Origin of the sequence: Aeromicrobium sp. Leaf272, from assembly GCF_001422865.1 — a bacterium.
GTDB lineage: Bacteria > Actinomycetota > Actinomycetes > Propionibacteriales > Nocardioidaceae > Aeromicrobium.
The window spans coordinates 34,685-84,881 of the sequence record NZ_LMMY01000014.1; the positions used below are offsets into that span (position 1 = coordinate 34,685).

The 50,197-nt window shown below is 72.2% G+C and carries 44 protein-coding genes, 1 tRNA gene and 1 pseudogene; 25 read left to right on the forward strand and 21 right to left on the reverse strand.

The annotated features are described in order from the left end of the window. Positions 1-160 precede the first annotated feature (160 nt). Genes ASF38_RS13050 through nudC form a run of 4 tightly spaced genes read left to right on the forward strand, consistent with a single transcriptional unit; the run spans position 161 to position 7,821 of the window. Entirely contained in the window at positions 161-472 is a 312-nt protein-coding gene (locus tag ASF38_RS13050; protein WP_056553730.1) for an MGMT family protein, read from the forward strand. Positions 473-503: 31 nt separating this feature from the next. Beyond that, a complete protein-coding gene (locus tag ASF38_RS13055) occupies positions 504-3,791 on the forward strand; it encodes an ATP-dependent DNA helicase (RefSeq protein WP_056576581.1) in 3,288 nt (1,095 codons plus the stop codon). Positions 3,792-3,793: 2 nt separating this feature from the next. Further along, positions 3,794-6,913 (forward strand): ATP-dependent DNA helicase, encoded by a 3,120-nt coding sequence (locus tag ASF38_RS13060; protein ID WP_056577131.1) that lies wholly within the window; start codon positions 3,794-3,796, stop codon positions 6,911-6,913. 32 nt (positions 6,914-6,945) lie between these two features. Further along, the gene (gene nudC / locus ASF38_RS13065; RefSeq protein ID WP_056576583.1) at positions 6,946-7,821 is read left to right on the forward strand and encodes an NAD(+) diphosphatase; all 876 of its coding nucleotides are present in this window, start codon (positions 6,946-6,948) and stop codon (positions 7,819-7,821) included. A gap of 179 nt (positions 7,822-8,000) precedes the next feature. On the opposite strand, the gene ASF38_RS13070 is transcribed toward nudC, so the two are convergent. Next, positions 8,001-8,246, reverse strand: a complete 246-nt coding sequence (locus ASF38_RS13070) for a mycoredoxin (RefSeq protein ID WP_055966639.1) — start codon at positions 8,244-8,246, stop codon at positions 8,001-8,003. Between the two features lie 173 nt (positions 8,247-8,419). On the opposite strand from ASF38_RS13070, the gene ASF38_RS13075 reads away from it, so the two are divergent. Beyond that, a complete protein-coding gene (locus ASF38_RS13075; RefSeq protein WP_056553736.1) occupies positions 8,420-10,462 on the forward strand; it encodes an ATP-dependent DNA helicase UvrD2 in 2,043 nt (680 codons plus the stop codon). Here the strand turns inward: ASF38_RS13075 and ASF38_RS13080 are convergent. Next, the gene (locus ASF38_RS13080) at positions 10,459-11,337 is read right to left on the reverse strand and encodes a LysR family transcriptional regulator ArgP (protein WP_056553739.1); all 879 of its coding nucleotides are present in this window, start codon (positions 11,335-11,337) and stop codon (positions 10,459-10,461) included. The genes ASF38_RS13075 and ASF38_RS13080 overlap by 4 nt on opposite strands. Positions 11,338-11,407: 70 nt before the next feature. Here ASF38_RS13080 and ASF38_RS13085 point away from each other — a divergent pair, with 70 nt between their 5' ends. Continuing rightward, the gene (locus ASF38_RS13085; protein WP_056577134.1) at positions 11,408-12,055 is read left to right on the forward strand and encodes a LysE/ArgO family amino acid transporter; all 648 of its coding nucleotides are present in this window, start codon (positions 11,408-11,410) and stop codon (positions 12,053-12,055) included. A gap of 55 nt (positions 12,056-12,110) precedes the next feature. On the opposite strand, the gene ASF38_RS13090 is transcribed toward ASF38_RS13085, so the two are convergent. From ASF38_RS13090 to ASF38_RS18210, 3 genes are all read right to left on the reverse strand, one after another. Beyond that, on the reverse strand, positions 12,111-13,499 hold the full coding sequence (locus tag ASF38_RS13090; protein WP_082480753.1) for an AarF/ABC1/UbiB kinase family protein: 1,389 nt from the start codon (positions 13,497-13,499) through the stop codon (positions 12,111-12,113). Between the two features lie 24 nt (positions 13,500-13,523). Continuing rightward, the gene (locus ASF38_RS13095) at positions 13,524-14,324 is read right to left on the reverse strand and encodes a hypothetical protein (protein ID WP_055966649.1); all 801 of its coding nucleotides are present in this window, start codon (positions 14,322-14,324) and stop codon (positions 13,524-13,526) included. A gap of 81 nt (positions 14,325-14,405) precedes the next feature. Continuing rightward, entirely contained in the window at positions 14,406-14,564 is a 159-nt protein-coding gene (locus ASF38_RS18210; protein ID WP_164468777.1) for a DUF5679 domain-containing protein, read from the reverse strand. Between the two features lie 484 nt (positions 14,565-15,048). Between ASF38_RS18210 and ASF38_RS13100 the strand changes: the two genes are divergently transcribed. Further along, positions 15,049-15,540, forward strand: a complete 492-nt coding sequence (locus ASF38_RS13100) for a YgjP-like metallopeptidase domain-containing protein (protein WP_235492923.1) — start codon at positions 15,049-15,051, stop codon at positions 15,538-15,540. On the opposite strand, the gene ASF38_RS13105 is transcribed toward ASF38_RS13100, so the two are convergent. Both ASF38_RS13105 and ASF38_RS13110 read right to left on the reverse strand, forming a co-directional pair. After that, positions 15,494-16,048 carry an NUDIX hydrolase gene (locus ASF38_RS13105; protein ID WP_055966662.1) on the reverse strand — a complete coding sequence of 185 codons (555 nt, stop codon included), beginning with the start codon at positions 16,046-16,048 and terminating at the stop codon, positions 15,494-15,496. The two genes, ASF38_RS13100 and ASF38_RS13105, sit on opposite strands and share 47 nt — an antisense overlap. Continuing rightward, positions 16,045-17,514 (reverse strand): zinc-dependent metalloprotease, encoded by a 1,470-nt coding sequence (locus ASF38_RS13110; protein WP_056553745.1) that lies wholly within the window; start codon positions 17,512-17,514, stop codon positions 16,045-16,047. Before ASF38_RS13110 ends, ASF38_RS13105 begins: the two co-directional genes overlap by 4 nt. Positions 17,515-17,622: 108 nt before the next feature. Between ASF38_RS13110 and ASF38_RS13115 the strand changes: the two genes are divergently transcribed. From ASF38_RS13115 to ASF38_RS13140, 6 genes are all read left to right on the forward strand, one after another. Further along, on the forward strand, positions 17,623-18,045 hold the full coding sequence (locus ASF38_RS13115; protein WP_055966669.1) for a molybdenum cofactor biosynthesis protein MoaE: 423 nt from the start codon (positions 17,623-17,625) through the stop codon (positions 18,043-18,045). A gap of 55 nt (positions 18,046-18,100) precedes the next feature. After that, positions 18,101-19,222: a PDZ domain-containing protein gene (locus ASF38_RS13120; RefSeq protein ID WP_055966672.1), complete on the forward strand. Its 1,122-nt coding sequence runs from the start codon at positions 18,101-18,103 to the stop codon at positions 19,220-19,222. Further along, the gene (locus tag ASF38_RS13125; protein ID WP_200914528.1) at positions 19,213-19,776 is read left to right on the forward strand and encodes a PPA1309 family protein; all 564 of its coding nucleotides are present in this window, start codon (positions 19,213-19,215) and stop codon (positions 19,774-19,776) included. The genes ASF38_RS13120 and ASF38_RS13125 overlap by 10 nt, the downstream gene beginning before the upstream one ends. Before the next feature lie 63 nt (positions 19,777-19,839). Beyond that, a complete protein-coding gene (locus ASF38_RS13130) occupies positions 19,840-22,767 on the forward strand; it encodes a UPF0182 family protein (RefSeq protein ID WP_055966677.1) in 2,928 nt (975 codons plus the stop codon). Positions 22,768-22,905: 138 nt separating this feature from the next. After that, complete coding sequence (locus tag ASF38_RS13135) at positions 22,906-23,661, forward strand: cyclase family protein (RefSeq protein WP_055966680.1); 756 nt, start codon at positions 22,906-22,908, stop codon at positions 23,659-23,661. Then, on the forward strand, positions 23,658-24,062 hold the full coding sequence (locus ASF38_RS13140) for a hypothetical protein (protein WP_055966682.1): 405 nt from the start codon (positions 23,658-23,660) through the stop codon (positions 24,060-24,062). The genes ASF38_RS13135 and ASF38_RS13140 overlap by 4 nt, the downstream gene beginning before the upstream one ends. Positions 24,063-24,065: 3 nt before the next feature. Here the strand turns inward: ASF38_RS13140 and ASF38_RS13145 are convergent, their stop codons facing one another. Both ASF38_RS13145 and ASF38_RS13150 read right to left on the reverse strand, forming a co-directional pair. Beyond that, positions 24,066-27,461, reverse strand: a complete 3,396-nt coding sequence (locus ASF38_RS13145) for a S8 family serine peptidase (RefSeq protein WP_082480755.1) — start codon at positions 27,459-27,461, stop codon at positions 24,066-24,068. A gap of 233 nt (positions 27,462-27,694) precedes the next feature. Further along, entirely contained in the window at positions 27,695-28,516 is an 822-nt protein-coding gene (locus ASF38_RS13150) for an alpha/beta fold hydrolase (RefSeq protein ID WP_055966684.1), read from the reverse strand. Positions 28,517-28,764: 248 nt separating this feature from the next. Here ASF38_RS13150 and ASF38_RS13155 point away from each other — a divergent pair, with 248 nt between their 5' ends. The 3 genes from ASF38_RS13155 to ASF38_RS13165 are packed head-to-tail and all read left to right on the forward strand — an operon-like array spanning position 28,765 to position 31,461. Continuing rightward, on the forward strand, positions 28,765-29,850 hold the full coding sequence (locus tag ASF38_RS13155) for a ferredoxin reductase (protein WP_156364740.1): 1,086 nt from the start codon (positions 28,765-28,767) through the stop codon (positions 29,848-29,850). Between the two features lie 10 nt (positions 29,851-29,860). Then, positions 29,861-31,048: a fatty acid desaturase gene (locus ASF38_RS13160; RefSeq protein ID WP_056576586.1), complete on the forward strand. Its 1,188-nt coding sequence runs from the start codon at positions 29,861-29,863 to the stop codon at positions 31,046-31,048. Positions 31,049-31,065: 17 nt separating this feature from the next. Then, positions 31,066-31,461: a hypothetical protein gene (locus ASF38_RS13165; RefSeq protein ID WP_156366925.1), complete on the forward strand. Its 396-nt coding sequence runs from the start codon at positions 31,066-31,068 to the stop codon at positions 31,459-31,461. Between the two features lie 16 nt (positions 31,462-31,477). Here the strand turns inward: ASF38_RS13165 and ASF38_RS13170 are convergent, their stop codons facing one another. Then, the gene (locus ASF38_RS13170; protein WP_056576592.1) at positions 31,478-32,974 is read right to left on the reverse strand and encodes a serine/threonine-protein kinase; all 1,497 of its coding nucleotides are present in this window, start codon (positions 32,972-32,974) and stop codon (positions 31,478-31,480) included. A 110-nt stretch (positions 32,975-33,084) separates the two neighbouring features. Here ASF38_RS13170 and ASF38_RS13175 point away from each other — a divergent pair. Next, positions 33,085-33,161: transfer RNA gene (locus tag ASF38_RS13175), tRNA-Met, on the forward strand. 170 nt (positions 33,162-33,331) lie between these two features. Here the strand turns inward: ASF38_RS13175 and ASF38_RS13180 are convergent. Both ASF38_RS13180 and ASF38_RS13185 read right to left on the reverse strand, forming a co-directional pair. Then, positions 33,332-34,378 (reverse strand): helix-turn-helix domain-containing protein, encoded by a 1,047-nt coding sequence (locus tag ASF38_RS13180; protein WP_055966695.1) that lies wholly within the window; start codon positions 34,376-34,378, stop codon positions 33,332-33,334. A gap of 28 nt (positions 34,379-34,406) precedes the next feature. After that, positions 34,407-35,303 (reverse strand): alpha/beta hydrolase, encoded by an 897-nt coding sequence (locus tag ASF38_RS13185; RefSeq protein WP_055968469.1) that lies wholly within the window; start codon positions 35,301-35,303, stop codon positions 34,407-34,409. On the opposite strand from ASF38_RS13185, the gene ASF38_RS13190 reads away from it, so the two are divergent. Continuing rightward, entirely contained in the window at positions 35,263-36,768 is a 1,506-nt protein-coding gene (locus ASF38_RS13190; protein ID WP_200914529.1) for a serine hydrolase, read from the forward strand. The two genes, ASF38_RS13185 and ASF38_RS13190, sit on opposite strands and share 41 nt — an antisense overlap. Positions 36,769-37,125: 357 nt before the next feature. On the opposite strand, the gene ASF38_RS13195 is transcribed toward ASF38_RS13190, so the two are convergent. The 4 genes from ASF38_RS13195 to ASF38_RS13210 are packed head-to-tail and all read right to left on the reverse strand — an operon-like array spanning position 37,126 to position 40,040. Then, on the reverse strand, positions 37,126-38,001 hold the full coding sequence (locus tag ASF38_RS13195) for a helix-turn-helix transcriptional regulator (protein WP_056576595.1): 876 nt from the start codon (positions 37,999-38,001) through the stop codon (positions 37,126-37,128). Positions 38,002-38,045: 44 nt separating this feature from the next. Continuing rightward, positions 38,046-38,570: a cyclophilin-like fold protein gene (locus ASF38_RS13200; protein WP_056576597.1), complete on the reverse strand. Its 525-nt coding sequence runs from the start codon at positions 38,568-38,570 to the stop codon at positions 38,046-38,048. Beyond that, the gene (locus ASF38_RS13205) at positions 38,567-38,980 is read right to left on the reverse strand and encodes a cupin domain-containing protein (protein WP_056576600.1); all 414 of its coding nucleotides are present in this window, start codon (positions 38,978-38,980) and stop codon (positions 38,567-38,569) included. The genes ASF38_RS13200 and ASF38_RS13205 overlap by 4 nt, the downstream gene beginning before the upstream one ends. A gap of 22 nt (positions 38,981-39,002) precedes the next feature. Continuing rightward, positions 39,003-40,040 carry an alcohol dehydrogenase catalytic domain-containing protein gene (locus ASF38_RS13210; RefSeq protein WP_055966704.1) on the reverse strand — a complete coding sequence of 346 codons (1,038 nt, stop codon included), beginning with the start codon at positions 40,038-40,040 and terminating at the stop codon, positions 39,003-39,005. Positions 40,041-40,183: 143 nt separating this feature from the next. On the opposite strand from ASF38_RS13210, the gene ASF38_RS13215 reads away from it, so the two are divergent. After that, positions 40,184-40,759 (forward strand): DapH/DapD/GlmU-related protein, encoded by a 576-nt coding sequence (locus tag ASF38_RS13215; RefSeq protein ID WP_056576603.1) that lies wholly within the window; start codon positions 40,184-40,186, stop codon positions 40,757-40,759. 122 nt (positions 40,760-40,881) lie between these two features. Here ASF38_RS13215 and ASF38_RS13220 read toward each other — a convergent pair whose 3' ends face one another. Further along, positions 40,882-41,874: a hypothetical protein gene (locus ASF38_RS13220; RefSeq protein WP_056576605.1), complete on the reverse strand. Its 993-nt coding sequence runs from the start codon at positions 41,872-41,874 to the stop codon at positions 40,882-40,884. Between the two features lie 137 nt (positions 41,875-42,011). Here ASF38_RS13220 and ASF38_RS13225 point away from each other — a divergent pair, with 137 nt between their 5' ends. Beyond that, positions 42,012-43,157, forward strand: a complete 1,146-nt coding sequence (locus ASF38_RS13225; RefSeq protein ID WP_056576608.1) for a sensor histidine kinase — start codon at positions 42,012-42,014, stop codon at positions 43,155-43,157. Continuing rightward, a complete protein-coding gene (locus ASF38_RS13230; RefSeq protein WP_056576610.1) occupies positions 43,154-43,810 on the forward strand; it encodes a response regulator transcription factor in 657 nt (218 codons plus the stop codon). Before ASF38_RS13225 ends, ASF38_RS13230 begins: the two co-directional genes overlap by 4 nt. Positions 43,811-43,897: 87 nt before the next feature. On the opposite strand, the gene ASF38_RS13235 is transcribed toward ASF38_RS13230, so the two are convergent. Together ASF38_RS13235 and ASF38_RS13240 are read right to left on the reverse strand one after the other, a co-directional pair. Next, the gene (locus ASF38_RS13235) at positions 43,898-44,701 is read right to left on the reverse strand and encodes an ABC transporter permease subunit (protein WP_056576613.1); all 804 of its coding nucleotides are present in this window, start codon (positions 44,699-44,701) and stop codon (positions 43,898-43,900) included. Continuing rightward, the gene (locus ASF38_RS13240) at positions 44,698-45,597 is read right to left on the reverse strand and encodes an ABC transporter ATP-binding protein (protein WP_056576616.1); all 900 of its coding nucleotides are present in this window, start codon (positions 45,595-45,597) and stop codon (positions 44,698-44,700) included. Before ASF38_RS13240 ends, ASF38_RS13235 begins: the two co-directional genes overlap by 4 nt. Before the next feature lie 167 nt (positions 45,598-45,764). On the opposite strand from ASF38_RS13240, the gene ASF38_RS13245 reads away from it, so the two are divergent. Beyond that, the gene (locus ASF38_RS13245; RefSeq protein WP_055966720.1) at positions 45,765-46,610 is read left to right on the forward strand and encodes an alpha/beta fold hydrolase; all 846 of its coding nucleotides are present in this window, start codon (positions 45,765-45,767) and stop codon (positions 46,608-46,610) included. Positions 46,611-46,630: 20 nt separating this feature from the next. Here the strand turns inward: ASF38_RS13245 and ASF38_RS13250 are convergent, their stop codons facing one another. Then, positions 46,631-46,885 (reverse strand): hypothetical protein, encoded by a 255-nt coding sequence (locus tag ASF38_RS13250; protein WP_056576619.1) that lies wholly within the window; start codon positions 46,883-46,885, stop codon positions 46,631-46,633. Positions 46,886-46,992: 107 nt separating this feature from the next. On the opposite strand from ASF38_RS13250, the gene ASF38_RS13255 reads away from it, so the two are divergent. Next, complete coding sequence (locus tag ASF38_RS13255; RefSeq protein WP_056576622.1) at positions 46,993-47,934, forward strand: alpha/beta hydrolase fold domain-containing protein; 942 nt, start codon at positions 46,993-46,995, stop codon at positions 47,932-47,934. Between the two features lie 94 nt (positions 47,935-48,028). Here the strand turns inward: ASF38_RS13255 and ASF38_RS13260 are convergent, their stop codons facing one another. Then, a complete protein-coding gene (locus ASF38_RS13260; protein ID WP_082480758.1) occupies positions 48,029-48,928 on the reverse strand; it encodes a bestrophin family protein in 900 nt (299 codons plus the stop codon). 181 nt (positions 48,929-49,109) lie between these two features. Here ASF38_RS13260 and ASF38_RS13265 point away from each other — a divergent pair, with 181 nt between their 5' ends. Both ASF38_RS13265 and ASF38_RS19405 read left to right on the forward strand, forming a co-directional pair. Next, complete coding sequence (locus tag ASF38_RS13265) at positions 49,110-49,724, forward strand: NTP transferase domain-containing protein (protein WP_235497712.1); 615 nt, start codon at positions 49,110-49,112, stop codon at positions 49,722-49,724. A gap of 107 nt (positions 49,725-49,831) precedes the next feature. After that, positions 49,832-50,197, forward strand: a pseudogene (locus tag ASF38_RS19405) (hypothetical protein); the annotation flags it as partial.

Here is a 50,197-nt window from a genome sequence, read left to right on the forward strand (position 1 = left end):
GACGACGAGCCACAGCGACGCGGCCGCAAGGCACGACCGAGCCGGAGCGACGCAGCAGCAGCCGAAGACCCACCTCGAGCGACGCAGCAGCAGGTCGAGCCCCAGCCGCACCGACGAAGCCGCAGGCCGATCGTGACCCGACGTCGGCGATGATCGACCCATGGACGAGGCCTACGTCGAGCGCGTGCTGAGCCTGGTGGAGCTGATCCCGCCGGGTCGCGTGCTGCCGTACGGGCGCGTCGCGGAGCTGCTCGCGGGCGGCTACGGGCCGCGCTACGTCGGGCGGATCATGTCGGCGCACGGCCATGCCGTCTGCTGGTGGCGGGTCCCGCGCGCCGACGGCACCATGGTGCCGCCGCTCATGATCGAGGCGCAGGCGCACTGGGCCGACGAGGGGACGCCCGTGCGCAACGGCCGGGTGCACATGGCCGAGGCGCTGTGGACCGACGTCGATCCGGAGGGCACGGTCTGAGCGTGTCGGTGGTCTCTGCTCAGATGGTGGTGTGACCACGACCGAGTACCGCCTGCAGCGCGCCGGGGGCCCGGCGTCGGCAGGTCCCGCCGTGGTGCTCGACCCCAGCCAGCAGGCCGTGCTCGACCACGTCGCCACGACCGGCGGGCCGCTCCAGGTGCTCGCCGGCCCCGGCAGCGGCAAGACCACGACGCTGGTCGAGCTCGTGGCCCAGCGCGTGGAGTCCGGTGCGGTCCGCGCCGACGAGGTGCTCGTCCTCACCTTCAGCCGCGCCGCCGCGCAGGAGATCCGGGCCCGCATCGGGCGCCGGCTGGCCCGCACCACCTCCGCCACCTCGGCCATGACCTTCCACGCGTTCTGCTACGCCCTCGTGCGGGCCGAGCAGGACCTCGAGGAGTTCCGTCGGCCGGTCACCCTGCTCAGCGCACCCGAGCACGACGCCCGGCTGGCCGAGCTGCTCGACGGCACCGACCCCGAGAGCTGGCCGGTCCCGCTGCGCCAGGCGCTGCGCACGCGCGGCATGAGCACCGAGCTCCAGCGCCTGTTCGCCGCGGCGCGGGCGCAGGGACTCGACGCGGTCGACCTGCACGACATCGGCAGTGCGGCGGGCCGACCCGACTGGGTGGCCGCGTCGCTGTTCTTCGACGAGGTCACGGGTGTGGCCGCTCTCGAGGGCACCATCGACCACACCGACCTCGTGCACCACGCGGTCCGTCTGCTGGGCGACCCGGAGTGCCGCGACCGCTGGCGGCGTCGGCTCCGGCTCGTGGTGGTCGACGAGTTCCAGGACACCGACCCCCTGCAGGTCGAGCTGCTCCGGCGCCTCGCCGGCGACGGCCGCGACCTCGTGGTGGTCGGTGACCCCTACCAGTCCATCTACGGCTTCCGTGGGGCCGACGTGCGCGGCACGCTCGACTTCGGGGAGCGGTTCGCCACCGTCCGCGGGCCGGCCCCGGCGCTCACCCTGGCCCGCACCAACCGCTACGGCGCGGCGATCGCCGATGCCGTCAGGTCGGTCGTCGAGAACCGTGGGGTGTTCGGAGCGCTCGACGCCGACCGCTTCGAGGCCCTGCGGTCGCCGGCCACCGACCCGTCGCGCACGGGCGAGGTGCAGGTGCGCACCTTCACGTCGGCCACGGCCGAGGCCGAGCACGTGGCACTGCTGCTGCGCGAGGCCCACCTGGCGGCCGAGCCGCCGGTGCCGTGGGAGCGCATGGCCGTCCTGGTGCGGTCGGCCCCGCACCTCGACCGGCTGCACCGGGCGCTCAGCGCCGCAGGCGTCCCCGTCGACGTGGCGGGCGACGAGCTCCCGCTGGCCGTGGAGCCGGCGGTGCGTGCCCTGCTGGCCGGCCTGCACGCCGCCCAGGCCCTCATCGACCACGACGCCCTCGACCCCGAGGCCGCCACGGCGCTGCTCACCGGACCTCTCGGCGGTCTCGACGCCGCCGCGCTGCGTCGGCTCGGTCGGGTGCTGCGCACCGACGACACCGCCCGCAACGGCTCGCCCCGTGCGTCGCGAGTGCTGCTCGCCGAGGCGCTGGCCGACCCCCACCTGCTCGACACCCTGGTGGTCGAGGGCCCGGCGGCGTCGGCCGTCGAAGCCGCCCGTCGCGTGGCCCGACTGCTGTCCTCTGCCGTCGCCCTCGTGCGCGGCGGCGCCTCGGCCGAGGAGGTGCTGTGGGAGCTGTGGGACGGCACGTCGTGGCCGGCCCGCCTGCGCGCCGAGGCCGAGGGCGGCGGCGACGGTGCGGCGCGTGCGCACCACGACCTCGACGCGCTGTGCGCCCTGTTCGCCGAGGCGGCCCGGGCCGAGGAGCGCCAGGCGCACCGCGGCGTCCGCGAGGTCGTGCGCGCCCTCGAGGCCCAGCAGATCCCCGCCGGGACGCTCACCGGGGCGACCGACCTCGTGTCGGGGGTCCAGCTCATGACCGCGCACCGTTCCAAGGGCCTGGAGTGGGACCTCGTGGTCGTCGCCGGGGTGCAGGACGGCGAGTGGCCCGACACCCGGTTGCGCAGCAGCCTGCTGCAGCCCGACCGCCTGACCCGCGATGGCCTCGGACCGTACCCGTCGGTGCGCGAGGCGGTGGCCGAGGAGCGCCGCCTGTTCTACGTGGCGTGCAGTCGCGCGCGCGAGCACCTCGTGGTCACGGCGGTCGCCAGCGGCTCCGACGAGGGCGACCAGCCCTCGCGCTTCGTCGGCGAGCTGCACGCGCACCTGTCGGCAGCCGACGACCCGAGCGCCCGCCCGGCCCCGCGGACCCTTCCGCCGGCCGAGCACCGGCCGCGCCGAGCACTGTCGCTGCGGTCGGCCGTGGCCGAGCTGCGCCGCATCGGCGAGCACACCCGTGACCCCGACGAGCGTCGACGCGTGGCCGAGCAGCTGGCTCGGCTGTCCACCCACCCGGCCGGTCGTTCGGCGCACCCGTCCGCCTGGTGGGGCCTGGCCGAGCGCACCGAGTCCGACGCTCCGTGGCGTCCCGACGACCAACCCCTGCGGCTCTCGGGCAGCCAGGTCTCGGCCCTCATGCAGTGCCCGCTGCGGTGGTTCCTCGACCACGAGGCCCACGGCGCGCAGGCCACCACGAGTGCGCAGGGCTTCGGCTCCATCGTGCACGCCATCGCCGCCGACGTCGTGCGTTCGGGCCGCGAGCCCGATGCCGACGAGCTCGCCACGCACCTCGACGACGTCTGGGCCCAGCTCGACCTCCCGCCGTGGATCAGCGAGCGCGAACGCGGCGAGGCGGTGCAGGCGCTCGGCCGCTTCGTCCAGTGGCACCGCGACAACCCGCGCGACGTGCTGGCGGCGGAGCACCCGTTCGAGGTCGAGATCGAGGTCGAGGGGCGCGCCGTGGCGCTCAAGGGCTCGATGGACCGCGTCGAGAGGTCCGCCGACGGGGTCCACGTCGTCGACCTCAAGACCGGCAAGGGCTCGCCGTCGCGCGACGAGCTCGCCGAGCACCCCCAGCTGGGCCTGTACCAGCTGGTCGTCCAGCACGGCGCCACCCGGGACCTGGCCGGCGACGCGCCACCCGCCGGGGCCGAGCTGGTCCAGCTGCGCCAGGAGAGCCGGGGCGTCACCAAGGTCCAGCAGCAGGTTCCCCCACCCGCTGACGCGCCGTCCGACGCGCCGTTCTTCGCGGTCGAGCAGCTGCGTCGCAGCGTCCACACGCTCGTCCACGAGGAGGTCGCCGCCACCGAGGCCACCGGCGGCTGCGGGTACTGCCAGTTCACCCGGGTCTGTCCCGCCCACGACGCCGGCGCGTCGATCCTGGTCCGTGAGCACCGGCGCGCTGTCGCCGAGGAGGGGGAGTCGTCGTGACCATGCTCGTCCGCGACATCGACCACCTGCGCGAGCTCACCGGCATCCCGTTCTCGCAGCCCCAGGCCGACGCCATCACCGCCGGGCTCGACCGCCCGGGCGCGATCATCGCCGGCGCCGGGTCGGGCAAGACCACCGTCATGGCGGCGCGCGTGCTCTGGCTCGTGGGTCACGTCGGCATCGCGCCCGAGCGGATCCTCGGGCTCACCTTCACCAACAAGGCGGCCGCAGAGCTGGGGCAGCGCATCCGGGCCGACCTGGAGCACCTGCCGCACGACCCGCAGCAGCCCTGGGCCGACGCCACCGCGTCGACCTACCACGCCTTCGCCGGCTCCCTCATCGCCGAGCACGGCCTCCGCCTGGGCGTCGAGCCCGACCTGCGGGTCGTCACCGACGCCTCGCGCTTCCAGCGGGCGGCACGCGTGGTCAGCACCTACGACCGACCGCTCCAGAGGGTGAGCACGCACCTGCCCACGCTCGTCCAGGACGTCATGTCCCTCGACGCCCAGCTCTCGGAGCACCTCGTGGATCCGGCCGAGCTGCGCGACCACGACGCGGCCGTCATCGCCGAGTACGACGCCGTCGGCAAGCCGGCCCTGCTCCGCGACGCGGCCGTGGCGGCGCAGAAGCGCACCGAGCTGAGCCTCCTGGTCGAGGCGTACCGGTCCGCCAAGGCCGACGACGGGGTCATGGACTTCTCCGACCAGATGGCCTGGGGCGCGCAGCTGGCCGCGCTGCCCGAGGTGGGCCAGGCGCTGCGCGAGCGCTACGACGTCGTGCTGCTCGACGAGTACCAGGACACCTCGGTCGCGCAGCGCGACCTGCTCACGGCGCTCTTCGCGGGCCTGCCCGTCACCGCCGTGGGCGATCCCGCGCAGGGCATCTACGGCTGGCGGGGTGCTGCGGCCGGCAACCTCGAGGAGTTCCTCGACGACTTCCCGGCGGCCGACGGGTCGCGAGGACGGCAGTTCTCCCTCGTCGAGACCCGACGCTGCCCGCCGGAGGTGATCGACGCGGCGAACCACCTCGCCGCCCCCTTCTACGCCACGTCGTCGGTCGTCCAGCCGCTCACGTCGGCCGCGACGACGACCGGTCGGGTCGACGTCGCGCTGCACGGCACCGTCGACGACGAGATCGCCGCCATGGTCACCGAGATCGTCGCCGAGCACGAGGGTGGCCGGGCCTGGAGCGACATCGCGGTCCTGGTCCGCGTCGGCCGCGAGAACGGCGAGATCGTCAAGGCGCTGCGCGACGCGCACGTCCCGTTCGAGATCGTGGGCCTCTCCGGCCTGCTGGCCCAGCCCGAGGTGCTCGACGTGCTGTCGCTCCTGGAGGTCGTCGACGACGTCACCGCCAACCCGGCCCTGCTGCGCCTGCTCACCGGGCCGCGCTGGAACATCGGCCCGCGCGACCTCGCGCTGCTCGGCCGTCGTGCCGCCTCGCTGAGCGGGCGCACCCTGGGTCGCGACGACGACAGCACCCTCGCGCAGGAGCTCGCCCGGGCGGTCGAGGGCACCGACCCCACCGAGGTGGTCGCGCTGGCCGAGGCCCTCGACGACCCGGGCGACCTGCCGTACGACCCGCGTGCGCGCCACCGGTTCGCCGACCTCGCGCGCGTGGTCCACCGGGTCAGGTCCCACGTCGGGGAGCCGCTGCTCGACCTGGCACGCCGAGCCGTGCGTGCCCTCGACCTCGACATCGAGCTCGAGGCGGGAGAGGTCGAGGGTGCCTCCGACAACCTGGCCACCTTCCTCGACGCGGTGGCCGACTACGCCGCGAGCGACCGCTACGCCTCGCTGACCGGACTCGTGGCCTACCTCCAGGCCGAGAACGAGTTCAACGAGGGCATGGACGTCACGACCCCCTCGGAGTCCGACTCCGTCAAGCTGCTCACGATCCACCGGGCGAAGGGCCTGGAGTGGGGTGCGGTGTTCGTGCCGCTCGTGAGCGACGGGGTGTTCCCCTCGGGACGGGGTCGGTCCAGCTGGCTGACCAACGGCTCGGTCCTGCCGTACCCGCTGCGCGGCGACGCAGGCTCGCTCGCTCCGCTGGCGGAGTGGACCCCGGCCGCGGGCAAGGAGTTCGATGCGCGACGCAAGGCCGACTCCCTCGGGGAGGAGCTCCGGCTGGGCTACGTGGCGTACACGCGCGCCAAGCAGCGGGTCGTCGTGAGCGGTCACTGGTGGGGGCGCACGCAGAAGAAGCCGCGCGGACCGTCGGACTTCCTGGTGCGCACCCGCGACCACCTGGCCGGCCTCGGGGTCGAGCCGCTGGTCTGGGCCGATCCGCCCCCCGACGACGAGACCAACCCCCACCTCGTGCTGTCCGACGGCATCGCCTGGCCGGTGGAGCCGCCACCGGTCGACGGCCGTCGCGCGCTGGCCCGCGAGGTGGAGGTGGTGCTGGCCTCGTCCGCCGAGCCGACGGCCGAGCTCCCCGTCCCGGGCGATCGGGTGGCCGAGCTGTCCCAGGAGATCGACCTGCTCCTGGCCGAGGCCGACGCGGCCGCGTCGGCGGAGCGGCCGGTGCCACTGCCGCCCACGCTCTCGGCCACAGCCGTGCTGGCCCTGGCCGACGACGAGTCGGCGTTCGCGCGCTCGCTCGCACGGCCCATGCCTCGACGGCCTTCGGCCGCCGCACGCTTCGGCACCCGGTTCCACGCGTGGATCGAGGCCCACTACGGCCAGCAGCCGCTGCTCGACCCCGCCGACCTGCCCGGACAGGGCGACGTCGAGATCAGCGACGACGCCGAGCTCGACGAGGTCATCGCGTTGTTCGAGGCCGGACCGTTCGGCCAGCGCACGCCGCACACGGTCGAGGCGCCCTTCTCGTTGCTGCTCGGCGGTCAGCAGGTGGTGGGGCGGATCGACGCGGTGTTCTCGACGTCGACCCCCGAGGGCCCCGGCTTCGAGGTCGTGGACTGGAAGACCAACCGGCGGGCCGACGCCGACCCGCTCCAGCTCAGCCTCTACCGGTTGGCGTGGGCCGAGCTGCACGACGTCGACCCGGCGCGCGTGTCCGGGGCGTTCTACTACGTGCGACTCGGTGAGGTCGTGCGGTTCGCGCCCGAGGAGCTGCTCGACCGCGCTGCGCTCGAGACGCTCCTCGCGCCTGGCGCGTGAGCCGCCGAGCCGACCCCACCTAGGCTGTCGGGGTGAGTGATCCCGCACCGTTCGCCTTCGACCGCGCCCGCCACGACCGTGCCGGCCACCTGCGTGCCCACGACGCGTGGGACGGCCCCGACGTCGAGGTCCTGGTGCTCGGCGGCGAGCACGTGGCCACCGTCGACGGGCCCGCACTGCGGTGGCTCCCGCGCGACGAGGCGCCCGACGGCACGTGGATCTTCCTGGGTGAGCAGGACGGCGTCCGCCGCGCAGCCGTCGTGGTCGACCGGGTCCCCGCCGACCTGGTGCCGGTCAGCGTCCGGGTGCTGGCGCCGCTGCTGGGCGCCGACGAGCTGTCGGTGGCCGTGCACGCGGTGGGCATGGCCCGGTGGCTGGCCGCCACCCCCTTCTGCCCCCGTTGTGGCGGGGCCACGCAGGTCCAGGCCGCGGGCCACCTGCGGCACTGCACCCAGTGCGGGACGAACCACTTCCCGCGCACGGATCCCGCCGTGATCATGCTGGTGACCGACGACCGGGACCGGGCCCTCCTCGGCCACCAGGCGACGTGGCCCGAGGGGCGATGGTCCACGCTGGCGGGCTTCGTGGAACCGGGGGAGAGCCTCGAGGACGCCGTGCGGCGCGAGGTCCACGAGGAGGCCGGCGTGGTCGTCGGCGAGGTCGCCTACGGCGGGAGCCAGCCTTGGCCGTTCCCCGCGAGCCTGATGCTCGGGTTCTTCGGCAAGGCCGTCACCACGGACATCGAGGTCGACGGTGTGGAGCTCGGCGCGGCGCAGTGGGTCACGCGCGAGGAGCTGCGCGCCCAGGGTGAGGCCGGCACGCTGCTGCTGCCTCCGAGCGGCGTCTCGATCTCGAGCTGGCTCATCGAGACGTGGTACCAGGGGCCGTTGCCGGCTGCCTGGTTCTGACTGGCCGACACCTCACGCGGCCGGCAACGGCACGCGACGGTCGCGACTCCGCTCGCAGGGCTCGCGGGTGTCGCCACCATCGCTCCCCGCGCTGACGCGCGGCCCTGCTCGTCGCGCTGCCGCGCGCCGTGGGGTCGGTTCGTGGCCCGCTCGGGCTTCGGGGAGCAGTCAGGGGTGTTTCAGACGCCGAGCTGGGCCTTGACCTGGGCGACGGAGGGGTTGGTCAGGGCGGTGCCGTCGGCGAAGACCAGCGTGGGCACGGTCTGGTTGCCGTTGTTGGCCTTCTCGACCACCGCTGCGGCCTCGGGCTGGGCCTCGATGTCGACCTCGGCGAAGTTGGTGATGCCCTCGCGCTGCAGCTGCGACTTGAGGCGGTGGCAGTAGCCGCACCACGGGGTCGAGTAGAGGGTGAAGTCGCCGGTCATCGTTGTCTCCTGTGACGTCTAGGGTGGTCCTGTCGAGTCAACGATCTCGCGCCCCGCGACATTCCACCTCCCCACTGTGGCGAGCGCGGTCGCCGGCTCCCGCGAGCGACCCGCTCGACGTCACCAGCTCGACCACACCGAACCGACCATCGACCGACCCGCAGGAGCGTGCGTTGCCCACCCCCGAGGACCTCCTGGAGAACCTCGACCCCGAGCAGCGGGCCGCCGCCACCGCGCTGCGGGGGCCGGTCTGCATCGTGGCCGGTGCCGGCACGGGCAAGACCCGGGCCATCACCCACCGCATCGCCTACGGCGTGGCCACGGGCCTGTACGTGCCCACCGAGGTGCTGGCCCTGACCTTCACGACCCGCGCCGCCGGCGAGATGCGGGGTCGCCTCGCGCAGCTGCAGGCGCCGGGGGTGCAGGCGCGCACCTTCCACTCGGCCGCGCTGCGCCAGGCGCGCTACTTCTGGCCGCAGGTCTACGGCACCGAGCTACCCGAGATCGTCGCCTCCAAGTTCGGTCTGGTCGCCGAGGCCGCCAACCGCGAAGGCATCCGGCGCCCCGACAACGCCGTCATCCGCGACCTCGCCGCCGAGGTGGAGTGGGCCAAGGTCAGCAACGTCCGTGGCACCGACTACCCCGACGTCGCACGACGCCGGGGTCGCGAGGTCGCCGACCTCGACCCCACCCGCGTCGCGGCCGTCATGAGCGCCTACGAGGACGTCAAGCGCGAGCGGGGGCGCATCGACTTCGAGGACATCCTGCTCATCACCGCGGCGATCCTCGCCGACGACGAGCGCATCGCCGCCCAGGTCCGACGGCAGTACCGCTGGTTCGTGGTCGACGAGTACCAGGACGTCAACCCGCTGCAGTCCACGCTGCTCGACCTGTGGCTCGGTGGCCGCGACGACGTGTGCGTCGTGGGTGACCCGCGGCAGACGATCTACACGTTCGCCGGCGCCTCGCCGCGCATCCTCGGGGACTTCGCGCAGCGCTACCCCGACGCCGAGCGGATCCAGCTGGTGCGCAACTACCGCTCCACGCCGCAGGTGGTGGCCGTCGCGAACGCGGTGTTCCAGGGGGCCGCGGGCGAGGCGCACGGCCGACCGCTGCAGTCGCAGGCCGCGCCAGCGGAGCCCGTCCGCTACCTCGGCCACAACGACGAGCCGAGCGAGGCCGCGTCGGTGGCCGACGAGATCGTGCGTCTTCACCGCTCGGGCGTGCCGTACCGCGAGATGGCGGTGCTGTTCCGCATCAACGCGCAGTCCGAGGCGTTCGAGGAGGCCTTCGGCGAGCGCGACATCCCCGTCACCCTGCGCGGGGTCGAGGGGTACTTCCAGCGTGCCGAGGTCCGTCAGGCGGTCACGCTGCTGCGCGGTGCGGCGCGAGCCGGCGACGACGGCACCGACGCCACCACCGATGCCGGGTCACCGGACCACGGACGTCTCGGCCACGAGGTGCGCGCGGTGCTGGCGAGCATGGGCCACACCGAGACGGCTCCGTCCGGCAGCGGCGCCACCCGCGACCGGTGGGAGTCGCTGCATGCGCTCGTCACCATGGCCGACGACCTCGCCGAGGCCCGCGGTGACGCCACGTTGGCCGATCTCCTGGCCGACCTCGAACGACGTGCCCAGGCGTCGCACGCACCCACGGCCGAGGGCGTCACGCTGGCCACCCTCCACGCCGCGAAGGGCCTGGAGTGGGATGCCGTGTTCTGCGTCGGCATGCACGAGGGCATGCTCCCGATCGTCCACGCCGACACGCCCGAGGGGGTGGCCGAGGAGCGCCGACTGTTCTACGTCGGCGTCACCCGCGCACGCCGCCACCTGACGATCTCCTGGTCGCGGGCCCGCAAGCCCGGCGGACGTCAGGGCCGCAAGCCCACCCGCTTCCTCGATCCTCTGCTGCCGCCGGACCACCCGTCCCGCGGCGGCACGGTGGGCCCACGCCCCAAGAAGCGCACCAACACCGAGCTCGAGGCGCTCGACCCGGCCGACCGCGCCCTGTTCGACCGGCTCAAGCAGTGGCGGAGCGAGCAGGCGGCCGAGGCCAAGGTGCCGGCCTACGTCGTGTTCACCGACGCCACGCTGCTCGCGCTGGTGGAGCTGCGCCCGCGCGACGAGCGCGGACTCGTGGGCATCCCCGGCATCGGCCAGACCAAGCGCGAGCGCTACGGCGAGGGCGTGCTGGCGGTGCTCAGCGCGTCGGACTAGCCGCGCGCGAGGGTCGAGCGAGCGGTCCCCACCACGGCGTCGGTGAGCCCGTCGAGCAGTGCCGAGGGTGTGCGCCACCGTTGCCACCACAGGACGGTGCGCATCGTCGGACCGCCCAGGTCCACCAGGAGAGGGTGCTCCCGCGCGTGCTGTCGCGGTACCAGGCCCCAGCCGAGGCCGAGCGCGACCGCGCGGGTGAAGTCGTGCGACGAGGGGACCAGGTGGCGCGGCGTGGCATCGGCATCGACGTCACGCGTGGTGAGCCAGTCCCGCTGGAGCGTGTCGGTGCGGTCGTAGTCGACGCGCGGGGCCTGCCGGAGGGCCGCGGTGTCGACGCCGTCCGGCGCCCAGCGTCGGACCCACGACGGCGCGGCCATGGCGCGGTACTCGATCGCACCGAGCGGTTCGACGCGGCACCCGGGAACGGGGTCGCTCTGCGCGGTGATCGCCGCGACGACCGTGCCGTCCTCGAGCATCCCGGCGGTCCGGCTCTGGTCCTCGCGGTGCAGCTCGACCTCCACGTCGTGCGAGGCGGTGAACGCGGCCAGGGCGTCGAGGAACCAGGTGGCCAGCGAGTCGGCGTTGACGGCCACCGCCAGGTGCGGTCGACGTGGGCCGGTCAGACCGAGCTCGGTCGCGACGTCCTGGTCCAGCAGGGCGACACGACGGGCGTACCGCAGGACGGCCTCGCCGGCATCGGTCGCCCTGACGGGAGTGCTACGGACGAGCAGCCTCTGCCCGAGCGCCTGCTCGAGCGCCTTGACCCGCTGGCTCACCGCCGACGGGGTCACGTGCAGCTGACGCGCCGCGGCGTCGAAGGTCCCGGCGTCGACGACCGCCGCCACGGTCCGGGCGGCCACGGGGTCGGTCCACATGAAGCAAGTCTAATGACACTGCAGGATTCTTCGCTGTACCTGAGGATCGATCCTCCCTAGCGTGGACGTCATGACCAGCCTTCTCGCGGGACTCGGCACCGGGCTCGCGCTCATCGTGGCCATCGGCGCACAGAACGCGTTCGTGCTGCGCCAGGGCCTGCGCCGCGAGCACGTGGGCCTCGTGGTGGCCGTGTGCGCGCTCTCCGACCTCGTGCTCATCGGCGTCGGCGTGACCGGCCTCGGTCGCGTGGTCGACGCCGTGCCGTGGTTCGTCGACGCAGCGCGGTGGGGTGGCGCGGCCTTCCTGGCGGGGTACGCGGTCCTCGCGGCACGGCGGGCCCTGTCCTCGAGCGGCGAGGCGCTCGAGGTCGGCGCGGGAGCGGCGTCCTCGGACGCCGACCGGGCCCCCGGGGTGCTGAAGGTCCGCTCCTCCGCCACCCGCGTGGCGGCGACCGCCCTCGCGCTGACGTGGCTGAACCCGCACGTCTACCTCGACACGGTGGTGCTCCTCGGCTCGGTGGCCGCCTCCCACGGGGGGAGCCGCCTCTGGTTCGCGGTCGGCGCGATGACGGCGAGCGTGCTCTGGTTCGGTGGCCTCGGGTACGGGGCGCGGCACCTCGGCCGATGGCTGCGGGACGCGAGGGCCTGGCGGATCCTCGACGGGGTGATCGCCTGCCTGATGCTCGTGCTGGCCGTCACGCTGGTCGTCGGAGGCTGAGGGGTCGAACGGATCCCTCAGGGCGGTGGGGCCGAGCCGGGTCGACCGGGCCCGGTCACTCGGGCGGTGCCCACGAGGAGGGGACGAACCCCGGGACGGACTCCTCCAGGATCGAGCGGAACGGGGCGGTGGCACCGAGCTGGCAGAGCACGCCGACGCCGCCGATCCACACCCGGTGGATCAGCAGGTACTCCGGCGGCAGGTTGATCTTCAGCGACGTCGACATGCCCTCGCCGCCGAGACCCACCCGGGTGGCCTGGTCGCGCAGCCAGGCCCGCGAGAAGGTGAACTCCTCGGCCACGGCGGGCTCGACGAACGGCGCGACGTAGGCGGCCATCACCTCGGGGTCGATCTTCGTGCCGGGCCGCAGGAATCCCTCGCCGCGCAGACCGTCGGTCACCGCCTCGGCATCACCGGAGACGGCGGCCGTGAGCAGCGGTCCCAGGGCGCGGGGGAGCCCGTCGGGGAGGTGGGCGACCGCACCGAAGTCGACGATCCCCAGGCGCCCGTCGGGCAGGATCCGGAAGTTGCCGGGGTGCGGATCGGCGTGCAGCATGCCCACGCGATCGGGGCTCGCGAGCAGGAACCGCACGTACCGCGAACCGTAGAGGTCGCGGTCGGCCTGGCTGCCGGAGCGGATCAGCTCGGCGAGCGAGCTCGTGCTCTCCATCCACTCGCTCACGAGCACGCGCTCGGTGCCGTCGACGACGGCCGGGACCATGAGGTCGGGGTCGTCGCGGTACTCCTCGTGGAAGCGCTGCTGCGCCGTGGCCTCGAGCCGGTAGTCGAGCTCCTCGACCACCCGCTCCTCCAGCTCGGCGAGGAGGGCCTTGACGTCGATGCCCGGTGCGAGGACACCGAGGAGCCGCGAGATCCTCGAGAGCTGGCGCAGGTCCGACCGCAGTGCCTTCGCCGCACCCGGGTACTGGATCTTGACGGCGACCTCGCGGCCGTCGTGCCAGCGCCCGCGGTGCACCTGGCCGATGGACGCGGCCGCGGCCGGCTGGTCACCGATCTCCACGAGCCGCTCCCGCCAGTCCTCGCCCAGCTCGGCGACGAGCTGGCGGTGCACGACGGCCACGGGCATCGGCGGCGCGGCGTCCTGGAGCTTGGTGAGGGTCTCGCGGTAGGGCGCGGCGATCTCCTCGGGGAGGGCGGCCTCGAAGATGCTCATGGCCTGGCCGACCTTCATCGCCCCGCCCTTGAGCTGACCGAGCACGGTGAACACCTGCTCAGCGGTGCGGCGCTGCACCTCGGTGACCACGGCGTCGGCGGGAGCACCGCCGATGCGACGTCCGACGCCGAGGGCCGTCCGCCCCGCGAAGCCCACGGGGAGGGCCGCGAGCCTGGCCCCACGCGTGAAGGCACCGACAGGCAGTGACGAGCGCGAGCGTCGGCTCGAACCACCGTCGGTGGGCTCGACCTCGTCCTCGTCATGGGTCACGACCTCAGGATAGGTCGATCGTCCTCACTCGGCCCGGTGCAGGAGGCTCGTGCAGCCCTCGTGGACGAGGACGGCTTCGTGCTCGAGCCGCCTGCCACCGAGGTGCAGCACCGCTCCCACCGTCTCGGGCCGGCGGCGCTCGGCCCACGCGAGGGTCTGCTCGGCCGCGAGTGCGGCGGCCCGGAGCACCAGGCTCGTGGCCGGACGAGGTGGTGGAGCCGGGACGAGGGGCCGGCCGAGCTGGGGGAGCGTGGCACGCCACGCCGGGTCCCACGCGGCACGCGCCGCGTCGTGGCAGCCGAGGCACGGTGTGCGACCGGCGAGCGTGAGCGGACCCAGGCGCCCCCAGTCGTCACCGAGCACGAGCGGGAGGACCGGCACGCCGGTCTCGACGGCGCGTGCCACCCAGCCGCGCGGCGGCTCGCCCGCCGCCACCAGCACGAGGAGCGCCGACGCGTCGGACGGGTCGGGGCGCAGTCCGAGGTCGTCGAGGGCGGTCCGGACGAGAGCCGCCGCCCTCTGGCTGCCGCCCCAGGCCTGCACGCGCAGCGTGAGTGCCGGGGGAGCAGTGGGCGGGTGCGGGTCGAGTGCTCCTCGCGCCACGAGCTCGTTGACCACGGCGGTCACGTCGTCGACGAGCTCGGGCACCCGTTCCGACGCCAGGCGGGCGAGCGCGTCGAGCCCGCGCCCGTCGAGCAGGCGCAGCAGCTGCACGAGTCCGGGCCGGTCGGGAACCAGGACACCCGGCCGCCCACCGACCACGAGGGTGCGGGCGTCCCGACGGACGACGTCGCCACCGGGAGGCAGGACGGGCCGCAGCTGCATGGCCCCAGCCTGCCGAGCGCACCCGGACCTGACGAGGCCGACGTCCACAGCGGACGCGGCCGAGCCGGCGCAGGGTTCGGCTCAGGCCTTGCCGAGGATGCGGTTCAGCTTGGTGCCGCACTCCGGGCAGGTGCCCTTCGCCATCCGGGTGCCCTTCTCGCTGACGACGACGTCGCCCGTGGCCTCGCGCTTGTCCTTGCACTTGACGCAGTAGAACTCGCCGCTCCAGGTCTCCGACATGGCTGCCTCCCGTGGGTGTGGTGCTCGTCACACGCACTCTAGCGGCCACTCGGTCCGGGAGCCTCGGGTCGCAGCCAGGGCGAGTCCCCGGCGGGCCTGGACGGTGGCGCCGGGGCGGGTTTCGAACCGGGCTCGCGGGGGGCGGAGGCGGACATGGAGCAGCCGGGCTCCCGAGGGGGTCTGCCTTCCCCTGCGGACCGTGTTCGGGAGCCCGGCTGAGGGACAACGTAGGGGTCGGGGGAGTCGGCGTCAACCGATCTGCGGAACTGGTTGTCCACTCCTGTGGACAAGGTTGTGGGGAACGTGTGGGGATCGCCGGAGAGGGGTGTGGACGGCCGGTGGACAGACCGCCGTCGGACGGTGCACGTACCGGTGGCGAGCCGCCGGCCCAGCCCTCTGACCTGCGCGGAGTCCCACGCGAGCGGCCGGGGTCCTGTGGACGGAAAGATCCTCGTCCGTGGAGTCGTGCCCTACCGTGCTCGACGTGGGCGAGGTGGAGATCAGGCGCAGTGCGCGACGTCGGCGGACCATCCAGGCGTACCGCGACGGCGACCGGACGATCGTGCTCGTGCCGGCGCACCTCACCCCCGAGCAGGAGCGCGAGGAGGTGGCCCGTCTCGTCGCGCGCCTCGACGCCCGAGCCGAGCGGTCACCGCGCAGCGACGCCGCCCTCATGGCGCGGGCGCTCGAGCTCTCCGAGCGGTACCTGGAGGGCCGTGCCCGACCCACGTCGGTGCGGTGGGTCACGAACCAGAGCACGCGCTGGGGCTCGTGCACTGCGTCCACCGGGGCCATCCGCATCTCCCACCGGGTCCGGGACATGCCCGACTACGTCGTCGACCACGTGGTCCTGCACGAGCTCGCGCACCTCGTGGAGGCCAACCACTCACGGCGGTTCTGGGCGCTCCTCGAGGGCTACCCCCACGCGGTCAAGGCCGAGGGGTTCCTCGAAGGCGTGTCCTGGCAGCAGCGATGAGGGCGAGCGTGTCGGCGTCGGTCGGCTCCACGGCCTCGTCCACGCCGAACCAGCGCACCGGGTCCTCGCCCTCGGCCACCACGGGCTCGGCCCCGACCGGCGCCACGGCGAGCAGCTGCACGTCGAGGTGGTGTCCGCCGGGGGAGCAGAACGGCACGGCGTGGCGCGACAGCCTGAGCGGGACGGGATCCAGCCGCAGCCCCTCGATGCCGGTCTCCTCGAGTGCCTCACGAGCGCCGGCACCGACGACGTCGACGTCCTCCGGCTCGCAGTGACCGCCGGTCTGCAGCCACAACCCGGCCTTGGCGTGCCGCACGAGCAGCACGCGCTCGGCGTCGGCCGTGATCACCAGGGCGCTCACGGTCACATGGTCGGGGCGGCACGAGCGCAGCATGCCGTCGGGTGCTGTCGCCAGGTGCTCCAGGTACCGCAGGCGGAGCGCCTCCTGGTCGCCGTCGGGCGCCGTCCACGCCTCGAGGGTGTGGACGGCACTGGTGTGCAGGCTCACCGCTCGTCGTCGGGCGAGGAGTCGGGCTCCTGCGACAGCAGCTCGTCGAGCGCCGCGTCGAAGCCGTCGTCGGCCGTCTCGCCGCTGGCGAAGCCCAGCGGGTCGTCGAGGTCGGCCGCCGTGGGCATGAGGTCGGGGTGGGTCCAGGCCGCGTCGCGAGCCGCCGGTCCCTGACGGTCGCGGACGGCGGCCCAGAGGTTGGCCGCGTCGCGCAGTCGCCGGGGGCGGAGCTCGAGCCCCACCAGGGAGGCGAAGGTCTGCTCGGCCGGCCCGCCGGTGGCGCGACGACGTCGGACGGCCTCGGCGAGGGCCGGGGCCGACGGCATGTCGGCGGCGGCCTGCGCGACGACCTCGTCGACCCAGCCCTCGACGAAGGCCAGCAAGGTCTCGAGCCGATCGACGGCGTGCTGCTGGCCGGGCGTGCGCTTGGGCTCGAACAGCCCACCCTGCATGGCCTCGGCGATCGCCTCGGGCCGGGTGGGATCGATCTCCCGCACCTGAGCCTCGATGGCCTCGACGTCGATCCGGGTGCCGCTGCCGAACTCGTCGATCGCGCCGACCAGGGCCTGCTCGAGCCACGGTGCGTGGGCGAACAGACGGTGGTGCGCGCACTCACGGAGGGTGACGTGGAGCAGCACGTCGGCCGGGGAGTGCTCCAGGCCCTCGCCGAAGGCCGCCACGTTGTGCGGCAGCACGGCCGCCACGCCGCGGGGGCCCATCGGCAGACCGATGTCGGTGGACGACAGGACCTCGGTGGCGAGTCCGGCGAGCCCCTGGCCGATCTGCTGGGCGAACATGGCGCTGCCGGCCTGGTTGAGGATGCCGATGAGGGGTCCGGCCATCGCGCGGGCCTCCTCGGGGATGGCCTGACCGATCGCGCCGACGACGTTGTCGGCGATCGGCTCGACGAGGCGACGCCACGACGTGCCGGTGGCCTCGATCCACTCCGCGCGGCTCCAGGCGGCGGACGAGGTGGCGGCGGCGGGGACGTCGGTGACGCGGTCGAGCCAGGACTCGGCCAGGCGCACCGCGTCGGCGACGGCGCCCACCTGGCCCCCGTGCGGGGCCGGGTCGGGGCCGGCGGCGGCCACGGCCTTGCGCGCCACGTCGCGGGCGGTGCCGAAGTCGACGGACCCGTCCGATCCCGCTCCGCTGAACATCTGCTGCATCTGGCCGAAGAGCGCGCTCAGGTCCGGGGTCTGGCCGCCGAAGCCGGCCGCCGGGCCGCCCGCACCCGGAGCACCGCCCATCGATCCGCCGAGGGCACCGAAGATCTGCTCGAGCGGGGTTCCGGCGAAGGGGTTCTGGCCGGCAGGACCGGGATCAGGAGAGCCGGAGCCGGTGGGCTCCGGGCCGAAGCGGGGCTGCCTGGACGCCCCGCCAGGCGTGCCGTCGGGCGTGCTGTCGGGCTGGGGGTCCCGCGGGTCCTCGTCGGCGTCGTCGCGGTCGTCAGGATGGTCGGCCATGACGCCAGGGTATCGAGAGGGCCCACGTCCTCGACGTCTCGCGCAGCGGTGTGGTCTCGAGGTCCGGGGCCGTCGGCGTGCTCGGGCGGACCGCACTACCGTGGGTCCATGAGCTCGGTCCGCCTCGTCGACGTCCGCGACACCGCCTTGAGCCTCGACGAGGTGTTCGAGGCGGTGCGCGATCCCGCCGCGGGCGGGGTGGCGCTGTTCGTGGGCACGGTCCGCGACCACGACGACGGTCGCGACGTGGCAGCCCTCCAGTACTCCGCGCACCCGAGCGCCGTGCAGCAGCTGCGCGAGGTCGCGGAGCGCGTCGCGCACGAGGAGGACGTCGTCGCGGTGGCCGCCGTGCACCGGGTGGGCGACCTCGCCATCGGGGACCTGGCCGTCGTGGTGGCGGTCTCGGCCGGGCACCGGGCAGAGGCCTTCGCCGCCGGGCGCCGACTCATCGACGAGCTCAAGGCCGAGGTCCCGGTGTGGAAGCACCAGACCTTCGGCGCGGGCGACGCCACGTGGGTCGGGGCCTGTTGATCGTCGCGGCCCGTCTCGATCTGCTGCGCTTGCCGCTGAACCCTAGGGTGGGGCCGTGGCCGAGGACGTGAGACCCGACGACGCGGCGCCCGGCGCCGACCCCGAGCAGGATGCCGCGCACCGCCTCGGCCGTCGCTACGCGACGATGCTGGTCGCCGGCGTCAGCCTCGTGGCGCTCACCTGCGTGGCCTTCCTGTTGCCGGCCCCCTACGTGACGCTGCGTCCCGGTCCCGCCTTCGACACGTTCGGCGAGATCGGCGGGGAGAAGATGTTCACCTTCGGCAAGGGCGTCAAGACCTATCCCGTCGACGGGTCGCTCGACTTCACCACCGTCTCGGTCACCCGCGCCGACAGCCGGCTCACGCTCGGCGACGTCGTCAGCGCGTACGTCAAGCCCGACATCGCGGTCGTCCCGCGCGACGTGGTCTACCCCGACGGTGAGTCGGACGAGGCCTCCCGCAGCGAGGGCCAGGCCCAGCTGACGAGCTCGAAGGACAGCTCGCTCGTGGTCGCCCTGCGCGCCGCCGGCTACACCGTGGGCGAGGAGCCTGCGGTCGTCGACGTCGCCGACGACGGCGCGGCCGCCGGTGTCCTCGAGAGCGAGGACGAGATCACGGCCGTCGACGGCCGCGAGACGCCGACGTCCACGGCCGTCGTGGAGGCCGTCGGTCGGGTCGAGCCCGGCGAGACGGTGCGTCTGGACGTGGTCAGGGACGGCAAGGAGCGGACCCTCGACCTCGCCACGCGCCCCGACCCGAAGGATCCCGCGATCCCGCGCATCGGCGTCAGCCTCGGCACGCGCTACGACTTCCCGATCGACGTCTCGAACAACGTCGGCGACGAGGTGGGCGGCCCGAGCGCCGGCACGATGTTCGCGCTCGCCATCTACGACCAGCTCACCCCCGGCTCCCTCACCGGCGGGCGCACGATCGCCGGGACCGGGACCCTCAGCCCGGACGGCACGGTCGGGCCGATCGGGGGAGTGCAGCAGAAGATCGCCGGAGCGGCCGCGGCCGGCGCCACGATCTTCCTGGTGCCGAAGAGCAACTGCGAGGAGGCGACGCGCGGGTCCGACCACGGCCTGCGCCTGGTCTCGGTCTCGTCGTTCAAGGAGGCCGTCGCCGACCTGGAGGCCCTCGCCGAGGATCCCGATGCGAAGGTGGCCTCATGTCGATGACCCCACCGCCGGAGTCGTCCGGTGAGCCCCTGCCCTCGACCCCGCTGCGCCTCGTGGCCCTCGAGGTCGAGGCACACGTGGCCGTGGACGGCTGGGACCAGCCCGCGCGCATGTACGCCCTCGTGCGCACGGCGGCCCTCGTCGAGGCCGAGCCGGGTCTGGCCGAGCAGCTCGCCGTGTCACTGCGCGACGCGCCCGACGGCTTCACGACCATCGAGCAGGAGCTCCCGCAGGACGGTCGTCCCCTCGAGGACGTGCTCGAGGGCATCGAGTGGCCCGACGCCGTCGACGGCTGTGCCGTCGTCGTCGAACGGATCATGCTGCCCCCGGAGGCCGAGGCCGACCTGCCCGACGACCCCGACGCCCTGGTCGAGGCGGTGGCGCAGCATCCCGAGCGCAAGGACGTCCGGCTCGTGGCGGCCGTCGACCGTGAGGGAGGTGGGCACAGCGCGGTGCGTGCTCGCACCCCCGACGACGCCCCGCTGCTCGAGGGGCCCGACCTCGTGCCGGGCCTGGTGCACGCACTGCGCCGGACCCTGGATGCGAGTGCCTGACGTAGGCTCTGAGCCCACCCCCGAACCGCCTTCCCCACCCCCGGACCCCAGACCTGGAGCCCCGTGAGCGACATCTTCGGAACACCCCGCCCGAGACCCGAGCCGACGCCCGGCGGCGTGGACCGACGCCGCAAGGTCCTGGTGCCGACCCTGGTCACCCTGGCCGCGCTGCTCTTCCTCGGCTCGATCTTCACCACGGTCTGGACCGACCGGCTCTGGTTCGCGTCCGTCGACTACTCGCGGGTGTTCACCACGATCATCCTCAACCGCGTCGGCCTCTTCGCGGTGTTCGGCCTGTTCTTCGGGCTCGTCGTCGCGGCCAACGCCTGGCTGGCGTACCGGCTGCGCCCGGACTCGGTCCCGATGCGCCGTGACGACCCGGCCTTCCGGTACCAGCAGACCCTCAACCCGGTGAAGCGCGCCGCCCTCGTGGTGCTGGCGCTCGTGCTCACCGTGTTCGCCGGGTCGGTGGCCTCGTCGCGGTGGGAGACGTTCCAGATGTGGCGGCACGGGACGGCCTTCGGCGAGAAGGACGCGCACTTCGGCAAGGACATCGGCTTCTTCGTCTTCGACCTGCCGTGGTTCAACTTCCTGTCCTCCTTCCTGTTCGCGCTCGTGGTCGTGGCCGTGCTCGTCACGGTGTTCGTGCACTACGTCTTCGGCGGGATCCGGTTCGCCGGTCGTGGTCCGAAGTTCAGCCGTGCCGCGCAGGTCCACGTGGCGGTGCTCGTCGGCTTCGGCGTGCTGCTGCGCGCGTTCGGCTACTGGCTCGGCCGCTACAACCTCGCGGTCGGCGACTCCGGGTTGTTCAGCGGCATCGGCTTCACCGACGCGAACGCGCGAATCCCGGCGGCCAACATCCTCATCGGCGTCGCGATCGTGTGCGCGCTGCTGTTCTTCGCCGCGGCCTTCGTCAAGTCCTGGGTGCTGCCGGGCGTCGGTCTGGGTCTGCTGCTGCTCACGTCGGTGCTCATCGGCGGCGTGTGGCCCTACGTCATGCAGTCCTTCCAGGTCCGCCCGTCCGAGCCGGACAAGGAGGGCCCGTACATCGCCCGCAACATCGAGGCGACCCGCGAGGCCTACGACATCGCCGACGTGGAGACCGAGGACTACACGGCCACCACGACGCTCACCCCGCAGGAGCTGAACGCCTCGGCCGAGTCGCGGGTGAGCACGCGACTGCTCGACCCGACGCTCATCTCGCCGGCGTTCGAGCAGCTGCAGCAGGTGCGCGGCTACTACACCGTCCCCGAGACGCTCGACGTCGACCGCTACAAGCTGGGTGACGACGAGACGCCGCAGGACGTCATCATCGCGGCCCGCGAGCTGTTCCTGAACGGTCTGCAGGACTCCCAGCGCAACTGGGCCAACGACCACACGGTCTACACCCACGGCTACGGCATCATCGCCGCGCGCGGCAACCAGCGTGGCGCGCAGGGCGAGCCCGTGTGGGTGCAGAAGGACATCCCGCCGGTCGGCGAGATCGAGACCGAGGTGCCGCCGCGCATCTACTTCGGCGAGAACTCGCCGTCGTACTCCATCGTCGGACGACCTGACGGTGCCGACCCGATCGAGGTCGACATCCCGCGCGGCGGTGGGGCCGGCGAGGACGACGGAGCCGAGAACGCCACGCAGAACACGTACGACGGCGAGGGTGGCGTGCCGGTCGGCAACCTGTTCCGCAAGGCGCTGTACGCGTTCAAGTTCGCCGAGCCGAACATCGTGCTGTCGAACCGCGTCAACGAGAACTCCAAGATCCTCTACGACCGTCACCCGCGTGACCGGGTCGAGAAGGTCGCGCCGTGGCTGACGGTCGACGGCGACACCTACCCGGCCGTCGTCGACGGCCGCGTGGTGTGGATCGTCGACGCCTACACGACGAGCAACAGCTACCCCTACAGCGAGCGGCGCTCGCTGCGGACGGCCACCGACGACACCCTCACGCAGGGGTCGGCGCAGGCGGCGCTGCCGACGGACAACGTGAACTACATGCGCAACTCCGTGAAGGCCGTCGTCGACGCCTACGACGGCTCCGTGAAGCTGTACCAGTGGGACGCGAAGGACCCGGTGCTCAAGACCTGGATGAAGGTCTTCCCCGGTGTCGTGGAGCCGAAGTCCGAAATCAGCGAGGGCCTGCTGGAGCACCTGCGCTACCCGGTGGACCTGTTCAAGGTCCAGCGCAACGTGCTCGAGCGCTACCACGTGACCGACGCGCAGACCTTCTACGAGGACGGCGAGCGCTGGCGCGTGCCGGAGGACCCGGCCACGCCGTCGGGCCAGACGCGCGCGCAGCAGCCGCCGTACTTCCTCACCACGACGCGCCCCGGCACGGAGGACCCCGCGTTCTCGTTGACGAGCGTCTACCTGCCCAACAGCAGGCAGAACCTGGCGGCGTTCATGTCGGTCAACTCCGAGGCGACCAGCGACGACTACGGCACGATGCAGATCCTGCAGCTACCGTCCGACACGCAGGTGCCGGGCCCGAGCCAGATCGCCAACCAGTTCAGCTCCGACCGTGGCGTGACGCAGGCGCTGCTGCAGTTCCGCCAGTCCGACGCGACGGTCCTGAACGGCAACCTGCTCACGCTGCCGGTCGGCGACGCGATGCTCTACGTCCAGCCGGTCTACATCCGGCGCCAGGCGAGCGAGGGCACCTACCCGGTGCTGCAGTTCGTGGCGGCGTCCTTCGGCGAGGAGGTCGGCTTCGGCCAGAACCTCGACGAGGCGCTCAGGGTGGCCCTCGGTCTCGAGGCGGGCTCGGTGCCCGACCCGGACGAGGAGGAGGCCGGCGGTGGCGCCGGTGGCGGGGGCGGCGACGCCCCGGCCACGGAGGGCAAGACCACGCAGGAGTACCTCGAGGACGCCTCGGCCGCCTACTCGGCCGCCCAGACGGCTCTGGAGGAGGGCGACCTCGCCGAGTACCAGCGCCGCATCGACCAGATGAACGCTGCGGTGCAGGACGCGCAGGACGCGCTCGGCAACCAGGAGTGACGACGAGACGACCCCGGGCCCGCCGTGCGGGGCCCGGGGTCGTCCCGTGCGTGGGGGTGCGTCGGTGTGGTCGACGGCAGCCCGAGCCGACCGCCCTCGCGCCTGGCACCGAGGGAACTGTCGTGCGAGGCTGGACCGATGAGTCGGTATCCGTGGTGGGACCTGCACGCCCGGCTGCGCGAGGAGTGCGCGTCCGTCGACCTGACCCACGCCTTCCATCCTGGCCAGCCGCACTTCCCGGTCTTCCCCGACGAGCAGCGAAGCCAGGTCTTCGAGGTCGAGCGGGACGGGTTCGCCGTGCACCGCTACGAGCTGGTGGGGCAGTGGGGCACCCACGTGGACCCGCCCTCGCACTTCGTCGACGGTGCGCGGACGCTGGACCTCATCGGCGTCGAGCAGATGATCCTGCCGCTCGTCGTCATCGACGTCTCCGAGCGGGTCGTGGACGACCCCGACACCGTCGTGAGGCTCGAGGACGTCGAGGCCTGGGAGGACGCGCACGGCCCGGTCCCGGAGGGCTCGTTCGTGGCCCTGCGGACCGACTGGCACCGCCGGTGGCCCGACGACGACGCGATGGCCAACCGCGACGAGGAGGGCGTGGCGCACTACCCGGGATGGTCGCGCGAGGTGCTCGAGCACCTGGTCGAACGGGTGGGGGTGGCCGCCGTCGGCCACGAGACCACCGACACCGACCCGGGCAGCTCCACGTCGGCCGGTGACTACGGCCTCGAGCTGTACCTGCTGCAGCAGGACCGCTGGCAGATCGAGCTCATGGCGCACCTCGACCAGGTTCCGCCGGCCGGTGCGCTCGTCGTGGCGGCGTGGCCCAAGCCGCAGGGCGGCTCGGGCTTCCCGGCTCGAGTCTTCGCGCTGGTGCCGAGAGCGAGACCGTGACGATCGACGGGTGGCTCGCCCGCGCCGGGCTGGCGGTCGGCGTGCTCGGGATCGTCCTCGTCCCGGCGGGATGCTCCATGACCGATCCCGACCCCGACGACCCGGTCCCCGAGGAGACGACTCCCGGGAAGAGGGGTCCCACCACGCCGATCCCCGAGGACCCGACGCTCACGGCGAAGCCGCCGGGTGGCAGCCAGCGCGTCACCGGCGTCGTCGAGCGGTCCCCCGAGGACCGGTGCCTCACGCTGGCCGCTCCCGGACGGACCTGGGTGCTCACAGGTGCGGTCGCCGGCCTGGAGGCCGGCGACCGCGTCACCGTGAAGGGCCGGCCCGACCCCGACGCGACCACCACCTGCCAGCAGGGACCGGTGCTCGTCGTCGTCGAGGTCGAGCGGGGCTGAGCGCTACTCCTGCTCGGCCGTGCCCGGGCTGGGCTTCAGCGGCTGCGCCGTCGCCGGTGCCGCCGGAGCGGTCGAGCCCGTGGCGGACGGCGTCGGTGACGGTGTCGGCTCGGGCTCCGAGCCGGTGACCCGCACCGACCCGCTGCCGAGCACCGCGCCCTCGGACGAGACGACCTGCATCTCGCCGAACAGGACACGCCCGTTCGTGGGCTCCGCGGTCGCGGTCAGCGACCCCGTCACCTCCGCGGTGGCACCGCGAGCCAGCTGGAGCTCGCCACCGTCGACGTCGAGCGTGCCGAGGCCGCCGGAGTAGAACACGTCGAGGTAGTCGTACTCCGTGGTGCCGGTCGGCACCGCGTAGCCGTCGACCACGACGGTGTAGGTGCCGGCGTCGGGCGCCTCGAGGGTCACCGACTCCTCGGAGTCGCCGTCGGCGGACTGACCGGCCTGCGAGCCGTCGGGTCCGAGGACCGTCAGGTCGAGGTCGGCACCGGCGTCGGACGTGCTGCCGATCGTCGCCGTCAGGCTCGAGGCACCCTCGGGCACCTCGACCTCGTACGACTGCTGGTCACCGTCGTCGATGCTCTTGCGCTCCGACAGGGCGCTACCCAGGTCGCCGCCGCGCGGGGTGACCGCCACGGCGCCGAACTCGTTCTTCAGCGTCCAGGCCAGGTCGATCGGGCCACCGTCGGCCGCCGGAGCGACGTCCTGGGTTGCCGGCTCGACCGTGATGCCCTGGGCCGCGGCCGTCAGGGTGAACGGGTTCTCGAGCAGCGGCGACGTGCGGCGCGACTCCACCTCGATCTCCCACACACCCGGCAGCGGGTCGGCGTAGCTTCGCGACGTCGGCTTGCAGGCCTTGGCGTCGCTGAAGTTGGTGTAGCAGGCGGTGGACGCCGTCGAGTCGACCGGCACGCCGTACGGGTTGATCGCGATGAACCGCGTCTGGCTGCGGGTCGCGATGCCCGACAGGTTCACCTGCAGGGCCTTCGAGCCCTCGGGGACCGTCACGAAGTACGACGTGGAACGGTTCCGCTCGACCGTGCCGCGGCTCTCCTGGGAGAACGCAGGCTTGGCCAGGGCCGACGACTGGACGACCGTGACCATCACGCGGTGGTCGACCACCGGGGTGGCCGGGTCGTCGATCTCGACGATGGCCGCGTGGGCACCCTGCTTCTTCGTGGTGGCCGTGACCTTGAGCGTGGCGGCCTTGCCCTTGGCGAGCGAGATCGTCTTGGGCGCCTTGAAGGTGCCGTCGTTGCCGACGATCCTCACCCGGTGCTTGACCGACTTGGCCGTGCCCGACGTGCGGGTGACCTTCACGTTGTAGGCCTTGGCCTTCTTCAGCACCTGTCCGCCCTCACCCGCGGCGCAGCGGTTGTAGACGCCCGTGCCACGTCCCGGCTTGGCCAGGAAGTCCGACAGCGGGGTGCAGACCGGTGCGTCGGTCGTGTAGTCGGCCGTGGTCGCCTTCTTCTGCAGCAGCTTCCAGGCACCCGCGACGTCGAGCTGGCCGGTGCCCTGACCGGCGACGGACTCACCCTTGAAGGGCTTGGCCGCGCTGTACAGGGCGTCGCGCAGACGCTTCGGGGTCACGGGGATCTCCTTGGCGAAGGTCCCCGACAGGAGCACGGCTGCGGCGCCGGCGGCCTGGGGCGACGCCATCGAGGTGCCGTTGAACATCGCGTACCCGACGGGCAGCGTGTAGCCGGCCTCGGCGAGGTCGGGCTGCTTGAGCCACTGCGGCACCGTCGAGATCGCCGAGCCAGGTGCGGAGATGTTCGGCTTGAAGCCGCCGGACTCCGTCGGTCCCCGCGACGAGAACGGGTGCAGGGCCAGCGGCGCCGAGACGACCGAGCCGTAGTTGGACTTCCAGGTCTCCTTGGAGATCGAGGAGGCGACGCTCACGACCTTGCCGGCGACCGACGGGTCACCGATCGTGTTGAGGCCCGGGCCGCTGTTGCCGGCCGAGATGAACAGCTGCACGCCGTAGTCGTCGATGAGCCGGTCGTAGACCGTCGCGCGGGCGTTGTTGGCGTCGTTGAGCGCCGGCAGCCCGCCGATGGACATGTTGACCACGTCGACGCCGCGGTTGGTGACGAGGTCGACCATGCCGTCGAGCAGGGCCGCGGACGTGCAGCCGCCACCCCACGTGCAGGCACGGGACGACACGATCTTCGCGCCGGGGGCCTGACCGTCCATGTCGCCGCCGAACATCGAGTTCGCGGCGGCGATGCCGGCCACGTGGCTGCCGTGGGCGTCCTCGACGATGCCGATGTTGACGAAGTCGGCCGTGCCGGGCAGGCCGTACGGCGCGAGGCTCACGTCCTCGCGGAACTCGACGACGAACGGCATGGACTCGACGACGTCGGTGCCCTTCGTGTCCGTGCCGAAGTGGCCGACCTGGAACGCCTCCTTGTAGGGGCGCATCTTCTCGGCGTCGGTGAAGGTGCGGTCCTGGTTCGCATCGACCCAGATGTCGTTGGTCGAGGTGTCGTAGAGCACGCCGAACTGGTCGGTCGTGTCGCCGTCGCGGTTCACGTCGCCGCCCGGCTCGCTGCCGGCGGTGATGCTCTCGCTGAACCGGCTGACGCGGAAGTCGCCGGAGCGCGGCGCGGTCCAGGTGGCCGACGCGTAGGAGAACGTCGGAGCGGCGCTGACCTCGGTGACCATGGGGCGCCAGGTGCCGTCGCTGTCGAGCACCGGGTCGGTGCCGGTGACCCAGTCGACGATCTTGCGGTCGCCGGTGGTCGTCTTCTGCAGGGCCGGGTGGTCGAGGTCCACGCCGGAGTCGATGACGCCGATCGTGACGCCGCGGCCGTCGTACCTCGGGTTCTTCTTCTTGAAGTCGACGGTGCCGGTCTCACGGGTGGGCATGTAGGGGTTGGCGTCGGGGGTGCCCTTGCCGGGCGCCGTGGACGGCGCGGAGCCGGCGGTGGAGGTCTTGCCGGGCTGCGGGTCGTCGATCGGGATGGTCTCGTCGAGGTCGACGGCGTCGACCTTGGAGAGCGCGGCGACCTTCTCGACGCGGGAGGTGGGGACGCTGGCCCGGACGTAGCCGAGCTTGTCGTCGACCCGGCCGACCCAGGCGCCGGCGGACTCCAACGAGTCGACCACGGCCTTGGTGGCCTTGCGCTCGGTAGCGATCATGACGGTCACGCGCTTCGCGCCGTCGCTGCGGGCGTCGGCGAGGAGCTCGCGGTCGGCCTGGCCGAGCTTGTCGGACGCGGGAGCGTCCTTCACCTCGTCGGTCTGGACGGTCCGCTCGGGAGCCTTGTCGAGCTTGGCCCGTGGATCGTCGGTGGCGGCGCCCGCCGTGCTCGCCGAGGTGACGGCGAGGGCGAGGGCGATGGTGGATGCTGCTCCTGCTCGGAGCAGAGGTGTGCGACGTGTGCGCAAGGTGGTGCGTCCTCTCTACATCCGGGCCGAGGCCCGGCGTCCCCCCGTGGGACGAGGCGCGTCCGCCCGTGGGGCGTGACGTGCCTGCCCAGTCTCACCCCGGACGGCCGGGTGCGCCAGAGGCACTCGGCGCTCGCAACGCCACTTCACCGGATCGTCACCATGGTCCGCAGGCGGCACGAAGCCCCTCCCGTGTGGACGGAAGGGGCTTCGGATGCGGGGTCCTGCGGGTCTCAGCGCTGCAGGAACTCCAGGAGCACGCGGTTGAGCTCGTCGGCGTGGCTGACGTTGAACCCGTGCGGGCCGTCGGCCACGACGTGGACGGTGGCGTCCTTGACCGTCTCGCCGGTGCGCTTGCCGGAGACCTCGAAGGGGACGATGCCGTCGGCATCGCCGTGGACCACCAGGACCGGGACGTCGATCTTCTCCAGGTCGGCCCGGAAGTCGGTGGTGCCGAAGGCGTCGATGCAGCCGAGCATCGCCGTGGTGCTGGCGGGCTCGACGAGGGCGATCGCCTCCTGGCGCTGCTCCTCGGTGACCTTGAGCTCACCGTTCGCGCTGAAGAAGTCGGTCGTGAACCCGTCGAGGAACCCCTCGCGGCCGGACTCGACGCCCTGCTTCATGCCGTCCACGTCCTCCTGGGCGAGGCCGCCGTCGGGGTTGTCGTCGGTCTTGAGCAGGAACGGCGGGACGGCAGCGGCGAACACGGCCGAGCGGATGCGCTCGGACCCGCGGGCGCCGAGGTAGCGGGCGACCTCGCCACCGCCCATCGAGAAGCCGACGAGCGTGGCGTCGGTGACCTCGAGCTGCTCGAGCAGCCCGGCCAGGTCCTCGGCGAAGGTGTCGTAGTCGTAGCCGGTCTCGGGCTTGTCGCTGGCGCCGAACCCACGACGGTCGTAGGTGATGACGCGGTAGCCGGAGGCGGTCAGGGCGGGTACCTGCTCGGACCAGGATGCGCCGCTCAGGGGCCAGCCGTGGATCAGGACGACCGGTCGACCGTCGCCGCCGTGGTCGGTGTACTCGATCTGGATGCCGTTGGACTCGAGCGTGCTCATGCTGGTGCCTCCGTGGGTGTCGGGGATCGTGCGCTCTGAACGTGTTCAATTCTTGCTCGTGCGTTCATCGTCGCAACTCGAACGTGCACATTCTCATCGTGCACGTGGTAACTCGTGTTCTCACTCTGTGGGACGGGTCGGCGACGAAGACGCGCACGTCGTCCGGAACGGACGTACGCTCGCCGTGACGCACACCACAGTGCGTCGATCGACTGGCGTCCGCGAGGTGCGGGGGAGGCAGGTCCGAGGTGGCTGACTCACTGATCGAGAAGTCGCCGGTGCTGCGGCGGGTGCGCAGCGTCGGCAAGGCGCTCACGACGCCCCTGCACCCCGACGACTACCTCAAGCTCATCAACCCGTTGTGGTCCGCACGTCAGCTCCGCGGCCGGGTGGAGCGCGTGGAGCAGGTGACGGAGCGGTCGGCGACCCTGGTCATCAAGCCCGGGTGGGGCTGGTCCTTCGACTTCCACCCCGGCCAGTACATCGGCATCGGCGTCGAGATCGACGGCCGCTTCCACTGGCGCTCGTACTCGCTGTCGTCGGCCCCGGTCCGCTCCGAGGGCACGGTGGCCATCACGGTCAAGGCGATGCCCGAGGGCTTCTTGTCCGAGCACCTCGTGAGCGGGCTCGAGCCGGGCACCATCGTGCGGCTCGAGTCGCCGCAGGGGGACTTCGTCCTCCCGGACCCGCCGCCGGAGCGCGTGCTGTTCGTGGTGGGCGGCAGCGGCATCACCCCGGTGATGTCGATCCTGCGCACCCTCGACCGCCGCGACTCCATGCCCGACGTCTTCCTCGCCTACTCCGCGGTCGACGAGGACGACATGATGTTCCTCGACGAGCTGCGCGAGCTGGCCCAGAAGCGGGAGTCGTTCACGTTCTACGAGCGGTTCACCGACACCGACGGCTTCCTGACCCCCGACCAGCTCGGCGACATCTGCTCGGACTGGGCGGAGCGCGAGACGTGGGCGTGTGGTCCGCAGCCCATGCTCGACGCGATCGTCGAGCACTACGAGAAGCTCGGCCGCGAGGACGAGCTGCACGTCGAGCGCTTCACGCTCGGCGCCACCGAGACCGACGCCGAGGGCGGCACCATCACCTTCGGCGACACCGGCAAGAGCATCGAGGCCGATGGGGCCACGACGTTGCTCGAGGCGGGCGAGAAGGCCGGCGTCAACATGCTGTTCGGCTGCCGCATGGGGATCTGCCACACCTGCGACGTCCCGCTGCTGTCCGGTCGCGTGAAGGACCTGCGCAGCGGCGACGAGCACACCGAGGGCGAGTACGTGCAGACCTGCATCAGCGTCGCCGCCACCGACTGCACGCTCAAGATCTGAGGAGAGACACATGGCCTACGCCGACGTCCGCGAGTACACCCACCTGACCGACGAGGAGGTGGAGGCGATCGGGCGCGAGCTCGACGAGATCCGCGCCCAGGTCGAGGCCGATCGCGGTCAGGCCGACCGCGACTACGTGATGCGCATCATCACGCTGCAGCGTCGCCTCGCCGCGGCCGGGCGCATCACCCTGTTCGCCAGCATGTTCCCGCCGGCCTGGCTGCTCGGCACGGCCCTGCTGTCGTCGGCCAAGATCCTGGAGAACATGGAGATCGGCCACAACACGATGCACGGCCAGTGGGACTGGATGAACGACCCGGAGGTGCACTCCAGCAGCTGGGAGTGGGACACCACGCAGCCCGCGGAGCAGTGGAAGCACTCGCACAACTACATCCACCACCAGTTCACCAACGTGCTCGGCCACGACAACGACGTGGGCTACGGCATCCTGCGCATGAGTCGCGACCAGAAGTGGACGCCCTACAACCTGGGGCAGCCCATCTACAACGCGCTCCTGGCGATGTTCTTCGAGTGGGGCGTGGCCCTGCACGACCTGGACATCGAGGCCATCCGCAAGGGAGAGAAGGACCCGAAGCTGCTCAAGCGGCAGCTCAAGCAGATCGGCGACAAGGTCGGCAAGCAGGCGCTGAAGGACTACGTCGTGTACCCGGCGCTCACCGGCCCGGCGTTCATGAGCACCCTGACGGCGAACTTCACGTCCAACATCATCCGCAACGTGTGGGCGTACATGATCATCTTCTGCGGGCACTTCCCGGACGGGGCCGTGCACTTCACCGAGGAGGAGCTCGAGGACGAGACGCGCGCCGAGTGGTACCTGCGCCAGATGCTCGGGTCCGCGAACTTCGAGGGTGGCAAGCTCCTGCACGTCATGAGCGGCCAGCTGGGCTACCAGATCGAGCACCACCTGTTCCCCGACCTGCCGAGCAACCGGTATGCCGAGATCTCGGTGAAGGTCAAGGACATCTGCAAGCGCTACGGCATCCCGTACACGACCGGACCGCTGTACAAGCAGTACGGCCAGACGTTGCGCACGATCATGAAGCTGTCGCTGCCCAACCGCCGCACGAAGGACGACGCCACGCCGCCCCCGGTCCCGCGTGGGCGTCGCCGCGACGACGAGCGTCCGGGCCGTCGCCACGAGCTGGGGCGGTGGACGAGCACCGCCGCTGCCCAGTGAGCGGTCCGACGGTCGTCGTGAGAGGCCCCGTGGTCGACGGCGCGGCACTGCCGTTCGCCTGCGTCGACGACGCGGGTGTCGGCTCGCACGACCAGGTGGTCAAGAAGCGGGCCATCCGGTGCGCCCTGAGCCGCATCTGCGGGGTGTGCGGGTCGACGCTGGCTCGACCGATCGCATTCGTCGGCTCGTCCGACGAGGCGCTCGACGGTGAGTTCGCGTTCCCGCCCTGCCACGAGGCGTGTGCCCGGGAGGTGGCGGGCGAGGCCCGTCAGCGACTCGGTCGCGCGGAGCGTCCTCGACGCTGGGTGCTCGTGACGACGGCGGGCTTTGACCTGGTGAGGCCTGCGCGGCGGGGGGAGCCGGTGTCGTTCCGACCCAACTCGGTGCTGGCCCGCGAGACGCTCGAGCCCTAAGGGTGCCCAGCGGGCCTCAGATCGACTCGGCGCCGTCGATGAGGTAGCTGGAGCCGTCCTTGGTGAGCTGGAGCGTCACGGTCTCGGTGCGCCGGCTGCCCTCGTAGAGGTAGGAGTAGATGTAGGTGACGCGCATGGCCTCGGGATCGGGCGACACGCGCTCGACGCGCACGTCCTCGACCTTGCTCCAGAAGCTCTCGTAGCCGGAGAGCCCCCCGCTGGCCTGCTGGTACTCGGCGGTGAGGAGCTCGAAGCCCTTGCGCGGGTCGCCGGCGGCGGTCGTGACGTAGGTGTTGGCGAACTTCTCGAGCCGCTCGGCCAGTGACGTCGACTCCCCGCCGGAGCCCTCGCCTCCATCGGCCGAGGCGACGGTGCTGGAGCCGTCGTCACCGCCGGAGGTGAGGGCCACCCCGGTGACCGCCGAGGCCAGGACCGCGACGGCGGCTGCTGCCGCGAGGGCGAAGCGGCGGTCGCGCCACATCGGCGGGGGAGCGGCGTGCGAGCCCCGGCTCGGCTGCTCGGGCGCCGGGAGCGGCGTGACCCGGGTGGCGTGGGGGTCGCGCCGGACGGTCGAGTCGGGCGGCGCCGTGAGCTCCGTGGCAGCCGTGGATCGCACCGGCGCGATGCTCGCGGGCGCGGGGCGCGGCGGCTCGTCGTCAGCGAAGTCGTCGCGGGAGACGTGGTCGATCAGCAGGTCGGCCAGCGCCGACCGGCGCGGTGCGCCGGGGTGGACGATGTCGTGCAGCAGGCCGGCCACCTCGCGCATCGAGGCCCGCTCGTCGGGCTCCTGCTGCATGGTGGCCGCGACGACCGGAGCCAGCGGGTGGTCGGCCGGGAGGATCGGCGTGGCCGAGTCCAGGATCTTCTGCACGGCCGTGATCGGGTCGTCGTCGGCGACGTCGAACGGCGGGGACCCGGTGGCGGCGTGGAACGCGGTGATCCCGAAGGCCCACACGTCGCTCGCCGTGGTGGCGGTGCGCCCGCGGGCGATCTCGGGGGAGAGGAAGGCCGGGGAGCCGGTGATCAGGCCGGTGCGCGTGAGCGCCTCGTCGATCTCGCGGCGCGCGATGCCGAAGTCGCCCAGCTTGGCCACGTCGCCGTCGGCGACGAAGACGTTGGAGGGCTTGACGTCGCGGTGGATCATGCCGGCGTCGTGCGCGGCGGCGAGCGCATCGGCAACCTGGGCGAGCAGGCGGGCGGCGCGGTCGGCCTCCAGCGGCATGCCGTCGCACAGGTCGGCGAGAGTCGGTCCGTCGACGTACTCCATGACGAGCCAGGTGTGCTCGTCGTCGTCGGCGATGTCGTAGACGGCCACGATGTTCGGGTGGTGCACGCGCGCGGCGAGGTGCGCCTCGCGCTCGGCACGGGCGGCATCGATCTCGGAGGAGCCGGGCGCGTGACCGAGGCGCTTGAGCGCGACGGTACGACCGAGCACGGTGTCGTGCGCGACCCACACGCTCGTGGCACCGCCCCGACCGATCTCACGGTCGAGCTCGTAGCGATCTGCGATCACGTCGCCTCCTTCCGCACCCCACGGTACGAGGCGATCATGAGAGTGGCGACCCGAGACCGCACCCCCCGATTTGGATCGGCGTTCACCGTGCCGTAAAGTACTGAGTGCGACGCGGGGTGGAGCAGTTCGGTAGCTCGCTGGGCTCATAACCCAGAGGTCACAGGTTCAAATCCTGTCCCCGCTACCACGAGAAGGCCCCCTGACCGGAGACGGTGAGGGGGCCTTCGCCATGCGCAGCCGATCTCTCGCCGGGTGGACGCGACATCGAGCCGTAGCCCTGACGTTCGACGACACCAGGGGCGGTGCTCTCCCCTCGGCGAGGCAGTGCCGATGCCGTCCGCGGCTGGAGGACCGGGGTCAGTGAGGGGGCGGCAGCTCGAGCACGTGGGAGGTGCGCAGGCGCCACATGAGATGCGCGGTGCCCAGCCGCGTCCGGCCGAAGCCGTCGAGGGGGTCGAAGTCGAGCGTCTGCTCCATGGTGTCGATGCGGTCCTGCATGGTGCTGTGATGGACGCCCGCCGCGCGCGCGGCCTGGCGGACGGTGCCGGTGCTGATGATGGCTTGGACGGTGGGCAGTCCCCAGGGGTGGGTCAGGACGGTGGCGAGGCGCTCGACGTCTGGGCTGGTCGTGGTGTCACCAGTGTCCGCCAGCAGGCCGACGAGGCCGCCGAGGTCGTCGGCGTGCACCAGGCCCGTGGTCGGTGGCTCGCACAGCCGAAGGGCCACGAGGGCGGTGCGGAACGAGCGGTGCAGGTCGACGGGTCGGGTAGCGGACCCGACGCCGCAGGGGCTGGCCGCCACGGAGCCGGCGTCTGCCGGGACGACCACTGCGTGGATGGGTCCGAAACGGGTCGGGACGACGTCCTCGGGTCCGGAGGGATGAGCGTCCCAGACGGCGAACAGAGGTGCGGCCGCGACGCGGTAGTCACGGTCGATGTCCAAGCCGAGGGCGGTGGCCGAGACGCAGCGCTGGTTCTCCGTGACCGACTCGTCGACGAGCAGCCCGAAGTGCCGACGGTTGTCGAACTCGCGGCGCCCGTGCCCGTGACGGATGCGCACCGCCAAGGCCAGGCGCTCCAGGATGATGGCGTCGTTCGGCTGTGCCGCCCCCTCCCGCTCGAGCCAGACCTCCAGGTCGCCCGCCGGTGCGGAGACCATCTCCGGACGAGGTGAGGGAGGGGGCGCCCCCGATGGCACGTGGTGTCCGTCGGGGGTGATGCGGATGGTCCGCGCGGGGGAACGCTGGCGGAAGCCGGCCGGGCAAGCGGCGAGGGAAGCGGCGGCGGCAAGGAGCGCTCGGGTGTTGACGTTGCCCACGACGAGCTCGTCGAAGCAGGCGATGACGCGCAGGCCGAGGCTCGCACTCGGGTCGAGCCGCGCGATGCGCCCGAGGAGCTCCTGCACCTAGCTCGCCTCCGCCGGTCGGGAGTGGTCAGTCGGCAAGGATCTTCTCCACCCACGAGTTCCGGGCTGCGATCATGCTGCGGCCCACGGTCGTGTGAGGAGCGAAGATGTCGCAGGCATGGAAGGCGCCTGACCAGACGTGCAGCTCGGCGTCGCCCCCTGCGCGCCAGATGCCGTTGGCGTAGTCGATCGCCTCGTCGCGGAAGATCTCCGCCGCGCCCACGTCGATGAACGCGGGGGGGAGGTCGGCGAGGTTCGTGGCGCGGGACGGGGCAGCGTAGTGCGAGACCGTCGTCGACCCTCGGGCATCCCCCAGCAGCGCGTCCCAACCGGTGATGTTGCTGATCCGGTCCCACACCCCGACTCCATCGAACTGTGAGGTCGAGGGCGTGCTGCACCGGTCGTCCAGCATCGGGTAGTCGAGCACCTGCCCGCAGAGGCTGGGTCCGCTCCGGTCGCGAGCGGCCAGGGCAAGACCCGCAGCCAAGCCGCCGCCGGCACTTGCCCCCGCCACCATGATGCGGTCGGTGCGAACCTGCAGCTGTTCGGCGTGGTCCGCGAGCCACAGCAACGCCTGATACATGTCCTCCCGGCCGTAGGGGTCAGGGCATTCCGGCGCGAGGCGGTACTCGACGGTCATGAGCGCTGCGCCCAGCTCGTCGACCCAGTCCAGCACGAGGTCGATGCCGCTGAAACGGTCTCCGAACATCAGTCCACCCGAATGTGCATAGACCACGACGGGCACGCGGCCGGTCGCGGCACGGTGCCGTAGGACCGAGAGTTCCAGGGGGTCCCCCTGGTGGCCGCGGCACGTGTGGTCTTGGCGCTCGATGCCGCGGTCGCGGAGAAGGTCCCCCAGCGGTGGGGACGCATAGGACGTACGCATGAAGTCGATCAAGTCCGGGGTGATCGTCGGCGGGAACATGCCACCCACCACCGAGAGCCCCGCCTTCAGCTCGGGATCGAAGGCCGGTCGTGCCAAGCCAGAGGTTGGCATCACCGTCTCCTTCCTGGTCGTGTTGCACGGAGGCTACCCCCGACGCGAGGTCGCTGGCCATGGTTCGGCGGATGACGAGGGGCTGGCCCGCCACCTGGCGGGCCCGGGGTGCCGATCTGCGTCGCGCTGTCGGTTCCGATCGCGCCGCCGACCGGCAAGTGTGACGGGGGACACCGTCCTCGACGCCATCGTGGACCCGAACCAACTGGAGGTCATCATGACCAGAAACATCGACGGCAGCGGCATCGACCGGGTGCTGCAGGACGCCGTCCAGGGGGGTGCCGTGCCGCACGTCGCGGCCATCGCCGCGGACGCCGACGGCGTCTTCTACGAGGGCGGTGCGGGTGTCCGGATCGCCGGCGAGTCCGACGACCCGGTGACGACGTCGACGCACTTCCGCATCATGTCGATGACCAAGATGGTCGCGACGACTGCCGCCCTGCAGCAGGTGGAGCGCGGCCAGCTCGACCTGAGCGCTCCCGTCGAGCAGTACGTGCCGGAGTTCGCCGACGTCAAGGTGCTCGATGGCTTCGACGGCGACGAGCCGATCCTCCGTGATCCCGCCAGCAAGGCCACCGTCCACCAGTTGGTGACCCACACCTCGGGTCTCGGCTACTGGTTCTGGAACGACCAGCTCGTCACGTACGAGGCGGCCACTGGCGTGCCGAACGTCGTGCCCGGCACGATGGAGGCGTTCAACGCCCCGCTCGTGGCTGACCCGGGCACGCAGTACGTCTACGGCATCAACACTGACTGGCTCGGCCGCGTCGTGGAGGCTGTCGCGGGGACGCCGCTGGACGTGGTGATCCGCGAGAACATCACCGGCCCACTCGGCATGGCGGACACCGCGTTCATCCTCGACGAGGCCCGCTACGCCAACGCGGTGACGGTGCATGTGCGGGGGGAGGACGGCGGATGGGTCTCAGCCGGCGAGATCCTCAACCAGTCGCCTGAGTGGTATGCCGGGGGACACGGGCTGTACTCCACCCCGCGCGACTACATCCGCTTCGAGCGAGCCCTCCTGCGCGGCGGTGAGCTCGACGGCGCCCGCATCCTCAGCCAGGCGACGGTCGACGCCGCCTTCAGCAACCAGATCGGGGAGATCGACTTCCCGGCCGAAATCCCGACTGCGGACCCTGCCATCACCGACACGATGTACGCCGGCCGGGGTTACAAGTGGGGCTACGGTCTGCTGCTGAACACCGAGGACGTTCCCGGACGGCGCAGAGCCGGCACCGGTGCCTGGGCGGGGCTGTTCAACACTCACTTCTTCATCGACCGCGCTACCGGCATCGCCGCCTCGATCTACACGAACTCGTTGCCGTTCATCGCCCAAGACGACGCGTGGAAGATGTACGTGGATTTCGAGGAGGCGCTCTACGCTGCTCTCTGAGCCTTCGAGTCCGACGTTCTCGGTGACGAACGAGGGTGTCGACGCCTGGTGCGCCGATCGACCGGTCTCGGTCGTCAGGTCACGTTGTGCGTCTTCACGGAGCCGGTGGTGCCCTCGGTGGCGTGCAGGATCCACGGCGGTGACTCGTGGCGGGAAGGCGCCGTCACGCACCCTTTCCCCGGTGCCGCGACAAGGTCCCCTGACCGAGACGGTGACGGGGCCTTCGTCACGCGCGGCCGTCCCTCGTCAGTAGGACGCGTGCCGGTGGCTACGGGCGCTGGCTCGAGGCCGTCGACCATGTCGAGACGTGCTGCGCGGACCCCTTTGGGTCGCGCTGCGCTTTGCTGTCAGACGCCCTCAGGGCCGCGTCGACGAAGGAGCGGTCGTGCTGGCGCCCCAGCTCGCGAGGAGCCTGAGTCGCTCCTCCGACGGGCTCCCCGGTTCGGCGGTGTAGACGGTCATGACCTGCAGTCGCGCGCCCTCGGTGGACAGGTTCATGGAGTGGTAGGCCACGTCGATGACCCCCGTCGCGGGATGGTTGAACTGCTTGCGGCCGGCGACGTGCAGCCTGACGTCGTGGGAGGCCCATCGCGTGCGGAACTCCTCGCTGACGGTCGACAGCTCACCGACCAGCTCGCGCATCGTCTTACTCTCGGGGTCGCGACCCGCCTCGGTGCGCAGGAGGGCGACCGTGACGTTCGCGGCGCCGTTCCAGTCGGGGAAGAGCTCGGTGGCCGACGGATCCAGGAACTGGTACCGCGCGATGTTCGGCCGTGCGGGGTCGTGCTCGAAGACGGGTGAGTAGAGCGCTCGCGCCAGTGGGTTGGAGGCGATGATGTCCAGCCGCCCGTCGGCGACGAACGCAGCGGATCCTGACATCGAGTCCAGCATCCACTGCACCTCGGTCGACACCTCATGGCGTGCCTTGGGCCGCGGCGCGCTCGTACGGGCGCGTGCGACGCGGGCGAGGTCGAAGAGGTAGGTCCGCTCGGCCGCGTTGAGCCGCAGTGCTCGCGCCACGGCATCGAGCACGTCCTCGGAGACGCCCTTGATGTGACCCTTCTCCAGCCGCGTGTACCAGTCGGTGCTCACTCCAGCGAGGACGGCGACCTCTTCTCGGCGCAGACCTGGGACCCGGCGACGCCGGCCGGCGTCAGGCAGGCCCACCTCGGGCGGCGTGAGCCGGGCGCGGCGGGTCGCGAGGAACTCCCTGATGTCGGAACGGTTGTCCACCAGCCCACCGTACGCCGACGCGGGAGGGCGTTCCCCGCATCCGGTCACGGCTGGTCCAGGGCCTCGACACGCACGCTGACGTTTCCGTCGATGCGGCCGAGCGCGTCGAATCCCTTCCCCATCCTGCCCAGGACCACGATGCCGTCGAAGTACGACTGGTCGCCGTAGTAGAGGACGAGGTCGCCGTACGGGGCGTAGTAGCCGAGTGCGCCCACGTCCGGGTCGGCGCCGGTGGGTTCCCCGTCGGTCGAGAGCTCCCGCGGCAGGGGACCGGTCTTCTCGACGCCGCCGTGGTCGCTCATGTCGAGCTCCAGCGGCAGCTGCGCGACGAGGTCGCGGCCGACCGGCGTGTCCAGCACGGTCGCCTCGACCTGGTCACCGGCGAACTCGATACGGATCCGGGTCCCGCTTTCCTCGGCTTCCGACGTCGCCCCCGACGTCGCCCCCGACGGCGCGCCGGAGGGTGCCCTCGTGGACGGGGCCGGGGTGGACGACGGGGAGGCCGGGCCCTCCGCGCTCGAGCACGCAGTCAGGACCCCGGCGACCAGCAGCACGAGCGACAGCCTCATCGCTGCTGCTCCGGCGCTGCGAGGTACTCGACGTCGGTGACCGGGTCCAGCCAGTGCACGACGTCGTGGTCGTCGTCGGCCTCGTTGATGGCCAGGTGCACCATCAGCCGGCTCGGCGCGGCACCGTGCCAGTGCTCCTCGTCGGCCTCGAACAGCACGCGGTCGCCGGGACGGATGACCTCGACCGGTCCCCCACGGCGCTGGCAGAGGCCGACTCCCTCGGTCACGAAGACCGTCTGGCCGAGCTGGTGGCGGTGCCAGTGCGTGCGGGCACCAGGCGTGAAGTGCACGAGGTTCGCCGAGACGCGGGACGGCGGGGGTGCCGCCGCCACGGGATCGATGTAGACGTCGCCGGTGAACCAGTCGGCGGGTCCCTTGGCGGTGGCGAGGCTGCTGCGCGTGATCTGCATGATGTTCCTTGCGTCGGGAGGGTCAGGGGTTGACGAGGACCTTGAGGCTGCGACGGTCGGCCATGGCGCGGTAGCCGTCGGGGACGCCGTCGAGGTCCGTGGTGGTGTCGAAGACCCTGCCGGGCTCGATGGTGCCGTCGAGGATGTCGGGCATGAGCTCCTCGATGTAGGCGCGCACCGGAGCGGGGCCACCGGTCAGGCGGACGTTTCCTCCGAAGAGGCTCGCGAAGCCGACCGGGGCGGCCTCGTACTGCGGCACCCCGACGCGGCTGATGGTGCCGCCGGGCCGGACGACGCCGACCGCCTGCTCGTAGGCAGGCATGTGGCCGACCGCCTCGAGCACGACGTGGGTGCCGTGGCCGTGGGTGAGGTCGCGCACGGCCGCGATGCCTTCCTCTCCGCGGGTCGCGACGACGTCGGTGGCTCCGAACTCGCGGCCCAGGTCGGTGCGCGTCTCGTGACGACCCATCAGGATGATCTGCTCAGCGCCGAGGCGCTTGGCCGACAGGACCGCGAGCAGCCCGACGGCGCCATCGCCGATGACGGTCACGCTGGTGCGCTGGGTGACACCGCCGGCGACGGCCGCGTGGTGGCCCGTGCCGAGCACGTCCGACAGCGTCAGCAGCGACGGCATGAGTGCGGAGTCGGGCGCGACGGGAAGCTTGACCAGGGTGCCGTCGGCGTACGGCACTCGCGCGGCCTCGGCCTGCCCGCCCTCGTCGGGGAGGGTGTCCCAGAACGAGCCGTGGATGCAGGAGGTGTGCAGACCCTCGCGGCAGAACTCACAGGTCCCGTCGGAGATGGCGAAGGGGGCGACGACGAGGTCGCCCTTCGTGACGGTGGTGACCGCCGACCCGACGTCCTCGACGACGCCGATGAACTCGTGGCCCATGCGGGCGGGGCTGCCGTTGGCCGGCATGGAGCCGTAGGGGTGCAGGTCGCTGCCGCAGATGCAGGAGGTCGTGATGCGGACCAGCGCGTCGGTCGACGCCTTGATGGCCGCGTCCGGCACGTCCTCGATGCGCACGTCGCCGGCGCCGTGCATGAGTGTCGCCTTCATCGGAGGTCCTTCTCTGGTCGGTGGGTGTTCCATCCCAGTGGAGCGCGGACCTGGTGCGTGGGGAAGGTCCGTCTTGTCGGGGGTACAGACAGCACCCCCCTGAGGCGTTCTCCGACACGGCCGCACGGGGCAGGCTCGAGGTCATGGACCTGAAGCAGTTCCTCGACCACGTCGACAGCGGAGCCGAGATCGTCGGCGGCTCTGAGCACCACCAGTTCATGCACGGTGCCTCCCAGGAGGCCTTGGCCGTCATCGCAGAGCTGAACGGCGCCTACCGCACGCCGGAGCAGGTCCGGGACCTGCTTGCCCGGCTCACGGGCCGCCCGGTCGAGGACTCGGTCGTCGTGTTTCCGCCGTTCTACAGCGAGTTCGGCAAGAACCTGACGCTCGGCAAGGACGTCTTCATCAACATCGGCTGCCGCTTCCAGGACACCGGCGGCATCACCATCGGGGACGGCTCGCTCATCGGCCACGGCTGCACCCTGACGACGCTGAACCACGGCATGGACCCGGCGCTCCGAGCCTCGATGGTGCCGGCACCCGTCGTGATCGGGCGCAAGGTCTGGCTCGGGGCCGGCGTGACGGTCGTGCCCGGTGTCACGATCGGCGACGGGGCCGTGGTGGGCGCCGGCGCCGTGGTCACCCGCGACGTGCCCGCCGACACGATCGTGGCCGGCGTCCCCGCACGGGCGGTCAGGCCCACCGGCTACCAGGCCTGACCTGAGGTTCAGCGGTCCCGTTGGTCTCCTCGGGCCCGAGAACGTCGACGGCCCCGGATGGTCTGCCGGGGCCGTCGACGATCAGGTGGTGCCCCGCGACGCCCGGGGTCGCGTGCTGCCGGTCAGCGACCGCGGGGAGCGTCGACCCGCGTGATCCAGTACTCCGTGGTGGGGGTCGGCGGCGTGCTGAACCGCGCGTTCGGCAGGTAGAGCGAGCGGCCCGCGCGTGCGACGGTGGTCGGGACGTCGAAGTCATCGTTCGTGATGGTGCTCCGGAGGGTGCCGGAGCGACCATCGCGTGACAGCTGCACCACGGCGACCTGGTTCAGCCGGTTCTGCACCGCGTAGAGGGTGCGTCCCTCGCGCAGCAGGCCGTCGCCGTTGGTCAGGGTCGCGCCACCGAGGTCGACCCTCGTCGTCGCACCGGTGCGCGGGTCGACCCGGTAGAGGCCCCCGTCGGAGCTGTTGACCACGAGCAGGGCCGAGCCGTCAGGAGTGGCGCTGATGCCGTTGGCCGCGTTGGTGCCGGACGGCGCCTGGACCCAGTCGCCGGTCAGGGGCAGCGGGGTGGCCGCAGCGGGTAGCGCGCCACCTCGGCCGAGGTCGAGGCGGAACAGGGTCGCGCGGCGTGAGTCGGTCACCCACACCGTGTCGCCCGAGATCAGCACATCGTTGACGAACGACTCGCCCGTGGCCAGCTGGTAGGTGCGCAGCAGCGCGCCGGAGCGCGAGTCGACCACCCGCAGGGTGCCGGAAGGACCGCCGGCGACGAACAGGCGACCGCGCTGGTCGATCTTCAGGCCGACCGACGCGGTGCCAGGGCCCTGGCTGATCGTCGTGGTGCGGCCCGTGCGCAGGTCGGCACGCAGGATGTCGCCGTCCAGGCGCGAGCCCAGGTAGGCCTGGTCTCGGGGACCGATGGTGATGCCCTCGGGCTGGAAGTTGTCAGGCAGCTCCATGCGGTCGGGGAACGCCTGGCGGGCGCCGTGCTGGCCCGGCTCGCTGGCCACCGCAGCGGGAGCGGCGAGCGCAGGCGTGGCAGCCAGCGCGATCGCGCCGATGCCCACCGCGACGCGGGAGCGGAGGGAACGGGAGGAACGGGGACGAGGTGACACGTGATCTCCGGTCGTCGAGGTCTGCTGAGGGACTCCTTTCCCATCCCAGCACGAGCGGACCGATCCCGCAGACCTGATGACGTCGGCTCAACCTTTCGGACGGTCCGCTGCCGCCCCCGGATCCCTACGCTGAGTCTGTGAGCCACCCACTGCAGTCCGTCCTGGCCGAGTCCCGACCCGCGGCGCCCCCGGCGCGGGTGTGGCGCGACTGGGCGCTGCTGGGCTCCATCGCGTTCTTCGGGGTGCTGGAGGGCCTGCTGCGCGAGGACCTCACGCTGCCCGTGCTGTCGATGGTGGTGACGCTCGGACTGGCCCCGCTGCTGCTGTGGCGTCGTACTCACCCGCTGGCCGTGGTCGGGACGGTCTTCGGGGTGGTCGCGGTGCTCCAGGTCGGGCTGTTCGTCACCGACGCACCGACGCTCGACGTCTACACGATGCTCTACGTCCTGCTGCTGCCCTACTCGCTCTTCCGGTGGGGCTCGGGGCGGGAGGCGGTCGCGGGGCTGGCGGTCATCCTGGGCGCGGCCACGACGGCGGTCCTGACCAGCTGGACCGGGATGGCCGACGCAGTCGGCGGGATCGGCGTCCTCGTCGCCTCCTTCGCCCTGGGGTGGGCCGTCCGCACCCAGCACGGCGCGCGGGATCGGAGGGTGGAGCAGGTGAAGTCGCAGGAGCGCGTCCTCCTGGCGCGCGAGCTGCACGACACGGTGGCCCACCACGTCTCGGCCATCGCCGTCCAGGCCCAGGCAGGGCGTGCTCTCGCGGCGACCAGCCCGTCGGCGCCGCTCGAGGCGTTGGAGGTCATCGAGGTGGAGGCCTCGCGCACGCTCGCGGAGATGCGGACGATGGTCCGTGTGCTGCGCAACGAGGCTCCGGTCGACTACGCCCCGCAGCCCGGCGTCGCCGACCTCCACCGGCTCTCCGGGGCGTCGCCTGCGGGACCGCGGGTCGAGATCGGGGTGTCCGGTGACGTCGCCACCCTCCCGGCGGCCATCGACGCCGCCGTCTTCCGCATCGCGCAGGAGGCAGTCACCAACGCGCTCCGGCATGCCCGGAACGCTTCCGTCGTCGACGTGCGCGTCGCCGGCGACCGGTCGACGATCAGCCTCGTCGTCCGCGACGACGGCGACCCCGGCGCGGCCGACCTCGGTCATGAGACGGGGTTCGGGCTCACCGGGATGAAGGAGCGCGCCCTGCTCCTGGGCGGCACGTTCGAGGCAGGTCCCTCCCCGGAACGCGGCTGGGGTGTCAGCGTCACGCTGCCGCGGCAGGGGTCGGCATGAGCATCCGGGTGCTGGTCGCCGACGACCAGGACCTCGTGCGGACCGGACTGTGCCTGATCCTCGGCACGCTGGAGGGCATCGAGGTCGTGGGGGAGGCGCGCGACGGCCAGGAGGCGGTACGACTGGCGCGCGAGCTCCGTCCCGACGTGTGCCTGATGGACATCCGTATGCCCGTCCTCGACGGCGTCGAGGCGACCCGCCTGCTGGCCGGGCCGGGCGTCCAGCACCCGGTCGCCGTCGTCGTGATCACCACCTTCGACCTCGACGAGTACGTGCACGGGGCGCTGTCGGCCGGTGCCACCGGCTTCCTGCTGAAGGACGCCGGCCCCGAGCTGCTCGGCGAGGCGATCCGTGCAGCCACCCGCGGTGACTCGCTCATCTCGCCCAGCATCACCCGCCGGCTGCTGTCGACGTTCGCGGGCACCGGTCGGGCCGTCCCTCCCGCGCAGCCCGTCGACCCGCTCACCGAACGCGAGGAGCAGGTGCTGCTCACCATCGCGCGAGGTCGCACCAACGCTGAGATCGCGGGCGAGCTGCACATCAGCCTCAGCACGGTGAAGACCCACATCGGCAGCCTCATGGCCAAGCTCGGTGCCCGGAACCGGGTGGAGGTCGCGATGTGGGCGTACGAGACCGGCCGGGTCCGGGACTAGCGAACGGTCGTCCGCCTCGACGAAGGGGCGGGCACGCGAAGGCCCCCGCCAGGTCTGGCGGGGGCCTTCGCACGAGTCCGTGCTGCCCTACTTCACCTCGGAGCGACGCAGGGTGAGCAGACCGACCAGGAGCGGGAGGACGATCCAGATCGTCGTCGTCGAGGCGAGCATGGCCCACTCCTCGCCGGTGTCCATGGCGCCCTCCAGGAGCGCCACCTGCGTGTCGTTCCAGTCGACCCACGGCTGCAGGTCCGCGAACCACGGGCGCACCTGGGCGAGGAGGAGCAGGACGCCCGGCAGGACGAACGAGACCACGAAGTAGCCCACGATCGCGGCCGCGGAGCTGCGCAGCACGACACCCAGGGTGAAGCCGACGGCCATGCCGATCAGGTTGAAGAGCAGCATCTGGGAGGCCATGACCCACGAGACGTTCCACGCGGTGTCGACCCCGGCGAGGGCCGAGCCGCCCACGTTGGCGAGTGCTCCCACCGCGAAGGCGATGGCCACGGAACCGACGCCCACCAGGAGGGTCGCGACCGCCTTGGCGCCGATCACGCGGCCGCGGTGCGGCACAAGCGTGAACGTGGTGAGCCCGCTGCGCTGGCTCCACTCGCTCGTCACGGCCAGGATCGCGATCATCGGCAGGATCACCGACATCGGGAATCCACTCGCCCGCGTGAAGCTCTCGTAGGTGACGTCGCTGTCCGGCGCCACGACGACGACCGACCCGGCCGAGACCACCGACAGGATGCCGATGCTGACGAGCAACCAGAATCCCGAGCGTGTCGTGAACATCTTGCGCAGCTCGACCGTGACGAGTCGGTGTGCGGGGATGGGGCGGGCGCTCCGGCGGGCCGGGGTGGCGGCCGGGGGGACGATCGTGGCGGTCATGCTGCAGCTCCTTCGCGCTGGGTGTCGGCCGTGAGTGAGAGGAACATGTCCTCGAGCCCGGCGCCCTCGGCGGACCGGAGCTCGGTGAGGGCGACGCCGGCGGCCGCGGCCACGGCCCCGACGCGGGCGGCGTCGGCATCGGTGCGCACCGAGCCGTCACCGGCGAGGGTGCTGGGGATCCCGGCCTGCTCGAGCGCGCGGACGAGATCGCGTGGCGACGGCGACCGCACGAGCGTCCCGGCCGCGGCCAGCAGCTTCTCCTTGGGGCCGGCGGCGACGATCCTGCCGTGGCCGATCACGACGAGGTCGTCGGCGACGACCTCGATCTCGTGGAGCAGGTGCGAGGACAGCAGCACGGTGCCGCCGCGCCCGGCGAAGGCCGTCAGCAGGTCGCGCATCCAGCGGATCCCGGCGGGGTCGAGTCCGTTGGCGGGCTCGTCGAGGATCAGCACCGAGGGGTCGCCGAGCAGGGCCGTGGCGATGCCGAGCCGCTGGCGCATGCCGAGCGAGTAGTGGCGCACCCGGCGCTCGGCCTCGACGGAGGTCAGGCTCACCAGGTCGAGCATCTCGTCGACGCGGGTGCGGGGCAGGCCCATGGTCGCTGCAGCGATCGTGAGGATGTCGCGACCGGTGCGGCCGGCGTGCTGGGCGGAGGCGTCGAGGAGGACGCCCACCTCCAGGCCGGGGTTGGGCAGGTCGGCGAACCGGACTCCGTGGATGGTGGCGGAGCCGGACGTGGGGGCGGTCAGACCGACCATGACGCGCATGGTCGTGGACTTGCCCGCGCCGTTCGGACCGAGGAAGCCGGTCACGCGGCCGGGCCGGGCGGTGAAGGAGACGTCGTCGACGGCGGTGAAGCCGGCGTACCTCCGGGTCAGGGACTCAACGGTGATCATGCCGTCAACACTCGGCGTCCCGCGCCCTGCGCGTATCGGTTCGACGGCCAGTCCTGACCTGACCGAAAGTACGAGTCGGTGACCGTGCCCGAGGTTCGGTGCGCATGACCGTCGGGGTGCGCCTACCGTGGGTCCGTCCCGTCCGACGACCTGATCGTGGTGGACCCATGGCACGCATGAAGCCGCAGACCGTCCGGCTGCACGGCCACGACCTCTCCTACGTCGACACCGGCTCCGGCCCGGTGGTCCTGTTCATCCACGGGATCCTGGGGTCGCAGCGGCAGTGGGAGCACCTGGTGGACCGGATGGACGACGACCACCGGGTCGTGGTGCCCGACCTGTTCGGGCACGGGGACTCGGCCAAGCCGCTCGGCGACTACTCGCTCAGCGCGCATGCCGCGGCCCTCCGCGACCTGCTGGACCATCTCGGCGTCGACCGGGTCACGCTCGTGGGTCACTCGCTCGGGGGCGGCATCGCGATGCAGTTCTTCTACCTCTTCCCCGAGCGGGTCGAGCGCCTGGTGCTGGTCTCCAGCGGCGGCCTGGGACGCGAGGTCAACGTGCTGCTGCGCTCCGCGACCCTGCCGGGCGCCGCGCAGGTGCTCAGCGTGGTCGCGTCCGCGCCGGTGCTGTCCCGGGTCGAGGCGCTGGGCCGGGGAGCGTCGAAGGTCGGGTGGAAGCCCGGCGCCGACGTCAGCGCCGTCTGGCGCGGCTTCAGCTCACTGCAGGACGCGGAGAGCCGACGCGCGTTCCTGTCCACCACGCGCGCCGTCATCGACATCGGGGGGCAGAGCATCAGCGCCCACGACCACCTCGACGGCGCGCTGCCCGTGCCGACGATGGTCGTGTGGGGGTCGAAGGACCGGATGATTCCCGCGTCGCACGCACGGAGCGTGGAGGCGCAGCTGCCGGACTGCCGCGTCGAGATGTTCGAGGGGGCGGGACACTTCCCGCACCTGGAGGACCCGGACCGCTTCGCACGCGTGCTGCGGGAGTTCATCGACGCCCACTGAGGCGATGCTCGGCCGTCGGTCTACCGGTCTGCTGAGCCCTCGTCCTCGTCGTCGTCGCCCGAGCGACCCGTCGCGACGCCGAACAGCAGGCCCAGGGCGATGCCGATGCCGAGCAGGCCCCAGTTGTCGGTGACGAGAGCGATGGCGACGCCCAGCGGCGCGCCGAGGGCGAGCCCGATCGCGATGTTGTTGTCGGACTCCTCGTCCTGGTCGGGGTCCTGGCCGACGTCCGGGTCGCGGTCGGGGCCGGGGGCAGCGTCGTCCTCGGAGGTCATGCCCGCAGTCTGCAGGACTCGACGGCACGGCCAGAGGTTCGGCCCGTCTCCGAGGCGTCATCGGGCGGACTGGCGGGTCCCGCCCCGGCGCGCAAGACTGAGCAGCCATGATCACGTGGGACGTCGACGACCGACCGCTGCATCCCTTCTCGCGGCTCTACGTGCGTGGCATGTGGTGGCGGCGGGACAAGGAGGCGTTCGAAGGCGCCGAGCGGACCCTTCGTACGGCACGTCGTCGCCAGCGCGAGGGCGACGTCCCCCCGACGAGGCTCACCCGACTGCGTCGGCGCGTGCGCCGCGGCGACCTGCGCGGCATGACCGTGTGGACGGCGGCGCCCCGACGGGAGACGCCGCGGGTCCGCGTCCTCTACCTGCACGGCGGCGGGTACGTGCACCCGTTGACGGCCGACTACTGGCGCCTCGTCCGAGCCCTTGTCCGGGCACCGGCCGAGGTGGTGGTTCCCTGCTACCCCCTCGCACCCGACGCGACGGTGGACGAGGTGGTGCCCCGTCTGTGCTCGATCGCCCGCCAGGTCGGGACCGCGGACCTGCCGCTCGTGCTGATGGGGGACTCGGCCGGGGGTGCCATGGCCCTGGTGGTCGCCTGGCTCCTGGCGGACGAGGGTGGCCCTGCGGTGGCGGGCGTGGTGTGCCTCTCTCCCTGGCTCGACGCGACGCTGGACGAGCACGAGGTGCAGGACCTGGAGGCGTCGGACCCGATGCTGGCCGAGTCGGGTCTGCGCGCCGCCGGCCGGTGGTGGGCCGCGCCACGAGAGCCGTCCGACCCGGTGGTGAGCCCGCAGCGCGTCCCGCTGGACGCCCTCCCGCCGGTGGACGTGCTGATTGGTGACCGCGACATCCTGCGGCCCGCGGTCGAGCGACTGGCCGACCGCGCGCGGACGGCCGACGTGCTGGTCCACGTCCACGAGACGACCAGCATGTTCCACGTCTGGATGACACGGGCGATCCCCGAGGGGAGGCGCACGCGGCGCGACCTCGTCGGGCTGCTGCGAGCTCGCAGCGCGCATCGCGCCGACCGGAGCACCTGACCGCAGGACGGCGCGCGATCGACGGCGTCAGGTGCGGTTGCTGCCGACGACTCGGCGTCCCGGCTCGCGTCCCTGCGGCGTCGTACCGATCAGCTCACCACAGGACCTGCCCGACCGGCGTGACGGCGGCGGGCGCGTCCTCACCGATCATCTCGAGCAGGTCGATCTCGATGCCACGGCAGATGGCGGTCATCGGCACGTCGTGGACGCGGTCGACGAAGGGGTCGGCGAGGTCGCGTCCCACCTGCACCGCGAGCAGGAACATCATGCCGACGAGCCCGGAGCCGATCGGGGTCCACCACTGCAGGTCCTTGTAGATCGCGAACGGGAGGATGACGCAGAAGGTGCGCGCGAAGAAGGCCGGCAGGAGCCTGTACTGGACGGGGAGCGGGGTCTTCTTGATCCGCTCGAGGCCGCCCTGGGCGTCGGTGAGGGTGCTCAGGGTCGACTCGACCTGAACCCTGGCGACGTCGTCGACCATGCCGCGACGGTGAGCCTCGGCCACGAGGCGACCGATGTACGAGAGCGTGGCCGTGGGCGAGCTGCTGGCGCTCTTCACCCGCGCCGCGACGTCGGGGGCGAGGTAGGCGTCGATCTCGGGCGGGGCGTCCTGCTGCCGCAGGGAGGTGCGCAGCGAGTGCACGTAGGCGATCTGCGCGCGGACGACCTCGTCGATCAGCTCGGGACGGGCGTCGCGGCCCGCGGGGTCGAGGAGGGTGGTCGCCTCCCGCGCGAGGTTGCGCGAGTGGTTGACGATGCTGCCCCACAGGGTCCGCGCCTCCCACCAGCGCGCGTACGAGGCGTTGACCATGAAGCCCAGGAACAGCGCGATGGCGGTGCCGTAGAGCGTGTACTGGATCGTGATGCCGCGGAACTCGATCCACCCCGCCGAGAAAGCGACGGTCACGCCCACGTCCCAGGCCAGCAGCACCACCATGGGGGCGAGGAGTGGCCGCCAGGCCGACACCGACCGTGGCAGGCGCGACGTGATCATGACGCCAGCCTGACCGACGGATGCTCGCCGCGCACGAGTGCGACGGCGTGAGAGACATGACACCGCAGAACGGGAACTCGCGTCCGCTCGTTGCTCTTGCCGATCGCCGTGCGCGCCCGTACCGTCGGCCCGCACCAGGGCGGCCACGACCGGGCACGCTCGCACGCAGCAGGAGGAGCGCGTGGACCACGACGGGCCGGACGGACCTCACGGTCTCGTGCTCGCGGCCGGCGCCGGCAGTCGGATGGGACGTCCGAAGGCCCTCGTCCGCGGGGACGACGGCGTGCCGTGGGTCGAGCGTGCGGTCAGGGTGCTTCGGGACGGTGGGTGCAGCAAGGTCACCGTGGTCCTCGGGGCCGCGGCCGAGGAGGCGCGAGCCCTGGTGCCCGACGACGCCGACGTCGTCGTCGCCCGCCGCTGGGACGAGGGCATGTCCGCCTCGCTGCGTGCAGGGCTGCGGGCGTTGGAGGACTCGACGGCGACGGCGGTCCTGATCCACCTGGTCGACCTGCCCGACGTCGGACCCGACGTGGTCAGGCGGCTTGCGGCGACGGGGGTCTGGACAGGGGCCCTCGCGCGGGCGAGCTACTCGTCCCGTCCGGGCCACCCAGTACTCGTCGGTCGAGACCACTGGGCCGGGATCGTCGAGTCCGCGGGCGGCGACGCGGGCGCGCGCGAGTACCTGCGGTCCCAGGGTGCCGCGGAGGTGGAGTGCGGCGACCTCGCCGGTGGCCGTGACGTCGACACGGCTCCGGGCCTCGACGCGCAGAACCGGTCCGATCGGTCCGATTCGTGAGATCCGGCCGCAGGTTGATCTGCGCGGTGCGGTGACCTGTGTCACGGTGATGCTTCCCCCGCCTTCGTTCAAAGCCCCCCCAGAGCCCCGACGAAAGTGTGAACCCCGTGACCGTCCCGCACGAGCTGTCCCCGTCCGCCCACGACCGCACGCCGCAGTCCCCGGAACCGCACGCTCAGGAACCGGATGCAGCGGCACGACCGGCGCCGCCCGGTCGGACCACCCGTCGACGCTTCCTCGGCTACGTCGTCGGCAGCGCCGGACTGGTGGTCGCCGCCGACCTCGGCCTCGGCGCGTCGCCGGCAGCCGCCCTGCCGTTGCCGTCCGTGCCGCAGATCCCCGAGATCTACGACCTCAACGACTTCCTGACGCACTGTGCGCTCCCGACGTCGAACCTCATCGCCATCGAGATCGACGAGAAGGGCGACGCCACCTTCGCGCTGCCGCGCATGGAGGTCGGCCAGGGCATCACC

Excerpts from the sequence above, each read along its gene's own strand:
- ASF38_RS13185 (WP_055968469.1), bottom strand. The coding sequence starts at position 35,303 with ATGTTCCCGCCGACGATCACCCCGGACTTGATCGACTTCATGCGTACG.
- ASF38_RS18210 (WP_164468777.1), bottom strand. The coding sequence starts at position 14,564 with ATGTCGGAGACCTGGAGCGGCGAGTTCTACTGCGTCAAGTGCAAGGAC.
- ASF38_RS13135 (WP_055966680.1), top strand. The coding sequence starts at position 22,906 with ATGAGTCGGTATCCGTGGTGGGACCTGCACGCCCGGCTGCGCGAGGAG.
- ASF38_RS13160 (WP_056576586.1), top strand. The coding sequence starts at position 29,861 with ATGGCCTACGCCGACGTCCGCGAGTACACCCACCTGACCGACGAGGAG.
- ASF38_RS13095 (WP_055966649.1), bottom strand. The coding sequence starts at position 14,324 with ATGCAGCTGCGGCCCGTCCTGCCTCCCGGTGGCGACGTCGTCCGTCGG.
- ASF38_RS13190 (WP_200914529.1), top strand. The coding sequence starts at position 35,263 with ATGAAGTCGATCAAGTCCGGGGTGATCGTCGGCGGGAACATGCCACCC.
- ASF38_RS13115 (WP_055966669.1), top strand. The coding sequence starts at position 17,623 with ATGAGCTCGGTCCGCCTCGTCGACGTCCGCGACACCGCCTTGAGCCTC.
- ASF38_RS13210 (WP_055966704.1), bottom strand. The coding sequence starts at position 40,040 with ATGAAGGCGACACTCATGCACGGCGCCGGCGACGTGCGCATCGAGGAC.
- ASF38_RS13230 (WP_056576610.1), top strand. The coding sequence starts at position 43,154 with ATGAGCATCCGGGTGCTGGTCGCCGACGACCAGGACCTCGTGCGGACC.
- ASF38_RS13060 (WP_056577131.1), top strand. The coding sequence starts at position 3,794 with ATGCTCGTCCGCGACATCGACCACCTGCGCGAGCTCACCGGCATCCCG.
- ASF38_RS13205 (WP_056576600.1), bottom strand. The coding sequence starts at position 38,980 with ATGCAGATCACGCGCAGCAGCCTCGCCACCGCCAAGGGACCCGCCGAC.
- ASF38_RS13255 (WP_056576622.1), top strand. The coding sequence starts at position 46,993 with ATGATCACGTGGGACGTCGACGACCGACCGCTGCATCCCTTCTCGCGG.
- ASF38_RS13260 (WP_082480758.1), bottom strand. The coding sequence starts at position 48,928 with ATGATCACGTCGCGCCTGCCACGGTCGGTGTCGGCCTGGCGGCCACTC.
- ASF38_RS13240 (WP_056576616.1), bottom strand. The coding sequence starts at position 45,597 with ATGATCACCGTTGAGTCCCTGACCCGGAGGTACGCCGGCTTCACCGCC.
- ASF38_RS13110 (WP_056553745.1), bottom strand. The coding sequence starts at position 17,514 with ATGGCCGACCATCCTGACGACCGCGACGACGCCGACGAGGACCCGCGG.
- ASF38_RS13245 (WP_055966720.1), top strand. The coding sequence starts at position 45,765 with ATGGCACGCATGAAGCCGCAGACCGTCCGGCTGCACGGCCACGACCTC.
- ASF38_RS13125 (WP_200914528.1), top strand. The coding sequence starts at position 19,213 with ATGTCGATGACCCCACCGCCGGAGTCGTCCGGTGAGCCCCTGCCCTCG.
- ASF38_RS13150 (WP_055966684.1), bottom strand. The coding sequence starts at position 28,516 with ATGAGCACGCTCGAGTCCAACGGCATCCAGATCGAGTACACCGACCAC.
- ASF38_RS13215 (WP_056576603.1), top strand. The coding sequence starts at position 40,184 with ATGGACCTGAAGCAGTTCCTCGACCACGTCGACAGCGGAGCCGAGATC.
- ASF38_RS13200 (WP_056576597.1), bottom strand. The coding sequence starts at position 38,570 with ATGAGGCTGTCGCTCGTGCTGCTGGTCGCCGGGGTCCTGACTGCGTGC.
- ASF38_RS13050 (WP_056553730.1), top strand. The coding sequence starts at position 161 with ATGGACGAGGCCTACGTCGAGCGCGTGCTGAGCCTGGTGGAGCTGATC.
- ASF38_RS13080 (WP_056553739.1), bottom strand. The coding sequence starts at position 11,337 with ATGTGGACCGACCCCGTGGCCGCCCGGACCGTGGCGGCGGTCGTCGAC.
- ASF38_RS13085 (WP_056577134.1), top strand. The coding sequence starts at position 11,408 with ATGACCAGCCTTCTCGCGGGACTCGGCACCGGGCTCGCGCTCATCGTG.
- ASF38_RS13235 (WP_056576613.1), bottom strand. The coding sequence starts at position 44,701 with ATGACCGCCACGATCGTCCCCCCGGCCGCCACCCCGGCCCGCCGGAGC.
- ASF38_RS13070 (WP_055966639.1), bottom strand. The coding sequence starts at position 8,246 with ATGACCGGCGACTTCACCCTCTACTCGACCCCGTGGTGCGGCTACTGC.
- ASF38_RS13250 (WP_056576619.1), bottom strand. The coding sequence starts at position 46,885 with ATGACCTCCGAGGACGACGCTGCCCCCGGCCCCGACCGCGACCCGGAC.